Source organism: Glycomyces niveus (assembly GCF_017592475.1).
GTDB lineage: Bacteria > Actinomycetota > Actinomycetes > Mycobacteriales > Micromonosporaceae > Glycomyces > Glycomyces niveus.
In genome coordinates this window covers 237,546-294,840 of sequence record NZ_JAGFNP010000001.1, presented here as the reverse complement: position 1 = coordinate 294,840, position 57,295 = coordinate 237,546, and the positions used below count along the sequence as shown (strand labels likewise).

Sequence of the window (57,295 nt, the reverse complement as noted above, 5' to 3'; positions counted from 1 at the left end):
CTCCTCGATCGGCATCGGCGGCGGGTCCGGCGCGGGCACGCAGTTCAAGATCCGCACGAACCTCAACGGCTACTTCGAGAAGTCGCTCAGCTCGGGCAGCGTGTGGGACAAGTACACCGAGGGCTCCTACGTCACCATCATGTGCCAGGCGTACGGCGAGGTGAACTACGGCGGCTCGGCGATCTGGGACCTCACCAGCGACGGCCTCTGGATTCCCGACTACTACGTCGTCACCGGATCGTCCTCGATGGTCATGACCTCCTGCGACGGCGACAGCCCGTCGGGCTCGGGGAACCGGTTCCTGGTCAAGGAGACCTTGAACGGCTACCACTCCAAGAGCCTTACGAGCACGTACGTGCTCGACAAGTACCCGGCCGGGTCCTATGTGACCATCACCTGCCAGGCGTACGGCGAGTTCAACTACGGCGGCTACGCGGTGTGGGACCGCACCTCGGACGGGCTGTGGATCGCCGACTACTACGTCTCGACCGGCTCCACCGACATCATCATGAACCGGTGCGACTCGGACCCGAAGCCGAGCGGCGGGTCGGGGAACCCGACGGTGCCCTCGAACCCCTCCACCGGTTCGGTCCCCACTTCCGAAGTGCGCGACCACATCGTCAACGCCGCCTACTCGCAGCTCGGCACGACCGAGTGGGGCGACAACTGCAACCCGTACGGCAACGGCGGCGTCAAGTGCGGCGACCCCTGGTGCTCGATGTTCGCCTCCTGGACCTGGAAGCAGGCCGGGATCGACGTGTATTTCCCGTACTCGGGCACCTTCGAGACCTGGGGCAAGAACCGCGGGCTCATGACCTCGAAGTCGAACATCAAACCCGGGGACGTGGTCCTCTACGGCACCAGCTACTACGACTCCGACCACATCGGCGTCGTCGTGGACGTCAACCCCGTCAACGGGTTCATCACCACCATCGAGGGGAACTACGGCAACCAGGTGAAGATGGTCGGCCCGTTCGACCCGAACAACCCGGGCACCGTCCACACCTACCCGAACATCTACGCGGTGGTCTCGCCGGTCTCGGACGGCAGCGACGACTGGACGAGCGGCACGGGCATGACCGCGACCTCCACGTTCGGCGACGCGCCCGACGACGACATCTGCACCTCGGTCAAGACCTCCGGGTCGCTCAGCTACCAGCTGTGCCTCGAAGGCTGGGTGACCGCCCCGTCGAGCACCTACGGCGCCTACACGAACACCAAGTACCGGGGCCGGCTCTCCGTCTCGTACGACCGCGCCTCCGGGGCCGCCTCGCACGCCGCCGTCCAAGCGGCGGTGGACCTGTACGTGCCCGGGAACGGGTGGTCCGATGCGAGATGCGTGTCGAACCTCATCGGGGACAACGTGAAACGCGACTGCTACACCGGCTGGCTCGACGTGGCCGGCCGCGGCGCGACGATCCTCGACGCGACGGTCACCGTGAACGGGGCCGACAAGCCGGAGCTGCGCGTCACCGGGCTGCCGATGATCGGGTACATGCAGGAGAAGTCGACCTACTGCGGCCCGGCCACGGTCAAGTCCGCGGCGATGACGATGCGGGCCAGCAGCGCCCCCAGCCAGACGACCATCGCGGGCACGCTCAACACCGACGACTACGGCTTCACGTACCCGGCGGACATGGCCTCGGGCTGGGGCGCGTACGTCCCGACCGGCCTGGGCTACTCGTTCTACGACTGGTACTCGGCCTCGACCTCGGGCACCTCGATGGAGCTGCAGGTCGAGCGCATCCGCGAGCACCTCGACAACGGGCAGCCGTCGTCGACGCTGGTGCAGTACGGGTACCTGCCGTGGGGCGATCCCTCCGCGGACACCTCAGTGCGCCACTACATGATGATCTACGGCTACTCGGCGAGCTACAACTCCTCGGGCGGCAACACGAACTGGCCGGTCGCGGCGTTCCACGTGTGGGACTCGGCCAGCGGCTCGTCGTACACGATCACCGTCGACGACCTCATCACCGCCTCGCAGACCGCGGCGGGCGTGGGCGGTTTCGACGTGATCGCCCCGAAGGGCTGAGGCCCGGCGTTCGCAGAAGGCCCCGCCGGAGTCGGCGGGGCCTTCCCCTCGCCGTCGACGACTGGCACGCCGAAGGCCCCGGATCGCTCCGGGGCCTTCGGCTCACGTATCTGATTGGAGGTGGGTACGGGATTCGAACCCGTGTGCACGGCTTTGCAGGCCGTTACCTAACCACTCGGACAACCCACCCTGACGCGAAAGGCCCAAGCCGTGTGAACCTGGGCCTTCTCGCTTCGGTGGACGATACTGGGATTGAACCAGTGACCTCTCCCGTGTCAGGGGAGTGCTCTCCCGCTGAGCTAATCGTCCGGGATAGCGCTCTTTCGAGCTCCGAGCGGACGACCGGGATCGAACCGGCGACCTACACCTTGGCAAGGTGTCGCGCTACCAACTGCGCTACGTCCGCATGTCTTCCTGGGGTTTTTCCGTTCCCCCGGCGACGGGATAGAACTTTACCCAATGCCCGACCGAGCGTCCACCGGGGGGTCGGGGCTTCCGGCTTCGGGCCATGTTGTCGCAGCGCTCTGGCAGAATCCTCCCGTGGCTCAAGCTATCGATCAGCGCATCGCCGAGGAACTCTCGGTCGGCGCCCATCAAGTCCGCTCGGCCGTCGCGCTTCTCGACGACGGCTCCACCGTCCCGTTCATCGCCCGGTACCGAAAAGAGGCCACCGGGGGCCTCTCCGACGAGCAGCTGCGCGCCCTCGAAGAGCGCCTGGGTTACCTGCGCGAGTTGGAGGCCCGCCGCAAAGCGGTGCTCGAATCGATCGCCGAGCAGGGGAAACTCACCGAAGCGCTCGCCGCGCAGATCGACGCCGCCGACACGAAGGCGCGGCTCGAGGACCTCTACGCGCCCTTCAAGGTCAAGCGCCGCACGAAGGCCCAGATCGCCCGCGAGGCCGGTCTGGAACCCCTCGCGGACCTGCTGCTGAGTGATCCCTCACAGGACCCGGAGACCGCTGCCGCGGGGTTCCTCAACCCCGAGGCGGAGGTGAAGGACGCGGCCGCGGCCCTCGCCGGGGCCCGCGCGATCCTCACCGAGCGGTTCAGCGAGGACGCCGACCTCATCGGCGACCTGCGTGAACGCATGTGGAAGCGGGGCCGGCTGGTCTCGAAGGTCCGCGACGGGGCCGAGGAGAAGGGCGCGAAGTTCTCGGACTACTTCGACTTCGCCGAGACGTTCACCACCCTCCCCTCCCACCGCGTGCTCGCGCTCATGCGCGGCGAGAAGGAGGAGGCGCTGTCGCTCGCGCTCGAACCGGGTGAATCGGAGGTCGACGGCGCGGACTGCGAGGCCGTGATCGCCGCGAAGTTCGGGATCAGGGACGCGGGGCGGCCCGCCGACGCGTGGCTCGCGAAGACCGTCTCGTGGGCCTGGCGCACCCGCATCCTCGTCAAGCTCGGCGTCGACCTGCGGATGCGGCTGTGGCAGCTCGCCGAGGACGAGGCCGTGAAGGTCTTCGCCGCGAACCTCAAGGACCTGCTGCTCGCGGCCCCGGCCGGGCCGAAGACCGTGATGGGCCTCGACCCGGGCTACCGGACCGGCGTCAAGGTGGCCGTGGTCGACCCGACCGGCAAGGTCCTCGACGCGACCGCGATCCTCCCCCACCAGCCGCAGAACCAGTGGGACGCTTCGCTGGCGACCCTCGCGTCGCTCGTCAAGAAGCACGGCGTGCAGCTCATCGCGATCGGCAACGGCACCGCCTCGCGCGAGACCGACCGGCTCGCCGCCGACCTCATCAAGGCCATGAGCGGGGTCGCGGAGCTGTCGAAGATCGTCGTCTCCGAGGCCGGGGCCTCGATCTACTCGGCGTCGGCGTACGCGACCAAGGAGCTCCCGGGCATGGACGTGTCCCTGCGCGGGGCCGTCTCGATCGCGCGTCGCCTCCAGGACCCGCTCGCGGAGCTGGTGAAGATCGAGCCGAAGCACATCGGCGTCGGCCAGTACCAGCACGACCTGACTGAGTCCAAACTCACGAAATCCCTTGAGGCCGTTGTCGAAGACGCGGTGAACGCTGTCGGCGTGGACCTCAACACCGCTTCCGTGCCGCTGCTGTCGCAGGTGTCCGGGCTCTCCGAGAGCGTCGCCGCGAACATCGTGGCGCATCGCGACGAGCACGGCCGCTTCGCCGACCGCAAGGCCCTGCTCGGCGTGCCGCGCCTGGGCCCCAAGGCCTTCGAGCAGGCCGCCGGGTTCCTCCGGGTCGCCGGCGGCGACAACCCGCTCGACGCCTCCGCGGTGCACCCCGAGGCGTACCCGGTGGTCGAGCGCATCCTCGCCGCCACCGGCGCGCCCATCGGCGCGCTCGTGGGCGACGCCAAGACCCTCCGCAAGCTCAAGCCCGGCGACTTCGCCGACGACCGCTTCGGCGTGCCCACGGTCTCGGACATCCTCGCCGAGCTCGAGAAGCCCGGCCGCGACCCGCGCCCCGAGTTCAAGGCCGCCACCTTCAAGGAGGGCGTGGAGAAGGTCGCGGACCTCGAGCCCGGGATGCTCCTCGAAGGGGCGGTGACGAACGTCGCGGCCTTCGGCGCGTTCGTCGACATCGGCGTCCACCAGGACGGCCTCGTCCACATCTCCGCGCTCGCCAACCGGTACGTGGAGGACCCGCGCGAGATCGTCAAGCCCGGCGACGTGGTCAAAGTCAAGGTGCTCTCGGTCGACCTGCAGCGGCAGCGGATCGCCCTCACCATGCGCTTGGACGACGAGCCCGAGGCGGGCGGCGGCCAGCAGGGCGGCCAGCGCCGGGGCCAAGGCGGTCAGGGCGGGAACAACAAGGGCGGCAAGGGCAACGGCCGGCGGCAGCCGCAGCAGCGCGGCGGCCAGCAGGCGGCGCCGCAGAGCGCGATGGCCGAGGCGCTGCGCCGCGCCGGGCTCGCGAAGTAGCAATGAGGGCGGCCGGAGCGGCCGCGCGGTGGATCCGGCCGGGCCGACACCCGGCCGGATTCAAGGAGAGGCGTTCACGGAGCGCCCGGCGGCCGCCGGGCGCTCCTCTACGCTAGGGGCGTGCTCAACCGCTTCCCGGTCTCCCGGATGGACCTGCTCGTCGGGGTCCTCAACGCCGTGATCGTGCTGGGCTGGACGCTCACGCAGTGGACGCTGCAGGTGCGCGACACGATGGGGCTGAACGAGTCCCTGGCGTGGGTGGTGCTGTTCGCCTCGGTCGCGGCCCTGTTCTTCCGCAGCGTCTTCCCGCTCGCGGTGACGCTGCTGACGATGGCCTGCACGATCGTGTACTACCCGGCGTCGTCGATCGACGGGCCGATGCTGCTGGCGTTCGTGATCGCGCTGTACACGCTCGCGGCGCTGGGGCGGCTGGTCGCGGCGGGCGTGATCGCGGTGGGCGTGTTCCTGACGGTGGTGATCTCGGAGATCCTGGCGGACTTCGCGCACATGACCGAGAGCGAGACGTTCATGCTCGGCGGCTGGATCATCGCGGTCCCGGCGATCGGCGCGGTCGTGGCGCACTACCGGCGGTACCGGGCCGAAACGGCTGTGGCGCTTGCGGAGACGCAGCTGCGGAGCGTGGCCGAGGAGCGGCTGCGGATCGCGCGGGAGCTGCACGACGCGGTGGGGCACCATCTGTCGCTCATCAACGTGCAGACGGCGGCGGCGCTGCGGAAGCTCCGCAAGGACCCGCTGTACCGGACCGAGGAGACGCTGCAGGTCATCGCGGACACGAGCCAGTTGTCGCTGCGGGAGCTGCGGGCGATGGTCGGGGTGCTGCGCGAGCCCGGGGAGGACTCGCCGACCGGGCCGGGGCCGAGCCTGGAGCAGCTGCCGTCCCTGGTGGCGGCGGCGCGGGCGTCGGGCCTCGAGGTGGACCTGCGGGTGGACGGGAGCGCGGCGCTGCCGGTGGCGGTGGACGCGGCGGCGTACCGGGTGGTGCAGGAGTCGCTGACGAACGTGCTGCGGCACGCGAAGGCGAAGCGGGTGCAGGTCAAAGTGGTCACCGGGACGTCGACGCTGGCCGTCGCGGTCGTCGACGACGGGCTCGGGGATGCCAAGGGCGCCAAGGCGGGCAATGGCCTGACGGGGATGCGCGAGCGGGCCGAGAGCCTCGGCGGTACCTTCACTGCGGGGCCGCGCGACGACGGCGGCTTCTCGGTCGAGGCCACGTGGCCGCTGGAGGTTGACAGGTGATCCGGGTGATGCTGGTGGACGACCAGCGGCTGGTGCGGGCGGGGTTCGCGTCGATCCTCGGCGACGAGGAGGACATCGACCTGGTCGCGGAGGCGGGCGACGGGGCCGAGGCCCTGGAGCTGGCGCGGCGGCACCGTCCCGACGTGGTGCTCATGGACATCCGTATGCCCACTATGGACGGCTTGGAGGCGACGGAGCGGCTCGGCCGGGACGCCAAGCTCGACGGTGTGAAGGTCGTGATCCTGACGACCTTCGACGAGGACGACTACGTGTACCGGGCGCTGCGCGCGGGCGCGAGCGGGTTCCTCGTGAAGGACACCGACCCGGACGAGCTGATCCACGCGATCCGGGTGGTCGCGGCCGGGGACGCCCTCATCTCGCCGAAGGTGACGCGGCGGCTCATCGGCGAGTTCGCCGGGCGGATCGCCCGGCCGGAGCCGAGCTCGAAGCTGAACGCCCTCACCGAACGCGAGACCGAGGTGCTCAAGCTCGTGGCCACCGGGATGAGCAACGACGAGATCGCCGGGACCCTGTTCCTCTCCCCCGCGACGGCGAAGACGCACGTCAGCCGCATCATGTCGAAGCTCTCGGCGCGCGACCGGGCGCAGCTGGTGGTGACCGCGTACGAATCGGGCCTGGTGCGCCCGACTTGGACCGACGGCGAGTGACCCGACTCCGGAGACGGAGTGCCTGACGTTCGGGGAGGGATGGGCCGAGGTGCCGGGAGCCGGTGCGCTCAAGCGCGGCCGGTCCGCCTGCACACGGACCGGCCGGCGTTGATCATTCCGGTCGTGCGCGGCGTCGTGCGACGATCGCGAACAGTCCACCCGCCGCGATGAGCGCGAGTCCCGCGCTCACGACGGTTGTCAATACTCCGCTGCCGGTGGTGGGCAGCCCGTCACCGTTCCCGGAACCGGCCGAATCATTCGAATCCGCGCCCGCGCCGTCGTTGTCCGAATCGGCGGAGGACGTCGACCCGCCGGAGCCACCGGAACCGCCGTTCCCGCCCGAGCCACCGGGCCCGCCGGTGCCGCCGGGACCGCCGGGTCCGTCAGTCCCGCCCGGACCGCCGGGTCCGTCAGTCCCGCCGGGACCGTCGGTCGGGCCGTCCGTCGGCGGTGACGTCGGTGCGCATTCCGGTTCAGTGATCGTGTTGGTGTCGAGCGTCACCGCAGCGGTCTGCGCCAGTGCGCGGCCTTCCAGCGTCGCGCCGGTGTTCATCGTGATCGATGCGGAGGCCATGATGTTCCCGATGAAGTCGGTTCCGGTCCCGAGCGTCGCCGAACTGCCGACCTGCCAGTACACGTTGCACGGCGAGGAGCCGTTGACGAAGACGACGCTGCTGTCCGACGCGGTGATGAGTGTCGAGTCGATCTGGAAGATGAAGACGCCCTCGGGATCTTCCTCGAGGTCGAGCGTCAGTTGACCGGTGAGTTGCGCCGCTGAGATCCGATAGACGCCGGCTGTCAGGACCTCTCCGCCCAATTCCGCGGCCAGGTTGGTGAACGGGGTGCGTCCGGCCGCGTCGTTGTAGGCGGTCGTGAGATCGAGCTTCGCCTGGTCGGCATCCGCATCCGCCAGGTGCGTCTCGCCGCCGACGGTGCCGGGCGGGAAGCCGGTGGCGGTACTGCCGGGACTGACGCCGAGGCTCTGCTCCAGAGTGGTGTCCCCTGTGTTGGTGACGGTCGAGCCCGCCAGAACCGAGTACTCGGCGGCCGTCCCCAATCCGACCGGTGCTTCCTGCGCCTGGGCGCCGCCTGGGTGCGACATGGTCAGGGCGGCGACGATACCCACGGTCGCCGGTACGGCGACCACGGGAGTGATCCTTCGCCACTGAGGTCTCCGCAGGCCTGCCTTCATTCTCGGTCCCCGTTTCTACCGTCCAGCGAGGACGGACGGCGCTCGTCTCTAGCCATGCGTTGCACAGCACTGCACCACCACCTAATCATGCGTTTCGGTCACATAGCGTGCTTTCGCGAACACGGCGTCGTTCGATTCGTCCGTCCTCGAGCGAGCCGAAAGGACGTTCCCGATGAGCGCCGGTCAGAACCGACCGAGTCGATGCGACCCGTGACGTAGGCCCGGCGCGGCGCCTCATCCCAGGGACGTAGGGCGAGTACCACTCCCGCGCCGATGCGGGGAGGCGTGTGCGACCGCGAGAGTTGTCGGCATGGAACCACACCTTGCCTCGAAGCCCTCGGCGATGGCGCGACTGTCCGATTGGACGCAGCGCCGCCCGCTGATCGCACTCCTCCTCTGGGTCCTCGTGTTCGGCGCCGCGATCGGCGCGTCCAGCGCGGTCGGCTCCGCCTTCGAAGACGACAACTCGATGCCCGGCACCGAGTCGCAGGAGCTCGCCGACCTCCTCGACGAGCGCGCCCCCGAAGCGAACGAGTCCACCGTGCAGGTGGTCTTCGGCGCCGACTCGGTCGCCGCCGAGCAGGACCGGATCGCGGCCTTCCTGGCCGACCTCGCCGACGAGCCGGGCGTGACCGGCGTGAACGACCCGTTCGCCGAGTACGGCGCGGTCAGTGAGGACGGCACGGTCGGGTACGCGACCCTGACCTGGGACGGCACCACCGCCGAAGCCGCCGACCTGATCCCGATGGCCGAGGACGCCTCTGGCGAGGGCCTCCAGTTCGCGCTCGGCGGCGACGTCATCCGCGAGGCCGGTGAAGGCGGGGGCGGCGCGGCCGAGGGCATCGGCATGCTCGCGGCCCTGGTGATCCTCGTGTTCATGTTCGGGTCCCTGCTCGCCGCGAGCCTGCCGCTCATCACCGCCCTGTTCGCCGTGGGCACCGCGTTCTGCCTCTCCATGCTGGTGTCCCATGTGGTCACGCTGCCGACGTTCCTGACGCCCATCATGTTCCTCGTGGGCTTCGGTGTGGGCGTGGACTACGCGCTGCTGATCTTCGCCCGCTTCCGCTCCGAGCTGCAGGGCGGCGCGAGCCGCAAGGCCGCCGCCGCGACGGCGCTCGACACGGCCGGCCGCTCGGTCCTGTTCGCCGGCTCGGTGGTCATCGTGGCCCTCATGGGCCTGTTCGCGCTCGGCCTGGGATCGCTCCAGGCGGTCGCGATCGCGGTGGCGCTCACGGTGCTCGTGACGATGCTCGCCTCGGTGACGCTGCTGCCCGCACTGCTGGCGCTGTTCGGCAAGCGCATCGAGAAGCGCGTCCGCAAGAGGGCCGCGAAGGCGAAGCGGGCGCCGGGCGCCCGCTGGGTCGGCTGGTCCCGGTTCGTGGAGAAGCGGGCCTGGCTGGCGATCATCGTCGTCACCGCCGGGCTCGCGGCCCTCGCGACCCCGCTGCTCGACCTGCGCCTCGGCTTCGCCGACGCCGGGACCGACGCGGAGGGCACGACCAGCCGCGAAGCGTACGACCTGCTCTCCGACGGGTTCGGGGAAGGATTCAACGGCCCGCTCATGGTCGTCACCGACGGCACTGAGGCCGAGGCGAACGCCGCGCATGAGACGCTCTCCGGTCTCGACACGGTCGAGCTGGCGTCGCCGCCGTTCGCGATCGGCGACGACCTGTGGATGTCCACGGTGGTCGGCACCGCCGGCCCGGCCGACCAGGCCACCGTCGACCTCGTCCACGAGCTCCGCGACGAACTCGACGCGGTCGACGGCGACCAGCTCGTCGGCGGCTCCACCGCGGCCGCGATCGACTTCAGCGACATCATGATCGAGAAGGCCCCGCTGTTCCTGCTGTTCGTGGTGGGCCTCTCGCTCCTGCTGCTGATGGTCGTCTTCCGCTCGATCCTCATCCCGGTGAAGGCCGCGATCCTCAACCTGATGACGATCGGCGCGAGCCTCGGCGTCGTCGCCTGGATCTTCCAGGAGGGCGTGTTCGGCATCCCGGCCGGCCCGGTCGAGGCCTTCCTCCCGGTGATGTCCTTCGCGATCATCTTCGGCCTCTCCATGGACTACGAGGTGTTCCTCATGTCCCGCATGCGGGAGGAGTGGCAGCGCACCGGCGACGCCCTCGTCGCGGTCCGCCGCGGCCTCGCCTCCACGGGCGGGGTGGTCACCGCCGCCGCGGCGATCATGATGGCCGTGTTCGGCTCGTTCATCCTCGACGACGCCCGCCTGCTCCAGCAGTTCGGCATCAGCATGGCCGTGGCGATCTTCATCGACGCGTTCGTGATCCGCTGCCTCCTCGTCCCCGCCGTCATGAAGGTCATGGGACGCGGCGCCTGGTGGATCCCGAAGTGGCTCGACAACGCCCTGCCGCACGTCACCGTCGAACCCGAGACCGAGCCGAAGCCCTCGGACCGCGAACCGGCCCTGACCCGCTAGGAAGGAAACCCGAGGCCCCGGCGCGATGCGCCGGGGCCTCATTCAGTCCTGTGCCGCGGCCTTGAGCGCCGCAAGCTCCTCCGGCGGCGACGTGCGCACGACCGCGCCGATCTCGGCCATGTACCGCCGCCGCTCGGCGGGGAACCGCGCCCGCACCGCCGCCGGGTCCTTCAGCAGCTCGCCGTAGATCACGAGGCCCTCGGCATAGAACAGGTCGACCAGCCGGGGCTCACCCGCCGCCGTCGCCATCACGTTGCGCGGATTGCGGTCGAGTCCGCCCCAGTACGGGACCGCTTCGGCCGCTTCGGCATCGAGCCGCTCCGCCGCCGCCCGGACCGCCGCGATCGGATCCTCCGGATCGGCCTCGTCCCACCGCTTCCACACCGCCTCCGCCCGCTCCTGGTCGGCCGGGGCCAGATGCTCCATGACGGTGAGCCGCCCGCCGCCCTCCAGCGGCGCGTCCAACTCGATCCGCGGCAGCAGCGGATTGTCCGGAAGCGCCCGGCACAGCCGCACGAAGACCGCATAGGCCGGCTCGAACGGGCTCACCCTCGCGGCCAATCCGCCGTCAGTCGAACGCCACACCGTCGCCCAGTCCCCCACCCCGCAGACGTTCCAACCGTCCGCGAGCAGCCACCCGGCCGCTTCCCGATGGTTCAGCTCCGCCAAAGCGGCCGGATCGGACGGAAACCCGCGCAACGCATCAATCACGCCCGCAGCCTATGCACCTGCCGGGCCGCGGTAAAGCGACTATCGGCCGGCGTGCGCGAAACGCTCGCGCTTCAGGCCATGGCGCCGAGGTAGCGGACGACGGCGTACTCGACCTGCTCCATGTCCTCGCGCTTCAGGAAGTCGACGAGGTCGCCGGTGACGTACCGCGTGTCGACGGTGTCGCGTTTCAGAGAAGCCGTGCCGCTCGGTCCGGTTGGGTCTAGCCTCGGCTCAAAGACGTTATCGCAGGTGGAACGGGGTGGTTGCGATGCTGGAATTGCTCGCCAGGAATTGGGCCTGGGTGCTGGTGCGGGGTGTCTTCACCATCGTCTTCGGGGCCATGGCCGTGTTCTGGCCGGAGATCACGCTGCTCGCGCTCGTCATCCTCTTCGGCGCGTACGCCGTGGTCGACGGGATCACCGCCATCGCCATGGGGATCAGGCGCTCCAGCGGGCGCGGGATCCTCATCACCATGGGCGTGCTCGGCGTGGTCGCCGGCCTCATCGCCCTGTTCTGGCCGGGGATCAGCGCACTCGCGCTCCTGTACCTGATCGCGATCTGGGCGATCGTGATCGGCTTCGGCTCGATCGTGAGCGGCTTCGGGCTCTCGCGCGACGCGGGCGGGCGCTGGCTGTTCGTCATCTCGGGCCTCGCCGGGGTCGTGCTGGGAATCGTGCTGCTGTTCAACCCGGACGAGGGCGCGGTGGCGCTGGTCGTGACGATCGGCTTCTTCGCGATCATCTGGGGCTTCTTCACGGTCTTCACCGCGGTGCGGCTGCGGCGGCTCGCCAAGGAGCTTGACGGCCGCATGGAGTTCACGGATATTTAGGACTGTACATATTTGACAACGGAGCGCGAGGTTGGGAGCGCACCCCTCGGACGACTGGAGTCGCCATGCACCCGCCCCAGAAACTCCGCAGCGCCGCGAGGACCGCCATGGTGGTCCTCGCGGCGCTGCTCGCCGTCCTCGCGGCCGCCGGCCCGGCATCGGCCGCCACACCACTCGGATACGAGACCGAAGCACTCGGCGAGGACTTCTGCACCCGCTACTCGACAGCGGGAGAAGCCGAATGGGCCGACATCGCCGTGCAGCCGACCGTGGCCTTCACCGGCAAGGCCTGGACCACGTTCTTCAGGGACGGCCGGATCTGCCTGGGCGTAGAGCCCCGCGCGCGCCACCTCGAGTTCGTCGCCTACGACGCCAAGGGCACCGCGCTCGACGTGGAACGCCTGGCCGCACCGGCCCGCGACTCGTCGTACGGATACGCGTTCGCGCTCACCGCCGACGAGACGACCTCAATCGACCACGTGACCGTGGCGATCTGCCGCACCGAGCCGACCACCGGCGCTCCCGGCGTGCCCTCCCAGCACTGCGCTGGGATGATCTCCCTCTACCCGCCCGCTTAGGCGCGCGAAAAGCGGCCCGCGCGTTTCGCACGGGCCGCTTTTCGTTGGGCTACTTGGACTGCGACCCCACGGCGAAGCTTGCGAGCCGTAAGTTCGCCCAGTTGGTCCAGGCGTCGATCTGCTCCCGGACCTTCGCGAGCTGGTCGGCGACCGGCTTCGGGCCGGTCGAACCCGGCGTGGTGCGGCCGGCGAGGGCGCCGTCCACGTCGAGGACCTGCTTGACGGCCGGGTCGAGGTGCTCGGAGATGCCGGCCAGGTCGGCGTCGGCGATCTCGTGGAGCTCGATGCCGCGCGACTCGCAGTGGGCCACGCAGGCCCCGGCGATCTCGTGGGCGCTGCGGAACGGGACGCCCTTGCGCACCAGCCAGTCCGCGATCTCGGTCGCGAGGCTGAATCCGGTCGGGGCGGAGGCGCGCGTCACCTCGACGTTGAACCTCATGGTCGCGACCATGCCGGTGACGGCCGGGAGGAGGAGCGCCAGGTTGTCGAGCGAGTCGAAGACCGGCTCCTTGTCCTCCTGGAGGTCCTTGTTGTACGTGAACGGCAGGCCCTTGAGCGTCACCAGCAGACCGGTCAGGTTGCCGACGAAGCGGCCCGCCTTGCCGCGCGCCAGTTCCGCCACATCGGGGTTCTTCTTCTGCGGCATGATCGACGAGCCCGTGGAGAACGCGTCGTCGAGCGTGACCCAGCCGAACTCCTGGCTCGACCAGAGGATGACCTCCTCTCCCAGGCGGGAGAGGTGGATGCCGATCATCGAGCACGCGAAGAGCAGCTCCGCCGCGAAGTCGCGGTCCGAGACGCCGTCGAGCGAGTTCGCCACGGGAGCGTCGAAGCCGAGCTCCTCGGCGACCGCGACCGGGTCGAGCGGCAGCGACGAGCCCGAGAGCGCGCCCGAGCCGAGGGGGGAGAGCGCGGCGCGCTTGTCCCAGTCCCCCAGGCGCTCCAGGTCCCGCAGGAGACCCTGGGCGTGGGCCAGGAGCTGGTGCCCGAGGGTGATCGGCTGCGCGTGCTGCAGGTGGGTCATGCCCGGTGCCGGCGCGTCCACGAGCCCGGCGGCCTGCTCGGTGAGGGCGCCGACGAGGTCGGTGAGGTCGGCGGCGAGGCCGCGCACGTGGTCGCGGCAGTAGAGTCGCAGGTCCGTGGCGATCTGGTCGTTGCGCGAGCGGCCGGCGCGGAGCTTGCCGCCGAGTTCTCCGAGGCGTTCGACGAGGCCGCGTTCGAGCGCGGTGTGCACGTCCTCGTCCGCGATGGTGCCGGTGAACGCGCCGGACGCGACGTCTTCGCCGAGGCCGTCGAGGGCAGCGAGCATCCGCTCCAGCTCGTCGGCGGTGAGCAGACCGGCTCGGTTGAGCACGCGCGCATGGGCTTTCGAGGCCTTGAGATCGTACGGCGCGAGACGCCAGTCGAAGCCGATCGAGGCGTTCAGAGCCTCGAGCGCGGCGGCCGGGCCGCCCGAGAAGCGGCCTCCCCACAGTTTCGCCATTACGCGGCGTCTCCCTTGCTGTGCTTCATGGTCATTGCTGGTGGTCTTGGACCGCATACGGGTCGGGGCCCTTGCCCGCCCAGTGCAGCATCTGGTCGGCGACATGCGCGCCGGTCACGCCGTCGCGCGCGATCACGGCGATGGTGTCGTCACCGGCGATCGTGCCGATGACGTCGTGGAGGCCGGAGCGGTCGATGGCGCTGGCGAGGTACTGGGCCGCGCCGGGCGGGCAGCGCAGGACGGCCATGTTGCCGGAGTGGTCGGCGCCGACGAGGAGTTCGCGCAGGAGCCGCTGGAGACGGTCCGAGGCGATCTCGGTGTCGCGAAGGGGCCGTTCGCCTTCCGCGAAGATCGAGTACACGGCGCTGCCGCCGTCGGTGCCGCGCACCTTGACCGCGCCGAGCTCCTCGAGGTCGCGCGAGAGCGTGGCCTGCGTGGCCTCGATGCCGTCGGCGGCGAGGAGGTTCGCCAGCTCGGTCTGGGAGCGGATCGGGCTGCCCGAGATGAGCTCGACGATGCGGGCCTGGCGGGCGGCCTTGGTGGTCGGCTGGTTCATCGGCGTTCGCTCCGGTCCGGGGAACGGCGAGCGCGGCGAGCCGGCGGGTGGGTCGACGGGTGCGGGCTCACGGTCGTCGCTCCTTGAGGAGCCAGGCGAGGAGCGCCTTCTGGGCGTGGAGGCGGTTCTCGGCCTGGTCGAACACGCGCGAGCGCGGGCCGTCCATGACCTCGTCGGTGATCTCCTCGCCGCGGTGGGCGGGGAGGCAGTGGAGGACGATCGAGTCCGGCGCGGCGTGGGCGAGGAGTTCGCCGTTGAGCTGGTACCGCGTGAGCTCCCGGATGCGCTTCTCGTTGTCGGCCATGCCCATCGACACCCACGCGTCGGTCGAGACGACGTCGGCGCCGGCCACGGCCTCGACCGGGTCCTCGGTGAGGACCACGGAACCGCCGGTCTCGGCGTTGATCTCGGCCGCGCGGGCCAGGACCTCGGGGGCGGGCTGGTAGGCCGAGGGGGCGCCGATGCGGACGTGCATGCCGGCCATCGAGCAGGCGATCACGGTGGAGTTGCCCATGTTGAACGCGGCGTCGCCGAGGTAGGCGATGCTCGTGCCCTTGAGCGGCTTGTGCTCCGCGATGGTCTGCAGGTCGGCGAGGAGCTGGCACGGGTGCCAGCCGTCGGTGAGGGCGTTGACGACCGGGACGCTCGCGTGGGCGGCGAGCTCGCGGATGCGGTCGTCGCCGAAGGTGCGGATGACGATCGCGCTCACGTACCGCGAGAGGACCCGGGCGGTGTCCGAGACGGTCTCGCCGCGGCCCATCTGCGTTGCCTGCGCGTCGATCACGACCGAGTGGCCGCCGAGCTCGGCGATGCCGACGTCGAAGGAGAGCCGGGTGCGGGTGGAGGGCTTCTCGAAGACGACCGCGACGGACTTCGGGCCCGCGAGCGCGGGGAAGCCGTGGCGGTCGGCCTTCATCTTCGCGGCGAGGTCGAGGACTTCGGCCTGCTCGGCGACGGTGAGGTCGTCGTCCTTGAGGAAATGCTTCTTTTTCAGCGGAGCTGAGTGCTTCAGGGTCACGGTCGGCCTCCGGGTGCGGGGATGACGAGGTCGAGGGCTTCGATGAGCTTGTCGCAGAAGGCGTCCAGCTCCGATTCGGTGATCGTGAGCGGCGGCGCGATCCGGACCGTGTCGGGCCGGGGCGCGTTGGCGAGCACGCCGAGGCCGATGAGCCGCTCGACCGCTTCGGCCGCGACGGGTTCGGTGAGGTTGATGCCGCGCCACAGGGCCTGGCCGCGGACCTCGGTCACCCGGGGGTCGGCGGTGAGGCGTGCGCCCAGGCGTTCGCCCAGGGCGAGGACGTTCTCGAAGAGGTGGTCGCGCTCGATCGTGTCGATCACCGCGAGGGACGCGGCGCACGCGATCGGGTTGCCGCCGAACGTGGACCCGTGGGTCCCCTTGGTGAAGAGCGAGGCCGTCGCCTCGGTGGCGAGCACCGCACCGATGGGGACGCCGCCGCCGAGTCCCTTGGCGAGGGTCACGATGTCGGGGACGATGCCCTCGGCGTGGTGGGCGAACCAGGCGCCGGTGCGGCCGAACCCTGACTGGATCTCGTCCAGGACCAGGAGCGCGCCGTGCTCGGCGGTGAGTTCCCTGGCGGCCGTGAGGTACCCGGCCGGGGAGGGGACGACGCCGGTCTCGCCCTGGGTGGGCTCGAGGAAGACGGCGGCGACGGTCTCGTCCACGGCGGCCTTGAGCGCGTCCGCGTCGCCGTAGGGCACGAACACGACATCGCGGCCGAAGGGCGCGAAGGGCTCGCGGATCGCGGCCTTGCCGGTGATCGACAACGCGCCGAGGGTGCGGCCGTGGAAGCCGTTCTCGGTGGCGACGATGCGCGTCTTCCCGGCGCCCGCGCCGTGGAGGATCGCGAGCTTGAGCGCGGCCTCGTTGGCCTCGGTGCCCGAGTTGCAGAGGAAGACCCGGCCGGCGTTGCCCCACAGTTCGAGGAGCTTCTCGGCGAGCTCGACCTCCTTCTCGTGGAAGAACAGGTTCGAGGTGTGCGCGAGCCGGGCGGCCTGCTGGCTCACGGCCTCCACGAGCGCGGGGTGGTTGTGGCCGAGGCTGGAAACGGCGATGCCGCCGATCATGTCAAGGTAGGTGTTGCCGTCCACATCGGTCACAGTGCGGCCCTCGCCTTCGCGAAGGGCGACGGGCGGGAGGCCGTAATTGCCCATGAGCGCGGCCTCGTACCGGGTCTTGATCTGCTCCGAATAGGTCATTTCGACTCCTGGACCATGGTGCCGACGCCGTCGGTCGTGAAGATCTCCAGCAGGGTGGAGTGAGGGACGCGGCCGTCGATGACGTGCGCCTGGGGGACGCCGCCCTTGACGGCGCGCAGGCAGGCCTCCATCTTGGGGACCATGCCGGCCTGGAGGGACGGCAGCATGCCGGCGAGCTTGTCGGTGGTGATCTGGCGCAGGAGCGAGTCCTTGTCCGGCCAGTTCTCGTAGAGGCCTTCGACGTCGGTGAGGACGATGAGCTTCTGCGCGCCGAGCGCCTCGGCGAGCGCGGCGGCGGCGGTGTCGGCGTTGAGGTTGTAGAGGACGCCGTCGTGGTCGAGGGCCACGGTGGAGACGACCGGGATGCGGCCGGCGGCGATGAGGTCGTCCACGGCGGCGGTGTTGACGGAGGCGACGTCGCCGACGCGGCCGACGTCGACCCGCTCGCCCTCGACCTCGGCCCAGCGCCGCTTGGCGGTGAACAGTTGCGCGTCCTCGCCGGACATGCCGACCGCGAACGGGCCGTGGTTGTTGATGAGCCCCACCAGTTCCCGGCCGACCTGGCCGACCAGGACCATCCGGACCACGTCGGCGGCCTCGGGGGTGGTGACGCGCAGGCCGCCCTTGAACTCGGAGGCGATGTTGAGCTTCGCGAGCATGGAGGAGATCTGCGGGCCGCCGCCGTGGACGACGACGGGCTTGATGCCGACGTAGTGCAGGAACACCATGTCGGCGGCGAACGCGGCCTGCAGCTCGGGGTTGATCATGGCGTTGCCGCCGTACTTGACCACCACGATGGAGCCGGTGAAGCGCTGGAGCCACGGCAGGGCCTCGATGAGGGTCTCGGCCTTGCCGAGGGCCTTCTGGAGGTGCGGGGCCAGGTCGTCTGTGAGGCTCATGTGCTGTACGCCGAATTCTCGTGAACGTAGTCGTGGGACAGGTCGTTGGTCCAGATGGTGGCCGAGGCGGGGCCGTTGTGGAGCTCGATGTCGATCGTGACCTCGCGGCCCTTGAGGTCGACGAGGTCGCGCGGCTCCCCGGCGGCGCCGGCCTTGCAGATCCACACGCCGTTGACGGCCACGTCGACCGCGTCGGCGTCGAAGGGCGCCTTGGAGGTGCCGACGGCGGCGAGGATGCGGCCCCAGTTCGGGTCGGAGCCGAACAGGGCGGTCTTGACGAGGCTGTCGCGGGCGACGCAGCGGGCGACCTCGACGGCGTCGTCCTCGACCTCGGCGCCCGAGACGGTGATGGCGACGTCCTTGGTGGAGCCCTCGGCGTCGGACAGGAGCTGGTGCGCGAGGTCCTTGCACAGCTCGGTGAGCGCGGCGATGAACTCGTCGGCCTCGGCCTCGACGCCGGATGCGCCGGAGGCGAGCAGGAGCACGGTGTCGTTGGTGGACATCGACCCGTCGGAGTCGAGCCGGTCGAACGAGTACCGGCAGGCGGTGCCGAGCGCGGCGTCCGCGAGCGGGGCGTCGACGACCGCATCGGTGGTGAGCACGACGAGCATCGTGGCCAGGCCCGGCGCGAGCATGCCCGCGCCCTTGGCGATGCCGCCGACGGACCAGCCCGCGGGGCTGGTGACGACGGCGTTCTTGGCGACGGTGTCGGTGGTCATGATCGCGGTGGCGGCCGCGGGGCCGCCGTCCGGGGCGAGGGCCTTCGCGGCGGCTTCGACGCCCGGCAGGATCTTGTCCATCGGCAGCTGCTCGCCGATGAGCCCGGTCGAGCAGACCGCGACTTCGACTGCGCCGCAACCGAGGACCTCGGCGGTCTTCTCGGCGGTGGCGTGCGTGTTCTGGAACCCGAGCGCGCCGGTGCAGGCGTTCGCGCCGCCCGAGTTGAGGATGACGGCCTTGAGCGCGCCGGTCTTCAGGACCTGCTGGGACCATTTGACCGGGGCGGCCTTCACGCGGTTCCCGGTGAAGCGGCCCGCCGCGACCTGCAGCGGGCCTTCGTTGACGACGAGCGCCATGTCGGGGTTGCCGGAGGCCTTGAGGCCCGCGGTGACGCCCGAGGCCTGGAAGCCCTTGGGAGACGTGATCGTCACGGCGCCACTCCGTTCACGGTGAGGCCCGCGGCCTCGTCGAGGCCGAGCATGAGGTTGGCGCACTGCACGACCTGCGCGGCCGCGCCCTTGCCGAGGTTGTCGATCGCCGAGGTGACGATGATCCGGCCCGAGTCCTTGTCGACCGTGCCCTGGAGCTGGACGGCGTTGGTGCCGTAGGTGGCGGCCGTGGAGGGCCACTGGCCTTCGCGCAGCACATGCACGAAGTGCTCCCCGTCGTAGGCCTTCACCAGGGCGGCGTGCACATCGGCGGCGGTGACCTCGGCGGCGGCCTTGGCGGTCACCGTGGAGATGATGCCGCGGGGCATCGGGGCCAGCAGCGGCGTCATCGAGATCGAGGCGGCGCCGGAGGCCTGCTTGATCTCGGGCACGTGCTGGTGCGCGCCGACCTTGTAGGCGCTCATCGAGCCCATGACCTCGCTCGCGAGGAGGCTCTTCTTCGGGGCGTTGCCGGCGCCGGAGGTGCCGGAGGCCGCGACAACCACCACGTCCTCGGGCGAGGCGATCCCGGCGTCGAGCAGGGGCCGCAACGCGAGGATGGTGGCGACGGCGTAGCAGCCGGTCGCGGCGACCCGCGTCGAGGCGGCGACGGCCTCGCGCTGGCCGGGCAGCTCGGGCAGGCCGTACGTCCAGGTCCCGGCGTGCGGGCCCGGGTAGTAGGCTTCCCAGGCCGCGGCGTCCTCGAGCCGGTGGTCGGCCCCGAGGTCCACGATCTTCTGGTCGGCCGGGAGCTGGGCGGCGAGCGCGGCCGACTGGCCGTGCGGGAGGGTCATGATGACCAGGTCGGCGCCTTCGAAGGCCTCCGGGCTCGTCGGGGTGAAGCGTCGGTCGCCGTACGCGGTGAGGTGGGGGTGGACTGCGGTGATGTACTCACCGGCGTTGCTGTGCGCGCCCGCGGCGACGACGTCGAGCTGCGGGTGGTCGGCGAGCAGCCGCAGCACCTCGCCCCCGGCGTAGCCGCTGGCACCCGCCACGGCGACCTGATAAGCCACTGGAAACCTCCGTGTTGAATGACTATGCAGAGTACTGTATCAGCATTCAGCCGAGGTGTCGCGCTTGTATTCCGGAGGTTGGGAAGTGATCGCCGCCCCTGCTCGCGGGCGGCGACCGGCCGCAGGTCGCCAGACGCCCTGCCCCGACCTCAGCGGCCCTGCTCGCGGGCAAAAATAGCCGCCTGGACGCGGTTGGCCAGGCCGAGCTTCGCGAGCACGCGGGTGACGTGCGATTTCACCGTCGCCTCCGCCATGCCGAGCTCGCCCGCGATCTCCGCGTTCGACATGCCCTCGCCGATGAGCGCCAGCACCTCGGTCTCGCGCGGCGTCAGGTTCGCCAGCCCGGCGCCGTCGACCGCGATCGGGGCGTAGGCCGGGCGCGAGCGCGCGAACTCCGCGATGAGGCCGCGCGTGACCGCGGGCGAGATCAGCCCGTCGCCGCGCGCGATCGTGCGCACGGCCTCGACCAGCGTCTCGGCGTCGGCGTCCTTGAGCAGGAACCCGCTCGCCCCGGCCCGGAGCGCGTCGAAGACGTTCGCGTCGTCGCCGTAGCTCGTCAGCACCAGCACGTCGGCGACGCCGTGCAGTTCGGCCGCGGCCGCGATGCCGTCCTTGCGGGGCATCCGGATGTCCATCACGACCACGTCGGGGCGCAGCTCCCTTGCGCGCTCCACCGCCTCGACGCCGTCGGCGGCCTCGCCGACCACCTCGATGTCGTCGGCGCTGTCCAACAGCATCCGCAGCCCGGCGCGCACCGCCGCGTGGTCGTCGGCGAGCAGGACCCTAGCCACCATTGCCTCCTGTGGGGATTGCCGCGCAGACCTTCCAGCGGGTGCCGTCGAGTCCGGCGTGCACCTTACCTCCCAATAGCCGGACCCGTTCCGTCATGCCCACCAGGCCGGCCCCGCCGCCCGGCACCGGATCGGCCTCCGGGTTGAGCGCGTTCTCCACCCGCACCGTCAGCCGCTCGGCCTCGAAGCCGATCACGACCGAGGCGTCCGAGCCGTACTTGAGCGCGTTCGTCAGCGCCTCCTGCACCAGCCGATACACGGTCAGCTCGACCTCGCCCGGCAGGTCCCCTTGCGCCCCTTCGATCTCGAAGTGGACCTTCAACCCGACCGCGCGGATGCGCTCCACCAGATCCGGCACCTGGTCGATCCGGTACGACGCCAGCTCCTCGCCCTCATCCCCCGCCCGCAGCAGCCCGATGATGCGCCGCAGCTCCGCCAGGCCCTCCACGGAGCTCGAGCGGATCGCGGCCACCGAGGTCCGCACCGTCTCCGCGTCGAGGTCCTTGCGGGCCTGCAGCGCCGTCGACTGCAGGGCGATCGCAGAGAGGTAGTTCGCGACCGTGTCGTGCAGCTCCCGGGCCATGATCGTGCGCTCGCGCAGCACCGCTTCGCGGCGGCGCACGTCCGCCAGGCGCGTCGCCTGCTCCGCCCGCTCGGCCTCCAGGTTCGCCCGGTCGTGCGCCTGCCGCACGATGATGCCCGTGGCGATCGGCGAGAGCAGCACCACCGCGGCGATCGCGAGCGTGGTGAGCACCGCGGCCAGGCTCCCGCCCTCAAGGGCCGAGAACACCCCGAGCCCGAGGACGAGGAGCGCCACCACCGGTGCGAGCACGCGGACCTTGCGGCGCGGGCCGTAGCGGGCGAAGGCGTAGAGGTTGTCCGTGAAGACGCAGGCCGTGGCCAGGGACAGCCCGATGCCGACCTCCATGCAGAACCCGACGGTGCCGATGGCCAGGCACCAGCCCGGCGCGGCCCGCCGGATCACCACGCCCAGGCAGGTCAGCGCCAGCGGCACGAACCGAAGCCACATCGGCAGGTCCGCCATGTACCGCTCGAAACTGCCCAGTCCGATCAGGAGCGACCCGGCCGCGAACAGCAGACCCGCGGCGATCGCGTCGCCGCGGTGCACGCGCTGCAGGAGGCCCGGGGAATCGGTCATGCCCCCATCCCATCACGCCCGGGTCGCCGCGTCCTCAGCCTCGATGCGTATCCGCGCCTCCGACTTTGGTCGCACCCGGAGTGGATCCGGCCCGCCCCGGGCGACATCATTGACACGTGCCCCGAAGTGAACACTCCTCGCCTCCCCCGGTCGAATGGGCGAGGTACGCCGGCCCGCTCCGCACCCTCGTCATGTTCAACGCGCTCTTGGCGTTCACCCTCGAGCTGGCGATGTTCGCCTTCGTCGGCTGGTGGGCGCTCGCGCTCGACCTCGCCTGGTGGGTCAGGATCCCGATCGCGGTCGCCGCGGTGGGGGCGCTCATCGCGGTGTGGGGCGCGTTCGCCTCGCCGCGAGCGCGGTTCCTCCTGCCGACCGCCGGGGTCGTCGCGGTCAAGGCCGCCGCGTTCGGCTCCGGGGCGCTGGCCCTGTGGGCACTCGGCTACCCGGCCGCCGCGGTCGCGTTCGCGGTCCTGGCGGCCGCGAACACGACGGCGACCACGTACGTCAGAACCCGGCCAGCAAAGTGATCGCCCAGGTCGGGTCGTCGGTCGGCCAGTCGCTGGTCGGCCAGTCGCTGTTCTCGAGCTCGTTGAACGCGGCGCCGACGAACACGATCATGATGATGTAGTAGGCGATCCAGAAGATGGTCGCGGCCGTCCCGATCCAGCCGAGCACGATGCCCGCCGTCGCCATGCCGTCGCCCTGGTCGCCGGTCTCGCGGATCTGCCGCTTCGCGATGTTGCCGAAGATGAGCGCCAGAATGCCCAGGAAGCCGCACACGCCGACGATCCCGACGACCATCGCCGCGACCGCCATGCCGTTCGTCGGGCGCGGCGGCACGTACGGCGGGTACCCGTAGGGCTGGGGCGGGTACGGCGCGTAGGGCGGCGGGACCTGCGGCGGCGGCGGGGGCGGCTGCTGGGGCTGCGAGTACGGGTCGGGCGTGGTCATCGAGGGCACCTCTCAGAAAGAACTGCAATCAGCTTAAGCGCTCTGAGCCAATCCCCTGAGCCCCCGCGTCGGCCGTCTCGAGTTGTGCGCCTTCGCGAAGGGCGCGTTCGCGGTCGAGCAGCGGCGCGAGCGCCCACCACATGAAGACGGCGACCGCCGCGCCGGTGGCCGCGCCCGCGACCGTGTCGGTCAGCCAGTGCGCGTGCTGCCAGTTGCGGGCGAGCATCATCGCGCACGTCAGCGCGATCGCGAACGGCCACCAGCGCTTCCAGTGCCGGGCCGGGACGAAGAGCACCGCGATGACGACCACGATCGCGGCGATCCGGGAGCTGTGCCCGGACGGGAACGCCCACGAGCCGGTGTCCACCGTGATGTCGCCGGGGCGCGGCCGCTCGGCCAGGTGCTTCCCCGCGTCGGTGACGAGCTTGGTCGCCGCGAGCGCCGCGCAGACGTACACGGCCGAACGCCAGCGCCGCACGAGGAGCAGCAGCACGATGCCGACGGCGCCGAGGACGAGGCCGAGTTCGCCGCCGAGGTGGTTGAAGAGCTCGGCGGCGTGCCAGAGCGGACTGCCGACCGGGCTGCCGACGAGCCCGTTCCACCAGTCGTCGAATCCCTGCCATGGCGGTGAACCGGGGTCGGCGCGCACCCAGAGGGCGTCGCCGAGCACCGCCAACGGCACCGCGATCGAGAGTGTCAGGAGCAGCCGCGATCGCGGGAAGCCGTTGGGGGTCAAGCTAGTACACCGTCGAGTTCGAGATGGAGTTCGCCGCGGTGCCGATGATGGCGAACAGGATGATGAAGTAGGCGACCCAGACCAGGGTGAACGCGATGCCGACCCAGCCGAGGACGCGCCCGGCCTTGGCCATCGGGCGGCCGATGCCCATGCCGGCGTTGATCTCCCGCTCGGCACTCTTGCCGAGCACGAGCGAGATGATGCCGAGGATGCCGGTGCAGAACAGGACGCCGCAGACGAGCGCCGCGACGGCCTTGCCGTTGATCTCGACGCCGCCGGCCTGCTGCTGCTGGTAGGCGGGCGGGGCCATGGGCATGCCAGGCGGCGGGGGCGGCTGCATGCCGGGGGGCTGGGACTGCTGCTGGTTGTAGGGGTCGTAGGACATGGTGACTCCTCATGGCTGATGGGCGTTGCCGGAGCACGCACCGTACCACTGCGGCTCAGCAGAAGGGCCAGTTGCAGTCCTCCGTGGTGGACGGTTCCGGGTCGGGTTCCGAGGAGGACGGGGGCTCCGGGTCGGGTTCGGAGGAGGTGGGGCCGGGATCGGGTTCGGCCGCGCTGCTGGTGTCGTCCGCGGACGGCGAGTCGGAGGCGCTGGGCGAGGAGGAGGCGCCGCCGCAGCCCTCGGCGTCGGGGTTGGTCTGGCAGTAGGCGCTGTCGGGGTCGATCTGGCCGTCGTCCCCCACGATGTCCTCGGTCAGGTCCTCGCCTTCGCCGGAGGCGCCCGGCAGCTGCTCGGCCTCGTAGTCGTTGGTCTCGATGGCGGTGTCGATGACGTTGCGCCACAGTCCTATGCCGCCGTCGGCGGCGGCTTCGCCGTTGGCCCAGGCGGCGACGCTCAGCTGCGGTATCGCTCCGACGAACCAGGCCTGCGTGGTCTCGCCGTGGTAGTCGGCGCCCACGCCGAAGAAGTCGCGGTCCTCGATGGCCTCGGCCTCGCCGAGGCCGAGGAACTGGAGGTCCTGGGCGGTGGTCTCGGCGAGGGCCTGGTTGGTGGCGGCGTCCCGCTCGGCGGGGACCTCGTCGTCGCCGGTGTCGATGACCCGCTCGATGAAGTGGGTCTCGGCCTGGAGGCCGCCCGCGGCGATGGTGGCGTAGACGCCGGCCATGTCGACGACGCTGACGGGGTAGGTGCCGAAGTCGGCGGCCTTGAGCCCGCCGTACTCGCCGTTCGCGAGGTCGTAGACGGTGCCCTGGCCGTCGGCGATGGTCCTGAGCCCCATGCCCTTCGCGGTCTCGAGGACGGCTTCGACGCCGTACTTCTCGGCGACGGCGTCCATCGCGCCGGTGCGCGACTCCCGCAAGGCGACGGCGAGGGTGACGTCGGTGTCCTGGTCGCTCCACCACGAATCGATGGAGGCGCCCGCTTCGAGTGCGGTGGCGGCGGTGATCATGTCGAACACCGAGGAGGGCGGGTGGGGCGCGGCGGCACTGACCTGGTCGGCGCCGGAGGCCTGCTCGGCCCCGTAGTAGCAGCGCACCGCGCCGGTGCCGGGTTCGACGGCGACGACGCCCGCTTCATCGGGGGTCTGCTCGGCCGCCTCTTGGAGGGCCTTGTCGAGGGTGAGGACGACGCGGAGGCCGTCGGGCCGGGCGGCCTCGTCGTAGAGCTGGTCGGGGGTGAGGCCGTAGCGGGCCTCGAGTTCGGCGTTGATCTGCTCGACCAGCGAGGGGTGCCGGTCGGCGAAGTCGTCGGGGAGGGCCTGGCCGCCCGCGTACAGGTAGGCGGCGTCCTCCTGGTCGGCCCCGTCGGCGCCTTCGCCTGGGAGATTGCCGAGGACGATGGTCACGCCGATGGCGATCACGAGGCCGACTGCTCCCGCGACGGCGAGGTGGAGCTTGTTCAGTTCGAGGTCGTCGCGCTTGCCTGGCAAGGGGATCGCGATGGCCGTCGCCCCGGCCGCGCGGCGCTTGCCGCTGTAGCCGGAACTCCGGGCCACGGCTCGGCGGTGCCCGGACGAACCGACCTGCTGCGAGCCGGTCCGCCTCCGCCGCCTGCCAACGCGAGAGGGGTTCCCGTTATTCACACCACGTACCTTAAAAGGCGCGGACCAGCCGGTAACCCCCGGCTCTGGGCTTACTGCCCGTAACCGGCTGACACGGACACGCGAATGGGGCGCCCCATCGCACCTGCGATGTTGCGCCCCAGGCGTTTGCAACCGTCTATTCGCGAATGGACGCGCCGAATCGCGCGGCCGCCACGGCGACGGCGGCGTCGCGCACGGCCACGCCCTCCTCGTTCGTGAGCGTCCGGTCGGCGGCGCGCAGCTCGAGCTTGAAGGCGAGCGACTTCTTGCCCTCGCCGAGCTTCGCGTCCCGGTAGACGTCGAAGAGCCGCAGCGAGTCGAGCAGTTCGCCCGCGCCTTCGCGCAGGGCCGCCTCGACCTCGCCCGCCGGGACCTCCTCGCCGAGCACGATCGCCACGTCGATGAGGGTCGCCGGGAAGTGCGAGATCACCGGCGCGGGCGCCAGGCCGGGCAGCGGCAGCGCCGTGAGGTCGAGCTCCATCGCGGCGGTGCGCCGGGGCAGGCCCAGGCGCTCGCAGACCTCGGGGTGCAGCTCGCCGGCGTGGCCGACGACCGCCCCGTCCACGCGCAGCTCCGCGCAGCGGCCCGGATGCCACGGCGCGGCCTCCCCTTGGGCCACTTCGAGCTTCACACCCGAGGCTTCGGCGACGGTCTCGGCGGCCTCGACGGCGTCGGCCCAGTCCACGGCCCGGCCCTGGACGTCGACACCGGACGGCACGTCCTGTCCGCACAGCACCGCGGCCACATGCCGCGGCTGCGCCGGCAGGCGCCGGATCGCGGCCGCGATGGCCTCGTCCTCGGGGCGTTTGGACACCGGCAGCTCGACCACTTCGAGGTCGGACCAGCCCTCGGCGGGCTGGAAGACCAGGCCCTCCTCGAACACTGCGAGGTCCTTCGCGCCGCGCGCCAGGTTGAGGCGCACCGCGTTCACCAGGCTCGCGAGCACGGTGGTGCGCAGCAGCGGCGCGGCGTCGTCGAGCGGGTTGAGCACGGCGACGGCCTCGCGCTGCGGGTCCTTCTCGTCCAGGCCCAGTTCGTCGGCGCGCTCACGCGAGACGAACGGGAACGTGTAGGTCTCGACGAAGCCGCTGTCCGCCAGCGCGCGGGCCACGCGGCGGCGGCGGCGCTGCGAGGAGGTCAGGCCGGTCCCGGCGATCGCGCGCGGGATGCTCGAGGGGATGTGGCCGTAGCCGTGGAGGCGGGCCACCTCCTCGACCAGGTCGGCCGGGTCGGTCAGGTCGGGGCGCCACGAGGCGGGCACGACGGTGAGGACGTCGCCGCCCTCCACGGTGCCTTCCTTGACGACGCCGCCGACGACGGTGCAGCCGGCCGCTTCGAGCATCGAGACGACCAGGTCGCGGTCGTAGTCCACGCCGATGGTCCGCGACGGCAGGTCGACCGGCATCACGATCGGCTCGGCGGGCTCGCGGTGGTCGATGTCGGCCACGGTCTCGACGAGGGTGCCGCCGCCGTACTCGACCAGGAGGTCCGCCGCGCGCTGGGCGGCGATGAGCGTGATCCCTGCGTCCGCGCCGCGCTCGTAGCGCTTGGAGGCCTCGGAGGTCAGCTTGTGCCGCCGCGAGGTGCGGGCGATCGCGGTCGGGTTCCAGTGCGCCGCTTCGATGAGCACGTTGCGGGTGGTCGGCCCGACCTCGGAGGTCTGGCCGCCCATGACGCCGGCGAGCGAGAGCGGGCCGGTGCCGTCGGCGATGACCATGTCCTCGGGGTCGAGCTTGCGCTCCACGTCGTCCAGGGTCTTCAGGGTCTCGCCCGGCTTGGCGCGGCGCACGACCATGACGTCCTCGAGGGCGTCGCGGTCGAAGGCGTGCAGCGGGTGCCCCAGCTCGAGCATGAGGTAGTTCGTGACGTCCACGGCGAGGCCCAGCGGGCGCATCCCGGCCTGGGTGAGCCGCTTGGCCATCCACTCCGGGGACTCGGCGTTGGCGTCCACGTCGCGCACCTCGCGCAGCGTGAACCGCGTGCAGCCGTCGGTCTCGACCCGCACCGGGTAGGGCGGGTGCTCGGTCGCGGCGGGCTCGGCGGCCTTCGACGCCGGGTCGGTGAACGCGACGCCGAGGCGGTGCGCGACCTCGCGGGCGATGCCGCGCACGGAGAAGCAGTAGCCCATGTCCGGGGTGATCGCCAGCTCGAACACGACGTCGTCGAGGCCCACGAGCGGGCGCGCGTCGGCGCCCACTTCGCCCTCGGCGAGGACGATGATGCCCTCGTGGTCGTCGGAGACGCCGAGTTCGCGGGCCGAGCAGATCATGCCGTCCGAGAGGCGGCCGTAGGTCTTGCGAGAGCCGATCTTGAAGCCGCCGGGCAGCTCGGCGCCCGGCAGCGCGACGACGACGAGGTCGCCTTCGGCGAAGTTCCGCGCGCCGCAGATGACCGAGCGCGGCTCGGCCTCGCCGACCTCCACCCAGCAGTGGCGGATCGGCTTCTTGAACTCGGTCAGCTCCTCGATGGAGGCGACGCGGCCGACCACGAGCGGGCCGGAGACGCGGCCGCGCAGGTCGTCGACCTCTTCGACCTCGAGCCCGGCCTCGACCAGGGCGGCGTCGAGCGCCTCCGTGGTCAGGTCCGCGGGCAGGGCGGCGTACTCGGCGAGCCAGGAAACGGGAATCCTCATCGTCTACTCCTCCACCTTCAGCCCGGCGGGGAACCGGACGTCGCCGTCGATGATGTCGCGCAGGTCGGTGATGCCGTGGCGCAGCATGAGCGCGCGCTCGACGCCCATGCCGAACGCGAAGCCCGAGTACACGTCGGGGTCGATCCCGCAGGCGCGCAGCACGCGCGGGTTGACCATGCCGCAGCCGCCCCACTCGATCCAGCGCGGCCCGTCCTTGTGCGCGGCGAACCAGACGTCGACCTCGGCGCTCGGCTCGGTGAACGGGAAGTACGAGGGCCGCAGGCGCGTGATCGCGTCGGGGCCGAAGACCGACTTCGCGAAGTGGTCGAGGGTGCCCTTGAGGTCGGCCATGGTGATGCCCTTGTCGACCACGAGGCCCTCGGTCTGGTGGAACACGGGCGAGTGGGTGGCGTCGACCTCGTCGGTGCGGTACACGCGGCCGGGCGCGACCGTGTAGATCGGCGGCTCCTGCGTGAGCATGGTGTGGATCTGCACGGTCGAGGTGTGGGTGCGCAGCACCATGTTCGAGCCGTACTCGCCCTTGCCGTCGGCGATGTGGAAGGTGTCCATCATGGTCCGGGCCGGGTGGTCCGGGTGGATGTTGAGCGCGTCGAAGTTGAACCACTCGAGCTCGACCTCGGGTCCTTCGCCGATCTCGTAGCCCATGGCCACGAACAGGTCGGCGATGCGGTCCATCTGGACGTTGATCGGGTGGCGGGCGCCTTGGCGGCGGCGGGGCGTGCGCGCGGTGACGTCGACGGTCTCCTCGCGGAGGACGCGGGCGGCCTCGGCCTCTTTCAGGATCGCTTCGCGGGCCTCGAAGATCGCGGTGATCTCGGTGCGGGCGGCGTTGACATTGCGTCCGGCCTCTCCGCGATCCTTGCCCGGGATCGAACCGATGGCCCTGCGGGCCAAGGACACCGGTGCCTTGTCGCCGAGCGTGGCGGATTTGGCGGCGGCGAGTTCTCCAAGGTCGGAGGCGGCCTCGATGATCGCGGCGGCGTCCTTGACGGCCCCGGCGAGGGCCTCGGGCTGGAGCAGGCCAGCCTCATTCTCTGTAGTCATTCGTCTCTCTCCTGGCGGGACCTTTAGGAGTCTAGAAAAGGCACGCGGCTCGGCCGCAGCCCGCCAGAGAGGAAGTGGTCGACTAACGCCACAGCCCGCACCCGGCGGGCTGTATAAATTCGCGGTGGCCGATCGACATGCCACCAGTCTAACTTCCGCCGCTGGGACGCGGCACTCGCGTAAAGGCACACCCCGGCGGCCACGGCCAGGTTCAAGGATTCGGCCTTGCCCCAGATCGGGACGCCGACCTTGCGGTGCGCCAGCGCGGCGGTCTCGTCGTCGAGGCCGTGGGCCTCGGAGCCGAACAGCCACACGGTGGGCGCTTCGAGGTCGCCCGCGGCGTCGAGCGCGTACAGGTCGTCGCCGTCGGCGGCCGCGGCGAGGATCTGGGCGTGCGGGAACAGGTCGAGCGCGTCGCCGGTGTCGGCGGCGCGGACCACGGGCAGGTGGAAGAGGCTCCCGGCGGAGGAGCGCACGCACTTGCCGTTGTAGGGGTCGACCGAGTCGGTGCCGAAGACCACGCAGTCGGCTCCGGCCGCGTCGGCGGCGCGGAGCACCGTGCCGGCGTTGCCGGGGTCGGTGATGCCGTGGAGCACCGCGACCAGAGTCGCCTCTTCGGGGAGGCGCTGATCGAGGAACCGGCAGACCGCGACGAGCCCCTGCGGGGTCACGGTCTCGGCCAGCGCGGCCAGGCCCGCGTCGGTGCACGGGTGCACGTGGGCGCCCGCGGCGACGGCGGCGTCGATCAGGTCCGAGTGGCGCTCGTCGGCGTCGAGGTCGTAGAACAGGTCGACGACGACTCCGGCCGCGACGGCCTCGCGGACGGCCTGGGGGCCTTCGGCGAGGAACCGCCCGGTCTTGTCGCGCTCGCGGCGGCGCTGCAGCTTGCGGGCATTGACAACCCGGGACGATCGCGCGGTGAGCGCGTCCGTCCCGGGTTCATCAAGATGCATCTTTACTGCTCGGCTCTACTGCTCAACCGGGGCGTTGACGTCCTCGGGGAGGGCCTTGCGGGCGACCTCGACGAGGGCGGTGAACGCCGCCGCGTCGTTGACGGCCAGCTCGGCGAGGATCTTGCGGTCCACCTCGACCTCGGCGAGGGACAGGCCCTGCATGAAGCGGTTGTAGGTGATGCCGTTCGCGCGGGCGGCCGCGTTGATGCGGGTGATCCACAGCTTGCGGAACTCGCGCTTGCGGTTCTTGCGGTCGCGGTACGAGTAGGTGTACGAGTGGAGCAGCTGCTCCTTGGCCTTGCGGTACAGGCGCGAGCGCTGCCCGCGGTAACCCTTGGCCTCTTCGAGTACGACGCGGCGCTTCTTCTTGGCGTTCACCGAACGCTTGACGCGTGCCACAGTAAGTCTCCTTGCGTTTAAAGCGGATGGGAAGTCAAACGGAGTGCGGGCTTACTTGCCCAGCAGCTTCCGGACCTGCTTCTGGTCGGCGGGGGCGAGCTCGGTGCGGCCCTGCGCCTTGCGCTTGAAGCGACCGCTCTTGTGCTCCATGAGGTGGTTCTTGCCGGCGCTGCGGCGCATCAGCTTGCCGGAGCCGGTCACCTTGAACCGCTTCTTGGCACCGCTGTGGGTCTTCATCTTCGGCATCGTGCTTCTCCTCTGTGTTCAATGCCGGTCGGGGGCGGGCGCGCGCGGGCGCCCGCTTCCGGCCGGTGAGTGGTGCTCGGGGTCAGGCCTCGGGCGTCGTCTCGGCTGGCGTCTCCGCGGGCTGCTCCGAGGGAGCTTCCGCGGGTGCCTCCGAGGCCGCCGCTTCGGCCGGTTCGGCGTCGCCGCCGCGTCCGCCCTTACGTCCGCCGCCGCTCTTGGCGATCTCGCCCTTGGGGCGGATCGGGGCGACGACCATGATCATGTTGCGGCCGTCCTGCTTGGCGGCCGATTCGATGATCGCGAGGTCGGCGAGCTCTTCCGCGAGCTTGTCCAGCAGGCGCCGGCCGAGCTCGGGGCGCGACTGCTCGCGACCGCGGAACATGATCGTGATCTTGACCTTGTCGCCGGCCGTGAGGAACCGCACGATGTGACCCTTTTTGGTCTCGTAGTCGTGCTTGTCGATCTTCGGCCGGAGCTTCATCTCTTTGATGACGGTCTGCTGCTGGTTGCGGCGCGAGGCACGGGCCTTCTGAGCGGACTCGTACTTGTACTTGCCGTAGTCCATGAGCTTGCAGACCGGCGGACGGGCGGTGGGTGCGACTTCGACCAGGTCCAGGTCGACGTCGGCGGCCAGTTGCAGGGCTTTGTCGATCGACACGATGCCGACCTGTTCCCCTGCCGGGCCGACCAGGCGCACTTCCTTGGTCCGAATCTGGTCGTTAATACGCAGATCGCTGATGGGGCCTCCTTGGTTCGCGATTCTCGCTGATGTCAACATCAGCGCCCCTGTGGCTGTTCCGGTCGTCGGGGCGGGAGCCCCGGCGGCTTGTCGTGCAAGCGTGACCCAGCACAGGCCTCACGCGTGTGAGGTCCCCAAAAGAAAAGACCCCGGCGTCAGCCAGGGTCCACTCCAAGGGCACGGCGATCTCGTCGCCGTACGTGACCCGTTCACCTGTCGGCTCCCCCTAGGGGGTCCCGGCTGCGGGTGGGAGCTGGACTCCGCTTGCGGCACCGCGCGCCATGCGAGATGGCCCGGTGCGATCGACACGCAATACTAGCACCTAGCTGCGGGACTGCTCCAAGAGCGCTCGCAGGTGTTTGATCGCCGCCACAGCGCGGGCCTTGTCGCTGACCTGGATCGCCATGATGGACATCTCGTCGTCGTCCGCGAGTTCCACGGTGGCCCAAGTCATCTTGTCCGTGAAATTGAGGGCGGTGACGACCTGCCAGGGGAAGTAGCGCTTCGATGCGACGTTGGTCACCTCGATGCCCTTCTCGTCGGCGCGGACGCGCAGGCGCAGGAAGCTGAGGGCGATGCCGGCGCCGATGACGCCGAGGCCGATCATGCCCGCCTGGTCGACCCAGGTGACGGCGCCGCCTTCGTAGGTCTGGCTGCCGAGGGTGAACGACAGGGCGGTGAAGCCGCCGAACGCCACGGCGGCGCCGATCCAGGCCCCGATGCGGGACTTGCGGGGCCGGTAGTCCAGTTGGCCGAGATCGCTCATGGTCTGCTCCTGTGCGGCGGTCACGTCCACCCCTCCATTGTCCGTCGGTCCTCGGCTCAAGGCAATTGGTCGATCTCGAGGCTCGAGTCGAATGCAAGCAGCGTCTTCGGCTCGCCCGTCACGATGGGCCAGCCGGGGCGGTTCAGGCCACACCACGCGACGTGCCCGGCGGCGATGTTCCCGTGCTGGCGCGAGCGCGAGAGCATGAGGCCGACGTCGCGGGCGGACTTCTGGTCGAGGTCCATGACGACGGTGACGGGCAGGCCGAGGAGGACGAGGAGGGCGTCGCGGTCGCGGCGGCGGGCCTGGGACCAGGCCTCGGCGAGGGCCCCGGAGGGGATCGCGAGGACCACGTTCTGCTCGAGGGCGGTGAAGACGACGGCCTGCGGGTAGGGCATGGAGGTCGCGAAACCGACGATGGCGGACACGTCCAGGATGCGGCCGCCGATCACGCTCTGCCCTCGCCGTCTCTGTCGTCGACGCCGAGGACTTCGCGGGCCCAGGCCAGGTGCTCGGCGCTGGGGGCGTGGCCCTTGCGCTCGAAGAGGTCCTGCAGCTCGGTGAGGGAGCGGTCGCGTTCGAGGCGCTCGGCCACGGCCGCGGCGACGTACTCGTCCACCGAGGGGGCCCGGCCGACCGCGACGAGGCGGCGGATCTGCTCGAGCTGGTCGGCGCCGAGGGTGACACCGGAACGCCCGGCCCCCGCCCCGGCGGGGGGATTGAGCGACGAATTGGCGCGATCGGTCACGATTTCCAGGGTAGCGGTGGCCCCGGCGTCGCTACTAGCCGCCGTCGCCGTCTCACACCAGTAGTACGGTCGTGTTGAGGCACATCCACCTCATGCGGCGACGCCTGCGAGCCGATCATCGGAGCAGGCGCAACACGGTTGGGAAGGACCTGTCATGGCTGAGAAGAAGTCCGGCGAGCGGCCCCACGACCCCAAGTTCCCCGAGAAGTTCCTGAACTTCATGCGCACGGGTTGGGGCGCGTCGGAACTCGACGTGGCCGAGTCGGCGCAGGCGGCCTACACGGCCCGCCGCCGCGAGGCGGTCTCCGCGGCCTTCCCGGGCGAGACCGTCGTGGTCCCCACGGGCGCCGAGAAGACCCGCTCGAACGACACCTTCTTCCGCTTCCGCGCGGGCTCGGACTTCGCGTGGCTCACCGGCGACCTCGACCCCGAGGGCGTGCTCGTCCTGCACCCCAACGGCACGGCGGGCCACGACGCGGTGCTGTACCGCCGCCCGCGCAAGGGCACCGACTCCGACGAGTTCTTCCGCTCCGCGAAATACGGCGAGCTGTGGATCGGCCGCAAGCGGTCGCTGCAGGAGACGAGCATCGAGCTGGGCGTCGAAGTCCGCGACGTGGAGCGGCTCGAGAGCGAGCTGCAGGGCGTCGAGCGCGGCAAGGCGCGCGTGCTGCGCGGCTTCGACGCGGGCGTGGACGCGCTGTTCGCGGCCGAGGAGCCGGGCAGGGACGCCGACGGGCACCCGCAGCCGACCCGCGACGGCGAACTCGCCGCGGTGCTCTCGGAGCTGCGACTGGTCAAGGACGCGTGGGAGCTCGAGCAGCTGCAGGACGCCATCGACATCACGGTGCGCGGCTTCGAGGACGTGGCGCGCATCCTGCCTTCGAACGGCTCCATCCCCGAGCGGACTCTGGAGGGCGTGTTCGGGCTGCGATCGCGCCTCGAGGGCAACGGCCTCGGCTACGACTCGATCGTGGGCGCGGGCTCGCACGCCACGACGCTGCACTGGATCACCAACGACGGGCGCACCACGCCGGGCGAGCTGATCCTCATGGACATGGGCGTGGAGAACAACCACCTCTACACCGCGGACGTCACCCGGACCCTGCCGGTGAGCGGCACGTTCACGCCGCTGCAGCGCGAGGTGTACGACATCGTGCACGCCTCGCAGCAGGCGGGCATGGACGTCATCAAGCCCGGCACCGAGTTCCAGGAGATCCACCAGACCTGCATGCGGGTCCTGGCCGAGGGCCTCAAGGGACTCGGGGTCCTGCCCGGCTCGGTCGACGAGGCCCTGGACAAGGACTCGCTCATCTACCGCCGCTGGACCCTGCACGGCTTCGGCCACATGCTCGGCCTCGACGTGCACGACTGCGCGAACTCCCGCCCCGAGCACTACTACCGGGGCGCGGTGCAGGAGGACTACGTGCTCACCGTCGAGCCGGGCCTGTACTTCCAGGCCAACGACGAGCTGGTCCCCGAGGAGCTGCGCGGCGTCGGCATCCGCATCGAGGACGACGTGCGGGTCACCGCCGAGGGCTGCGAGAACCTCTCGGCCGGGCTCCCGCGCACGGCCGACGACGTCGAGTCCTGGCTCGGCGAGCAGCGCCAGGCGGGACCTCGCTTGGCGACGCTTGCGAGCCATAAGTTTGACTAGTTTGGCGGTGTAACCGCAGGCAGCGACGTGAATCCCCGGGTCGGTGACGGCCCAGTGGGCACGGCGCGTATAGTCCGAATTAAGACTTATATCCACCGCACCGGGCCGGCGGCGGCGAGCATCACCGCACACCAACCGCGAACCGCCGCCGGCCTTCAAACCCCGCAGTGCGGCCCGGTTCGCGGACCTCCTTGAAATCCCAAGCGCCGCAGGGCTTCACGGCACCACTGTGTCCGTGGAGCCGTGCCGCGGCACCGGCTTAGGCTCGGCTAAGGACCCCTCGCCATGCACCGGGTGATACAGTTGGAACCGTTAAATAAGACGGACGTACTGTTTATGAGCGGTCCACTCTCCGCGACCTCGGTTCCCTGGCCTTGAGGGTGCGGCAGACTGAGACCGATCTTCAGTTCTGAAACCAAGGAGCTCTCATGGTGAGCACGGACTCCTTCGGCGCCCGCGAGACGCTGCGGGTCGGCGAAAACGACTACGACATCTTCCGCATCGACAAGGTGGAAGGCCACGAACGCCTCCCCTACAGCCTCAAGGTCCTCCTCGAGAACCTGCTGCGCAACGAGGACGGCGCGGACATCACCGCCGACCACATCCGGGCGCTCGGCTCCTGGGACCCCAACGCCAAGCCCAACACCGAGATCCAATTCACGCCCGCCCGCGTGATCATGCAGGACTTCACCGGCGTCCCCTGCGTCGTCGACCTCGCCACCATGCGCGAGGCCGTGCGCGACCTCGGCGGCGACCCGTCCAAGATCAACCCCCTCGCGCCCGCCGAGATGGTCATCGACCACTCCGTGATCGTCGACTTCTTCGGCCACCCGGACTCCTTCCAGCGCAACGTGGAGCGCGAGTACGAACGCAACCGCGAGCGCTACCAGTTCCTGCGCTGGGGCCAGACCGCGTTCGACGAGTTCAAGGTCGTCCCGCCCGGCACCGGCATCGTCCACCAGGTCAACATCGAGCACCTGGCCCGCGTCGTCATGACCCGCGACGGCGTCGCCTACCCCGACACCTGCGTCGGCACCGACTCGCACACCACCATGGAGAACGGCATCGGCGTCCTCGGCTGGGGCGTCGGCGGCATCGAGGCCGAGGCCGCGATGCTCGGCCAGCCGATCTCCATGCTCATCCCGCGCGTCGTCGGCTTCAAGCTCTCCGGGGACCTCCCGGCCGGCACCACCGCCACCGACCTGGTGCTCACCATCACCGAGATGCTGCGCGACCACGGCGTCGTCGGCAAGTTCGTCGAGTTCTACGGCGAAGGCGTGGCTTCCGTGCCCGTCGCCGACCGCTCCACCCTCGGCAACATGGCCCCCGAGTTCGGCTCCACCTGCGGCATCTTCCCGATCGACGAGCGCACCGTCGACTACCTGCGCCTCACCGGCCGCAGCGACGAGCAGATCGCCCTCGTCGAGGCCTACGCCAAGGCCCAGGGCATGTGGCACGACCCGTCCAAGGAGGCCCAGTACTCCGAGTACCTGGAGCTCGACCTCTCCACCGTCGTGCCCTCCATCGCCGGCCCCAAGCGCCCGCAGGACCGCATCCAGCTCGACCGCGCCGGCCACCAGTGGCGCCGCGACGTCGCCAACTACGTCACCGACGAGGCCGGCGAGGAGTCCTTCCCGGGCTCGGACGCCCCGGCCCAGAAGGCCAACGGCGACCGCCCGCACAACCCGCAGACCGTCAAGACCGAGGCCGGCGAGTTCGAGCTCGACCACGGCGCCGTCGTGATCGCCGCAATCACCTCGTGCACCAACACCTCCAACCCGTACGTCATGGTCGGCGCGGGCCTCCTCGCCAAGAACGCCGTCGAGGCCGGCCTGCTCACCAAGCCGTGGGTCAAGACCTCCCTCGCGCCGGGCTCGCAGGTCGTCACCGGCTACCTCACCCGAGCCGGGCTCTCCCCGTACCTCGACAAGCTCGGGTTCAACCTGGTCGGCTACGGCTGCACCACCTGCATCGGCAACTCCGGCCCGCTCCCCGAGGAGACCTCGGCCGCGGTCCAGGCCGGCGACCTCGCCGTCGCGGCGGTCCTCTCGGGCAACCGCAACTTCGAAGGCCGCATCAACCCCGACGTCAAGATGAACTACCTGGCCTCCCCGCCGCTGGTCGTCGCCTACGCGCTCGCCGGCTCGATGGACCTCAACCTGACGTCGGACCCGATCGGCAAGGGCAAGGACGGCCAGGACGTCTACCTGCGCGACATCTGGCCCTCCTTCGAGGACATCCGCGAGGTCGTCGACGGCAACATCGGCCGCGACATGTTCCTCAAGGAGTACGCCTCCGTCTTCGACGGCGACGAGACCTGGCAGTCCCTGCCGATCCCGACCGGCAACACCTTCGAGTGGGACGACGCCTCGACCTACGTGCGCAAGGCCCCCTACTTCGACGGCATGCCGGCCACCCCGGCCCCCGTCGAGGACATCACGGGCGCCCGCGTCATGGCGAAGCTCGGGGACTCGGTCACGACCGACCACATCTCCCCCGCCGGCTCCATCAAGGCCGACTCGCCCGCCGGCGAGTACCTGAAGGCCCAGGGCGTCAGCCCGAAGGACTTCAACTCCTACGGCTCGCGCCGCGGCAACCACGAGGTCATGGTCCGCGGCACCTTCGCGAACATCCGCCTGCGCAACCAGCTCGCGCCGGGCACCGAGGGCGGCTGGACCCGCGACTTCACCCAGGCCGGCGGCCCGGTCGCGACCATCTACGACGCCTGCCAGAACTACGCCGCCGAGGGCACCCCGCTGGTCGTCTTCGCCGGCAAGGAGTACGGCACCGGCTCCAGCCGCGACTGGGCCGCGAAGGGCACCCGCCTGCTGGGCGTCAAGGCCGTCATCGCCGAGTCGTACGAGCGCATCCACCGCTCGAACCTCATCGGCATGGGCGTCCTGCCGCTCCAGTTCCCCGAGGGCGAGTCGCACCACAGCCTCGGCCTGACCGGCGAGGAGACCGTCTCGATCGCGGGCGTCACCGCGATCAACGACGGCATCCCCGCCACGGTCACCGTGACCGCCGAGAGCCCCGACGGCACCGTCACGACCTTCGAGGCCGTGGTCCGCCTGGACACCCCGGGCGAGGCCGAGTACTACCGCAACGGCGGCATCCTCCAGTACGTCCTGCGCGGACTGCTGGCGGAGTAACCGCCTTGAGCGAATGAGAGGGGCGGGCCGCTGGCCCGCCCCTCTTCCCTTGCCCCCCAAGAGGAACCGTGACCGACCACGCCCGCTACCGCGACCCGCGCGGCGCCCCGCCGTTCGGCAACCGCCTCGAATTCCCGACACCCCTCGCGGACTGAACCGAAAACCCGGTCGACTGGGTTGCGACTGGGATTCGGGCGCGGGCGTTGACGACCCGCGCGGGGCGCTGGCAGTCTCAGGGCATGACTGCGGGATACGAACTGGCGCAAGTGAACATCGGGCGGATGCGCGCGCCCCTCGATTCGCCGGTGATGAAGGACTTCATGGACGGCCTCGCGGAGGTCAACGCCGCCGCGGACGCCGCACCGGGCTTCGTGTGGCGGCTCGTGGACGGCGAGGGCGACGGCGCCACCGGGTTCCGGTTCTGGGGCGACGAATGGCTCATCGTCAACATGTCGGTGTGGACCGGCCCCGAGGCGTTCCGCGAGTACGTCTACGGCCCCGCGCACCGGCCGTTCCTCCAGCGCCGCCGCGAATGGTTCGAGCACCTGAAAGAGGCGGTCACCGCGCTGTGGTGGGTGCCCGCGGGCGAGCGGCCCACGGTCCAGGACGCCGAGAAGCGGCTCACCGTCTTGCGGGAGAAAGGCCCGAGCCCCGAGGCCTTCACGATGAAGGACGCCTTCCCAGCGCCGGAGGCATAGGGAAGGCACGGGCGTGAAGGGGCTCACCCGGCGGAATCCCGCCCGCGCCGGAACCGTTCCACTGAAGGTGCAGCGCGAAGTCGAAGTAGCCGTGATCGGGGCCGGCCAGGCCGGCCTCTCCGCCGCCTACTTCCTGCGGCGGCACTTCGAGCCCGAGACCGGGTTCGTCGTCCTCGACCACGCCCCGCACGCGGGCGGCGCGTGGCAGTTCCGCTGGCCCACACTGACCTTCGAGACCGTGAACGGGGTGTACCGGCTGCCGGGCATGGACGTGCCCGAACCCGACCCGTCCACCCCGGTCTCCGGCGTGATCGCCCGGTACTTCGCCGACTACGAGCGCGAGTTCGACCTGCGGGTCCGCCGACCCGTCTCCGTCGCCGCAGTGCGTTCGCTTCCCGACAAGCGGCTCGAGCTCGTCACCGACCAGGGCACCTGGATCGCCAGGGCGCTCGTCAACGCCACCGGCACCTGGGAGCGCCCGTTCTGGCCCCGCTACGCCGGGCAGGACCACTTCAACGGGCGGCAGCTGCACACCGCCCAGTACCGCGGGCCGTGGGAGTTCGAGGGCCGGCGCGTCGCCGTCGTCGGCGGCGGGATCTCGGCGATCCAGCACCTGATGGAGATCGCCCCGCTCGCCGCGTCCACCCACTGGTTCACCCGGCGCGAACCGCGCTGGCGCTCAGGGGATTTCAATCCGGACCGGGGCCGCGAGGCGGTCGCGATGGTCGAGGAGCGGGTGCGGCGCGGGCTGCGGCCGCAGTCGGTCATCAGCGTCACGGGCGTGCCGCTGACGCCCGCGATCCGGGCCGCGCGCGAGTCGGGCGTGCTCGTCCGCTCGCCGATGTTCGACGCGATCACCCCTGAGGGCCTTCGCTGGGACGACGGCCGGTTCGTGCCGGTCGACACGATCCTGTGGGCGACCGGGTTCCGGGCGGCGCTCGACCACCTCGCGCCGCTGAAACTGCGCGGTCCCGGCGGCGGCATCGTCATGGACGGCACCAGGGTCGCGGCCGATCCGCGCGTGCACCTGGTGGGCTACGGCCCCACGGCCAGCACCGTGGGGGCGAACCGGGCCGGGCGGGCGGCGGTCAGCGAGATCCGGGAGTTCCTGGGTGTGGGGCCCGCTGCGGCTCGCGCCGGGGCACGAGTCTGAGCACGGCCTGGACCGGCCAGTGGTCGGAGGGGGTCAGGCCGCCTTCGGTGTAGGCGTTCACGCCGACCCGGTGGACCTCGACGCCGCAGTCATCGCTCGGCCGGGTCAGGATCCAGTCCATGCGGGTCGGGCCTTCGACCGGCCCGGGCCGCCAGCGGTTGTATGTGGCCCAGTTGGGGGTCGCGCGCTCGGCCGCGGTCTCCCAGGTGTCCTCGAGGCCACCGCCGGTGAGGGTGCGGTAGGTCGCGGAGTCGGGGCCGCAGTTGAAGTCCCCCGCGACGATCACCGGGTCGAGGAAGCGTTCGACAGTGCGCAGGAGGATGCCCGCGCCCTTGCGGCGGGCCTTCTCGGAGCGGTGGTCGAAGTGGTTGTCGACCACGTAGAAGCGGCTGCCGGTCACGCGGTCCTCCAGGTGGACCCAGGTGAGCATCCGGATGGTGCCGCTGCCCCAGTTGCGCGAGCCGATCACGTTGGGGTGCTTGGAGAGCCAGAGGTGGTCGTATTCGAGCGGGGAGAGCCGGGCGGCGTCCCAGAGGATCGCGGTGGCCTCGCTGCGGGACCCGCCGCCGCGGCCGAGGTGGACCCAGTCGTAGCCGTCGAGGTCCTCGCGCAGTTCCAGGAGTTGGCGGAAGCGGCCTTCCTGGGTGCAGATGACGGAGGGGAGCTCGTTCTCGAGGACGGCCTTCACGAGGGGGCGGCGGCGCCACCAGGAGTGCGGGGCGCGGCCGGAGGCGGACTTGAGGTTGTAGGTCATGACGTGCAGCAGCGGCGGCTCGACGGGGCCCAGGAGCGGGTGGCCCGGCGGGGCGGCGATCAGCGCGTCGTTCATGTCCTCAAAATATCCGCGCCGCCGCCGCCCCGCCGACCGTTTAGGGGAGCTCGATGAGCGCCTGCGCCGCCCAGTGGTCGGAGGGTGTGCGCCCGTCCTTGGCGTAGGTGTTCACGCCCGCCTTGAGAATCCGCACGTCGGGGGTGGTGAGGATCCAGTCGATGCGCCGCTCTTCCTCGCTGGGGACGGGATTCCAGCCGTTCCAGGTGCCGTACACGGGTGTCACCTGCTCCTCGGCGGCGAGCATGGTGTCGACGAGTCCGCCGTCGGTGAGGATCGTGTAGGTCGGGGTGTCGGGGACCTGGTTGAAGTCGCCCGCGCAGACCACCGGGACGCCGGCCTCGGCCCAGGGCGCGATGACGTCGAGGTTCATCTGCGCGCCCTTCTGGCGGGCGGGCTCGGACTGGTGGTCGAAGTGGTTGTTGACCGCGTAGAACTCCCGGCCGGTGCGCAGGTCGAGGAAGCGGACCCAGGTGAGCATCCGGACGACGTTGTTGCCCCAGTTCTTGGAGCCGATGAGCAGCGGGGTGTCCGAGAGCCACAGGTGGTCGTACTCGAGGGCCTTGAGGCGGCGGCGGTCCCAGAAGACCGCGGTGGCCTCGCTCTTGGAGCCGCCGAGGCGGCCGAGGTGGATCCAGTCGTGGTCCTTGAGGTCTTCGAGGACGTCCTGGTTCTGGCCGTACAGGCCCTCCTGTGTGAACAGGACGGTGGGGCGCTCGCGCCACAGGACGGTCTTGACGAGCGGGCGGCGCTCGTCCCAGGTGCGGGGCGAGGGGTCGCCGCCCTCGTACCGGAGGTTGAAGGTGATGAGGTGGAGCTGGTCGCCCCGGGCGGGGCCGATGAGGTTGGCGCCGAAGGACTCCTGGGCTTCGGCGGCGGTGGCGAGGGCGCCGGAGGCGACGGCGGTGGCGCCGACCGCGATGCCAACACCGAGGATATTCCGTCTACTGAGGATGGTGGTCATGGAACCTCTATATCTCAGGATGAAACCGGGTGGAAGGCAAGTCAACGACAAATGCCGCGTTCCGAACACCCTCAACCGGTGAACACGCGATGAATGCACCTCGGCCCCATGTGGAACGCCCGCCCCTCGCCCCGGTGCCGCCGACCGTCCTCAAGCGGCGGACGCGGGGACGGCGGCGGGCCGGGTGGCCCGCCGCCGTCGTGGTGGTGTCCGGTGTCAGCTCTTGCCCGCGCAGGTCTCCAGGTAGGCGCGGATCGCGGCAGGGTCGTCCTCCCCGGCCCAGCCGATGTAGGCGTCGGGGCGGACGATCTTGACGATGCCGTCGGGGGCGGCCGAGTCGGCGTCGGCCACGAAGCCGGCCGCGTAGGACTCGGCGCTGTCGAGGACCACGAACTTCCCGCCGCGCAGGGCCTCGTAGAGGCGGGTGCCGTCGGCGAGGGCGATGTCGTTGGCGCGGTGGCCGACGAGGGCGTCCTCGCCCTTCTCGTGTCCGTAGTGGATGCCGACGCCCGAGATCATGCCCATCGCCTTGGCCTCGATCGGCTTGATGTGCAGGGCGGTGGCGGCGGCGAGCCCGCCGATGGCGGCCTTGATCTTCGAGCGCTCGGCGGCGAGGCGGATGATGGCGCCGCTGGAGCGGAGCACGGCCTTGCCCACGGGGTGGCGTTCGCCGTTGTAGGTGTCGAGGAGGGCCGGGTCGGCGCCCCTGAGGACGGCGGCGAGCTTCCAGGAGAGGTTGGCGGCGTCCTGGAGGCCGGTGTTCATGCCCTGGCCGCCCGCCGGGGAGTGGCAGTGGGCGGCGTCGCCGGCGAGGAAGACGTTGCCGTCGCGGTAGTTCGGGACCTGGCGCTCGTCGGAGTGGAAGCGGGAGATCCAGCGGGGGTCGTGCATGCCGAAGTCGGTGCCGAAGGCGAGCCGCGCGGCCTCCTTGACCTCGTCGAGTTCGATCGGCTCGTCGTCGCCCTTCTGGTCGGCCGAGTTCCAGGCGAAGACGCGCCAGTACTCGTCGCCGAAGGTGGCGACGAAGCAGAAGGCGCCGTTGATGCCCTGGATGGCGGGGCTCTCGGCGGGCGGTTCGGCGAGCTTCACGTCCGCGAGCATGATCGACTTCAGGACGGCCTCGCCGGGGTAGGGCATGCCGATCGCCTGCCGCACGGCGGATTTGACGCCGTCCGCGCCGACGACGTAGGAGGCGGTGTAGTCCCCCGCCTCGGTGTGCAGGGTGACTTGGCCTCCGGCCTGCTCGAGTCCGGTCACCTTGCGGTCGTAGAGGATCGCGGCCCCGGCGGCGAGGGCGCGGCGCCGCAACACTGCCTCCACATTGTACTGCGGGGTCATGAGGAGGTAGGGGAAGCGGGTCTCGAGGTCGGCGAGGTGGAGGGTGACGCGGTTGAACAGGCGGATGCCGGGTAGCTGCGCGCCGCCGTAGGCGATGAGCTCTTCGGCGAGGCCGCGGGCGTCGAACTCCTCGAGGGTGCGGGCGTGGACGCCGAAGGCCCGGGAGAGGTTCGAGATCTTCTCACCGCGTCCTTCGAGGACGATGACGTTGACGCCGACTTCGGCGAGGTCACCGGCCAGGAGCAGGCCGGTGGGCCCGGCTCCGACGACGATGACTTCGGCTTGCGTTGACATGCCGCTCTCCTTCACTGGGGGTGCGAGGCAATTAATTCATCACCTGATGAATTCAAGGTAGGGCAAAGAGCGCCCGAAGGGAAGCCCAACGGGCGCTTTGTGATCCAGGAGATAAAAGAAGCCGGGGACGGCTCAGGGCCGCGGGAGGTGAGAGACCCGCGGCCCTGGTTCGTACTGCCAAAGAAAGGTTAGCATAACCTAACTTATCGGCTCCAGCGGTGGTCACCAGCGCAGGAACGCGCCGACCCCGCCCGCCTGCTCGTCGAGCCGGACGCCGTCGCTGAGGATCGACACCCTCGCGTCGGAGGCCAGCGCCATCTCGATCATCGCCTCGCCGAGCTGGGCGTCCGCGATCGCCGCGGCGACCTCGGGCTCCCCCGGCGCGATCGAGTCGGCGAGAACCGTCCCGTCGGGGATGCGGCGGCCGCTCCACACCGAGTCGCGCTCCATGACGAGCCGGTCGACCCGGCCGCCCTGGAGCGCGTCGATCACGGCCTCGGAGCCCGCGACCGTCTTGCGCGGGGACTCGTTGAATTCGGCGATCAACTGGGCGTCGCGGGCCGCCCGCGCCGCCGCGATCTCGGGCGCGAGGGCCTGCTGGACCTGCGCGGGCGTGGACTGGCTCAGCACCAGCTGAGAGGGCACGACCTGGGCTTTGAACCCGTTGTGCAGGGACTTGGTGGACGCCTCGACGAGCTCGGGCTCGCCGGAGATGACCAGCAGCTCCCAGCCGAACGTCGCCACGTGCTCCTCCAGGGTGGAGTGCGCGGCGGCGAGGAACTTCTGCAGGTGCTCGGCGATGCGGTAGTCGAACAGGTCGTGCTGGTTGTTCGCGCTGATGCCGTCGCGCCCGCCCCAGGCGCTGCGGGTGGCGCTGGGGCCCTTCATGACCCGCCATTCGGCGGTGTCGAGCTCGAAGTGGAGCCCGGAGACCTCCTCGCACTTGCCGAAGCGGCTGTCGAGCAGGCGCATGCCCTTGCCGTCGACGACGGCGATGCCGGTCGGCGAGCCCTCGGCCCAGGCGCCGAACATCGGGGCGATGTGGGAGCGGGGGGCGAGGGCGATCCGGTCGGTCAGCGGCGTCTGCATCTCGACGCGGTAGGTCTGGCCGCTGGCGAGGCCGACGAACAGCGCGCGGCCGATCCCGGGCGCGCCGGGACGGACGAGCTGCTCGAGGTCGAGCTTCATCTCCTCGAGCCGGCGGCCGAGCCCGGAGCGGGTGCCGTTGTCGACGGATTCGAGCAGTTGCTTCAGGCCCTGGTCGAGCCGGGTCTTCCAGGGCGGTGTGGAACCTTCCTGCCGGGGGTCGGCGTTGACGTAGAGCGAGAGCACGCCGGTGTCGTCGCGCAGTTTCACCAGCCTGAGTTGCGTCTCGCGGTCCATCGGCATGGCTATCGCCTCCTCGATCGAGCGGAATTCGCCTCAGGATATTCCCGAAGGTGCCCGTTCGTGAGGGTTTCGCGAGTTACGCCTGAACCCGTCCTAGATCTCGCAGCCGTCCGGGCCGCACGCCTCGGCGTCCTCGGCCCCGGAGATCGTGGTGATCGCGGGTTGCTTTTCGCGCCAAGCCTTCTCGAGGACCTCGGCGAACAGCTCGGTGGGCTGGGCGCCGGAGACGCCGTACTTCTCGTCGACGACGAAGAAGGGGACGCCGGTGGCGCCGAGCGCGGCGGCCTCGGCCTCGTCGGCGCGCACGGCCTCGCGGTAGGCCTCGGGTTCGTCGAGCACGGCGACGACCTCGTCCTTGTCGAGCCCGGCTCCCACGGCCACGTCGATCACGCGCTGGCGGTCGAAGATCGAGGCCTCGTCGGCGAAGTTCGCGACATAGAACGCCTGCCACGCCTCGGCCTCCAGGCCCCGCTCCGAGGCGAGGTGGAGGATCCGGTGCAGGTCGAAGGTGTTGCCGTGGTCGCGGCCTTCGGCCTGGTAGTCGAGGTCTTCGGCCTTGGCGAGGTCTTTGAGCCGGTACTCGCCGGCCTGCGCTTGGGCGCGGCTCATGCCGTACTTCTTGACGAGCATGTCGACGACCGGGGCGGTGTCGCCCGGCTCGCGGTGCGGGTCGAGCTCGAAGGACCGGTGACGGACCTCGACGTCGACCTTCCCCTCCAGCTGCTGCACGGCCTTGTCGAACCGGGCCTTGCCCACGTAGCACCACGGGCAGGCGATGTCGGACCAGATGTCCACGCGAAGTTTTTCCACGAACTCCCCAACAGTTGAAGCTTCCATTGAATTCCGGTCTGTGCCGCACGCCTCGTCCCGCGCCCACGATGCGGGACGCGTCCAGCACCCGGCACTCGCGCCCAAGTCCGCGTTCAGGTACCCTTTCTCAGGCTCGGCGCGCTTCCGCGCGCCCTCCGGGTGCTTAGCTCAGCGGTAGAGCACCTCGCTTACAACGAGGTGGTCACAGGTTCGATCCCTGTAGCACCCACCGCTATTCATGTTTGTGAATATCTTTCGGATTCGTTGCGGTCGCGCTTCCTCAGTACGGACCCGGTGTACATCGAGAGCGCCACGGATCGGAAGCGAAGCCATTTCTGGAACCGAGCGCCGAGCGCTCCGCTGTTGAAAGTTTGTTTCACTTTCCGGCCATTTGCGCTGTTCGCAGGCATACGATCGGGATATGGCTACAGTTCTTTGGATCTTGATCGTCGCCTGGGTTCTGCTCGCGATCCTCGGGTTCGCTATCGAGGGCCTGCTTTGGTTGGCCGTCGTCGGTATCGTGCTGTTCATCGGCACCCTCGTCTTCGGGCTCATCAGGCGTCGCGCCGGCCGCCGTTCGGCTTGATCGCAGCGTCCGTGCGTTCAGGGCGTGGTTTCGCTTCGCCCTCAAGGGGCATGACTCCACACCCGCATCAAGAGGAGACGGCCCCATGGACACAGCGAGCGAACCGACGAAGCACCCAGAGACCGATGGCGAGCCGTCGGCGCCAGAGCACTGGCACGACGAGGGACCTGAGGGCCATCGCAGCGGAAGTGACCTCCTGCGATCGGCGCTCCCGCTCCTCGTCGGGTCGGTAGCGGTCGGGATCGCGGCGGTCGCCATAGTCATGGTGCAGATCAGCCGTCGCCGAAAGCCGGAGACACTCCTGCATCGTGCGACGGCCGCGTGGAGGGGGCGAGGAAGGCCCTGACACACGCCGCGGCCGGGCTGCCCGAACGCGGCAGGTCCGCACTGCGGTGAGTGCACCGCTAGCCCGATGGCCGTACCGATCCGATACCGCCTCATCCGGCCGAGGACGTGGCGCGCCCTTGCGGAGGATGACGCAGGTGTTCGCCGTTGCGGTGCAGCTGGGCAAGGGCTTCGCGCCAGGACTGGATCAGGCCGGTCTCGCGATAAGGGATGCCCTTCTCGGCGCAGAAGTCGCGCACGATCGGCTGAGCCCGTCCCAGGTGCACCGACGGCATACCGGGGAACAGGTGGTGCTCGATCTGGTAGTTCAGGCCGCCGAGGGCAAAGTTGGTGAACCAGCCGCCCTTGACGTTCCGGGAGGTCAGCACCTGCTTGCGCAGATAGTCCAGCTCGGTGTCGCCCGTCAGCGTCGGCATTCCTTTGTGGTTGGGGGCGAAGACCGAGCCCATGTACACGCCCCAGACTGCTTTGTGTACCAGGATGAACGCGATCGCCTTGCCGGGTGAGAGCACCAGGAACACGGCCGTGAGATAGGCGGCCAAGTGCGCCGCGAGCAGCACCGCCTCCACGCCTCGGTTCCTGAGGCCCGGTGTGAGGACCGATCTGATGCCCGACCAGTTGAGGTTGAAGCCCTCGAAGAGCAGGGCCGGGAAGAACAGCTGCGCCTCGTACTTGATGAAGAACCGGCTCACGCCTTGGGCAGCGCGCCCCTGACGCTCCGTCCACACGAACAAGCCCGGTGAGACGTCCGGGTCGAGCTCCTCGTGGTTGGGGTTGGCGTGGTGGCGGTTGTGCTTCTCGGTCCACCACCCGTAACCCATGCCGTTGGCCAGATTGCCGGTGAACCAGCCCGCCCGCTCAGTGGCGGCGCGACCCCGGAAGACCTGACGGTGGGCCAGATCGTGGCCCAGCAGCGCCACCTGGGCGCTCACGATGGCCATGAACACGGCCATGAGCATCTGGATCCAGGTGTCGCCGATGAGCACGAAGCCCGTCCAGGAGGCTGCGAACACGGCGCCGACGAGCATGAACCGGAGCGTGTAGTAGCCGGGGCGGTGGCTCATGAGGCCGACTGCTCGGACCCTGCGTGACAGCTCGGCGAAGTCGCTGCCGGCCTTCGAATCGCCCACGGCCCTTTCCTCTCGCCAGTTGTGTGCGGTCACTGGAACCGGTCATCTCCAGCATTACCATGACTCGGGGCGCTGCGCGAAGGCACGGGCATTTGTCCTGTAATGCGAGCATTCCGGGTCGGCACGATTGGGCATCCCGCTCCCGACAGACCCAGACTGAGAAGGGTTCACTTCATGATCATCCTTCGGCCGAAATCATCCGTTCGATGCAGCGGCGGCTGATGCCGAACTCGACCGCCAGACGCTTCTTGCACGCCCCGGTCCGGGCCGCCTCGAGTAGCCGCTCGTACCCTTCGGTCGCGAGGCGATCACGGACTGCTCACGGCTTGCCTTGCGGCAATCCCGCGCAAGTTGGGGCAATTGAGGTGCCGGTTCACGCCAGTCGCGAGCCGTGACGGCTGATATCAGGTCCTGCACGCGGGCCAGCATGAGGGGTCCGGCGTTCGCGCCGGACCCCTTTTCGCGTCAGCGGATCATGGCCTTGGCGGTGAGTTCGACCGAGCGGATGCGTTCGGGGACCTCGGGGGCGTAGTGGGCGGTGATGAGCTCGTCGGCGCGGACCTTCGCGGCGAAGTCCTCGAGGTAGGCGCGCACGTCCTCGGCGGTGCCGGTGGCGGTGTACTTGGTCATGGCGGTGAGCTGGCGGCCGCCGGCGGAGGCGAGGAACGCGTCGATCTCGGCATCGGTGTACTCGCGGCCCTGGCCGCCGCGGGAGATGAAGCCGCGGGCGCGGTTGCGGTAGGCGGTCTCGCGCTGGGCCTCGGCCTGCTCACGGCTCTCGGCGGCGAAGACGTTCACGCCCGCGATGACGTACGGGGCGGCGAGCTGCTCGGAGGGACGGAACTCCTCGCGGTAGGCGGCGACGGCCTCGAAGAGGGCGTCGGGCGCGAAGTGGGAGGCGAACGCGTAGGGCAGGCCGAGCTGGGCGGCGAGCTGCGCGCCGAACAGCGAGGAGCCCAGGAGGTAGAGCGGCACCTCGCCCTCGGGGACGGGCACGGACTGGACGCCCGGGACGCGCGACTCGCCCTTGAGGTAGGCCTGGAGTTCGAGCACGTCCTGCGGGAACGTGTCGGCGGAGGTCGCGTCGCGGCGGATGGCGCGCATGGTCTCGCGGTCGGTGCCCGGGGCGCGGCCGAGGCCGAGGTCGATGCGGCCGGGGAAGAGGGTCTCGAGGGTGCCGAACTGCTCGGCGATCACGAGCGGGGAGTGGTTGGGCAGCATGATGCCGCCCGCGCCGAGGCGGATGGTGTCGGTGTGCTCGGCGACGTGCCCGATGACGACGCTCGTGGCGCTGGAGGCGATGGTCGGCATGTTGTGGTGCTCGGCGTACCAGACCCGCGTGTAGCCGCTGCGTTCGGCGGCCCGGGCGAGTTCGACGCTCGCCGCGAGGCTCTCGCGCGCGGACCGGCCCGGCGCGATCGGCGCCAGGTCGAGGATCGACAGGGCTACGGCCATGTTCGGTGCCTTCCTTAGAGACTGCTGTGGAGGTCTGCGGTGAACGCGCGGATGCGCTCCTCGTCGCGGCGGTAGTAGATCCACTGGCCGCGCTTGGTGGCCTGGAGGAACCCGGCGCGCTGGAGGATCGCGAGGTGCGCGGAGACCGTGGAGGCCGAGGCGCCCGACTTCTGCTGGATGAGCCCGACGCAGACGCCGAGCTCGGCGGTGTCACCGCACGGGAAGTTGGCCTCGGGGTCCTTGAGCCAGTTGAGGATTCGCAGGCGCGTCTCGTTGGAGAGGGCCTTGCACTCGTCGAGCACGTCCACCGCCTTTCGGCATTTCGCTAATTTCCGAAACTATACCGATCGGGCGCGGACGGCAAAATGAACCCGGTCACCGCTCAGTGGTGCGGGTGCGGCTCCAAGGGCTTCGTCGTGGGGCCTTGCAGGACGGCGCCGCTGGTGGCGTACCGCGAGCCGTGGCACGGGCACTCCCAGGTGCGCTCGGCGTCGTTGAAGCCCACGATGCAGCCCATGTGCATGCAGGTGGCCGAGACGACGTGCAGGCCGCCGTCCTCGTCGCGGTAGACGGCCCGCAGTCCGCCGTCGAGGCGCATGACCGCGCCTTGGCCGGGCTCGAGCTCGTCCGGGTCGGACGGGGCGGCGTGCGGGAGGCGGTCGCCGAGGAAGTGCCCCACGACCTTGGCGCCCGAGGTGGCGAGGCGGCCGGCCTCCTTGAGGAGGTGGAACCGACCGGGGCCGAACAGCTCGGCCCACGGCGGCGGCGAGCCCGCCATCGTGTCGGCGATGGTCCGCGCGGCGGCGACGCCGTTGGTCATCCCCCAGCCGCCGAAACCGCAGGCGACGTAGACGCCGTCCTCGCCGGACAGGGCGCCGACGAACGGCACGCGGTCGGTGGTCGTGAAGTCCTGCGCGGCCCAGCGGTATTCGATGCCGCCGATGTCGAAGTGCTCGGTGGCCCAAGTGCTCAGACGGTCGAGCCGCCCGGTGGTGTCGGGGTCGCCGGGCGTGAACTTCTCGCCGGTGACGATGAGGAGCCGCCGGTCCTCGCCGTACGGCGCGGTGCGCACCGAGCGGAGGTTGTCGTCGTACGTGAGGTACATCCCGCCGGGGTCGGCGCACGCGGCGATCGGGGCGGCCACGACGAGCTCGCGGCGCGGCGTGAGGCGCGCGAAGAGCTTGACCCGGTCGATCACCGGGAACTGGGTGGCGATCACGACCTGCTCGCATTGGACCTCGCCGCCGGCGACTTCGAGCACGTGGACACCGTCCTTCGTCTCGAGGCCGGTCACGCGCGAATGCTCGAAGATCGCCGCGCCCTGCGCGGTCAGGTCCTGGGCGAGCGCGAGCAGGAACCGGCGCGGGTGGAACTGCGCCTGGTCCTCGACCCGGACCGCGCCCGCGACGTCGAACGGGAGGCCGGTCTCGGTCGTGAACGAGGCGTCGAGGCCGGCGTCGCGGGCGGCCTCGGCCTCCTTGCGCAGTTTCTTGACGCCGTCCTCGGCACCGGTGAAGACGAACGAGGGCGCGCGCTCGAGCTCGCAGTCGATCCCCAGCTCCTCGGCGACGGCGGCCACGTGCTCGATCGCGCCCGTCTGCGAGGCCGCGTACTGCCGGGCCGCGTCGGCGCCGAACGCCTCGCGCAGATGCGCGTAGATGCTGCCGTGCTGCGCGGTGAGCTTGGCCGTGGTGTTGCCGGTGGTGCCCGCGACGATCCTGTCGGCCTCGACCACGGCGACCGAGCGGCCCGCGCGGGCGAGCTCCCACGCGGTGCACAGGCCGGTGATGCCGCCGCCGACGACGGCGACCTCGGTCCGGATCGGGCCTTCGACCTCCGGGTAGTGCGTCTCCTCGGTCGAGGAGATCCAGTAGGACTCGGGCATGACCAGCGGTGACTTCATGCCCCGGGGGTACCCCCGGGACCGGCGGCTCACTCCACCCGCTTGACCGGCTGGCGCAGGATCGTCCTGAGCTTGGCCGGGGCGGTGCGGCGGGCGTCGCTGAGGTAGATCTCGTGGTGGTCGCCGTTGAAGGCGAGCTTGTTGTACGGCAGGTAGTGCTCGTGAAGGCGCTGCAGCACGGGCGTCTCGGAGTCGTATGAGCCGATGTGCAGGGTCTGGACCGACAGGCCCTCGGTGAAGGCCACGAACCGCAGCCCGTCGAAGGCCGGGTTGGGGTGCTTGGCGGCGGCCTCGCCCGCGGCGGACACGACCATCTCCTCGGTGATCCACTCCGGCTGGCTGATCATCATGGTCCACTCCCACGCGCCCTTGTCGCGGGTGAGGAACACGGCCGGGTCGTCGGCGCGCCACAGCCCCTCCATGGGGGCGACCACGAAGTCCCGTTGGAGGGATTTCTTGCTCGCGAACTTGAGGGTGTACGCCGTCCCGTACAGGGCCGCGACGGCCTGCGCGTACGAGTCGGCGGTGTTCGGGTCGCCCTTGCCGTCCACCGCCAGGTACCGGAACTCGGGCACCTCCACGACCGCGAACGCGTTGCGCGGCGGCGAGTACAGCTGCTTGTGGGCCTTCTTGACGTCGTACTTCTCCATGCCCGCAGTGTCGCATCCGGGTGCGACAGTGCCTCCCGAACGACAGTGCCTCCCGAACGACAGTGCTTCCCGAACGACGGTGCGAGTCAGATGGCGGTGGGCACCCGGGTGGTCACGAGGCCCACGTCGCCGAGGAAGCGCTCCAACGCGATCGTGGCGATGCCCGTGGCGACCGAGTTGCCGCGCACCGTGGACACCTCGATGGCGAGGTCGGCGGCGGAGTCGCCGGGGGCCTCCTCGAGCACGCGGCGGCGCACGGCCGGGACGAGATGGTCGCCCAGCGCCCACGCCGTCCACCCGGTCAGGGTGATCATCTCGGGGTTGACGATCGCGCACAGGTCCGCGATCGCCGAGCCGAGGTACCGGGCCGTGAGCTCCAGCGTCTCGGCCAGCGCCGGGTGCGCGGGCGGTTCGAGCGCGGCCGCGAGCGCCCCGATGAACTCCCGCTGCATCGGCACCGACGACAGCGGGTGCTCGGGGGCGATCGCGGCGAGCGTCTGCTGGATGCCCGCCGCGCCCACGTAGGCCTCGACGCAGCCCATGCGCCCGCAGCGGCACTTGCGGCCGTCGAGGGCGAGGAGGCTGTGGCCCCACTCCCCCGCGCCGTTCTGGGCGCCGCGCAGGATCGTGCCTTCGAGGACGATCCCGGCGCCCACGCCGGTGCCGAGGTTGACGGTGATCATGCTCTTGTGGCGGCGGCCCGCGCCGAACCAGAGTTCGGCGGTGGCGATGGCCTTGAGCGGGTTGTCGACGACCATGGGCAGGCCTATGCGCTCGCGGAGGCGGTCGACGTGGAGCCACGGCGCGTTCGGCACCACGACGGCGACCTCGGCCCGGCGCTGCATGCCGCCGGGGAGCGAGATGCCCACGCCGAGCACGTCGTCGCGGCCCGCCGGGGCGCCCCCGGCCGCGCTCTGTTCGAGAGCGCGGTCGAGGGCTTCCACGATGGCGTCGGCGATGGAGTCGTGGTCGTCGTGGTGCTCGTCGGTCGCCACCTCGGCGGAGGCGAGCTCGTCGAGCGCCGAGTCGAACACGGTCGCCCGCACGTACGTCTCGGCGACGTCGACGCCGACGATCCGGCCGCGGCTGCCGTTGAGCCGCAGCGTGGTCGTCGGCCGCCCGATGCGCCCGCCGGTGCGGCGGGCCTCGGTGACGATGCCGCCTTCGAGCAGGTCGCTCACCACGGTCGCGACCGTGGCGTTGCTCAGGCCCGTCTCGGCGGCCAGGTCGCCGCGGCTCGCCTCGCCCGCCGCCAGCAGCGCGTGCAGCACGTCGAGCCGCGACTCGCTGCGGATGTCGCGCGAGGTGCGCCTGGTGACGGCCATGTGGACTCCTGGTTGGGTGCTATTCCGGGGAGGCGGCGGCGGTGACGCGCGCGAGGCGCGGCCGGTCGCCGCCGGCGGTGCCGTGGACCAGCAGGCGCACCGCGCCGGTGTTCCATGATCCCGGAATCCACAGTCGCCCGGGGTCCCCGCCGGTGAACTTCGGGCGGGCGGCGTCGTCGAGCCACACGCGCCCCAGCAGTTCGCCGTTCGCGAACGCGCTGACGCGCACCTGCCCGCCCTCGAACCGCAGGGACCGGCCGCCGGCCGGGACCGGCACGTCGAGCCAGACCTCTTCCCCCGCTTCGAGTTCGAGCGGCAGCTCGATCACGGTCCCGGTGCTGTCCTTCGCGGACAGCGCCAGGAGGGCGTGGTCGGCCTGCGCCTCGACCTGCCAGTCTCGCACAGCCTCGAGGCGCAGGAGCGTCGCACCGCCGCCGTCGACGGGCCAGTGCGCCATGGTGATCGCGACCTCGCGGCCTTCATCGGGACCGAAGTGGACCCAGGGATTGTTCGGGCTCACGATGCTCGATTCGCCGTCGACGGTGATCTCGACCGGGGTCTGGAGCCCGGCGAGGTGCAGCGCGTAGTGGCTGGTGCCGTCCACGGGCAGGGCGCGCCGGTACGTGGCCGGTCGTCCGATCCGGGTGCTGCTCCAGCCCGCGAGGGTCCGCACGGGGGCGGGGTCGCCGGCCCACTGCGCGCCGCCGTCGACGGTCCACAGTGAGGCGACGTCCTCGCTCGAGGCGATCGACCAGACGCGGCCGAGGCCGCGCAGCGACCCGATCGCGAGGCCGGGCAGGCGCGAGTCGTCGAAGTTCGCGTGGCCCCAGGTCTCCACGGTCGCTTCGAGCCGCGAGGCGCCGTCGACCGGGACGCGCACCGTGGCGCCGAAGCGCGCGAAGCTCGGCAGCGCGGTGCCGTCGAGCGCGAGGTCGACGATGTCGCCCGCGCCCTCGATGAGCAGTTCGGTCGCGCCCGCGACCGAGGCCGCGTAGTGGGTGCGGCCGCGGTAGACGCCGACGGCCTCCGAGGTCGGGGGCAGTTCGTGCGCCGTGGTCTCGCCGGCGCGGGTCTCGAGGTCGAGACGGGTCGCGGCGGTGAGGCTCTCGGGTTCGGGCAGGGCCGGGGAGATGACGCCGGGGGTGCCGTCGGGCGCGGCCACGTCCTCGGGGTGGTGGACCACGACGGTCCAGCGGTCCCGGCCGGAGGCGACTTCGGTGACGACCGAGCCGCCGCGCTGGGGCGCGTCGACCTCGACGGCCTGCACGCCGCCGGCGCCTTCGAGCACGATGGTGCTCGGGACGCGGGAGGCGAACTCGAGGCCGCCGTCGGCGCCCACGAGGTCCGCCGAGGCGAACTTCAGGGTGCCGGGCAGGCCGTAGCCCCCGAGCGGGAGGTCGCGCAGGACCAGCGCGCACGAGAAGGGCGCCAGGGCGATCGAGACGCCGTCGACGGTGGCCGTGCCCGGTTCGTCGCCGAGGTTCGGGACGCCGGTCAGCGTGCCGCCGCCGTCCAGGACGAGCTGCGACGGGGACGCGCTGGTGGGCACGTCCGCGCTGATGCCGTGGGCCTCGACGGTCGTGGCGCGGGCCAGGGCCGGGCCGAGGGTGCGGGCGAGGGCCGCGAGGACGCGGGCCTCGGCCGACTCGGCGCGGGCCTCGCCCACCGGGGACAGGTAGCCGCCGAAGTCGTAGTCGTGGGTCATGAACCCGCCGGGGTCGCCCCAGTTGCCGGTCGAGGGCGTGTACCCGAAGTCGTAGCCGGAGGCCTGGAGGTAGGGGGCGAGGAGGGTCGCGCCGCTGGCCATGAGGCGCCGGAGCGTGGTGTGCGCCCGGTTGGTCTCGGTGACGAGGAGCGGGAGCCCCTCGGCGCCCACGAGGTCGGCGTACCGGCGCACTTCGGCCTCGACGAACGGCGAGCGGTCGTCGGGGTAGAAGTTGAACGCCGGGGCGATGCCCTCGACCCCGCCGGTGGCCCCGATGAGGTCGCCCTGCCCGGCGCAGGCGACGAGCGGCACGTCGATGCCGTGGCCGAGCGCCATGTCCCGCAGGGCGGTGAGGTAGGCGTGGCGGTCGTGCGTGTCGAAGAAGTCGAGCTCGTTCTCCAGCTGCACGGCCACCACGCTGCCGCCGCGGCCCCACTGGCGCTCGGCGAGGATCGGCATGGCCTGGTCGAACCAGCGGCCGACCTGCGCGAGGAACTTCGGTTCCGCTTGGCGCAGTTGCAGTCCGTCTTCGAGCGCGAGCCAGGACGGCAGCGCGCCGCCGTCCCATTCGGAGCAGATGTACGGGCCGGGGCGGGCGATGACGGCGAGGCCGGCGGCGTGGGCGAGGTCGAGGAACGCGCCGACGTCGCGGCGGCCCTCGAAGTCCCATGCGCCCGGGGCGGTCTCGTGGAAGTTCCACGGGAGGTAGACGTCGATCGCGCGGTAACCGGTGGCGCGCACCTGCGCGAGCCGCGCCTCCCACACTTCGCGGGGGAGCCGGAAGTAGAACAGCGACGCGCACAGCAGCGTCTCCTCGCGGTCGTCGAGGACGAGCCCAGAGCGTCCGAGCCGGACGGTCGCGGTGGACAGATCAGTCACTTCACACCAGCACTTCCACCTTGGAGGTTCATTTCGTACAGGTACTTCTGGCCGAGGTAGTAGATGACGATCATCGGCAGGGTCAGGATGATCGATCCGACCATGACGAGGTTCCACGGCGGCAGCTGCAGGGAGTTGCTGGTGGAGGTCATGTACTGCAGGCCGAGGGCGAGCGGCATCTGCGCTTCGGCGTTGAGGTAGATGAGCGGGCCCATGAAGTCGCCCCACGCGTGCGTCAGCGTGAAGATCGCGATCGCGGTGAGGATCGGCCACATCATCGGCAGGATGATCCGGCGGTAGACGCCGAAGTAGCCGAGGCCGTCGACCTGGGCCGCCTCGTCGAGCTCGCCTGAGATGCGGGAGACGAACTGCCGCACCAGGAACACGTTGAAGGCGTTGGAGAAGAAGTTCGGGATGATCAGCGGCAGGTACGTGTTGACCCAGCCGAGCTCCTTGAACAGCAGGAACTGCGGGATCATCGTGATCTGCGCGGGGATCATCATGGTGGCGAGGACGATCATGAACATGACGCCCTTGCCGGGGGCCCGCAGCCGCGCGAAGGCGTAGCCGACGAGCGAGGACGACAGCACCTGGCCGACCGCCGAGAGCGTGGCGATGAGGACCGAGTTGGTGATGAACCGTCCCACGGGGAGCCCGGTCGCGGTGAACACGTCGGTGAAGTTCGTCCAGGTGAACTCGGTCGGGAAGACCGTGAACGCGTTCGCGGCGCTGGTCTGGTCGCTGGCGAGCGCGATCGAGATCATCAGGATGAACGGCACGAAGAACAGCGCCGAGACGACGATGAGGACCGCGTACGTGGCCGGCGAGGCCTTGAAGACCGAGAGGCGCCGCTGCGCGTGGTCGGCCTGGTCCTTCTTGGGGCCCTTGCCGACCGGCTCGTCGTCGGTCGCGGGGATCTGGGCGGCGATGGCCATTACCGCACCTCCGTCTCGTAGAACACCCATTTGCGGGACGTGCGGAACGCGACCGCGGTGAAGAGCATGATGACCACGAACAGCAGCCAGGCCACGGCCGAGGCGTAACCGAAGTGGTAGAAGCCGAAGGCCTCTTCGAACAGGAGCGGCACCATCATCTGGCTGGCGTTGTCCGGGCCTCCCGCGGTGAGGATGTACACCTGCGAGAAGATCTGGAACGAGCCGATGAGGCCCATGATGAGGTTGAAGAAGATCACCGGGGTGATCTGCGGGAACGTGACCGACCAGAACTGGCGGAACGATCCGGCGCCGTCGATCTCGGCGGCTTCGTAGAGCTCGCGCGGGATGCCGTTCATGGCCGAGAGCAGGAGCACCGTGGCGCCGCCCGCGCCCCACGCGGAGAGCACGATCAGGGCGGGCTTGACCCAGGTCTCGTCGAGGAGCCAGTCGGGGCCCGAGATGCCGAACCAGCCGAGCAGGTCGTTGAGCGGGCCGGAGGGCGCGAGGACCATCTTGAAGACCATCGCGGTCGCGACGAGCGGGACGAGCGTCGGCAGGTAGATGAAGGTGCGGAAGAGCTTGCGCCCCTGCACCCGCTTGTTGAGCAGGTTGGCGAGCCAGGTGCCGATGACCAGGCCCAGCGGCACCGAGATGGCCGCGTAGTAGAAGGTGTTCCAGAGGGCCTTCCAGAAGACGGGGTCCTCGGTGAGCGCTTCCTTGTAGTTCTCCAGCCCGACCCATTCGGGCGGGGTGAACGAGTCCCATTCGGTCAGCGAGATGTAGACCGAGGCGATCATGGGGCCGAGCAGGAACCCGACGAATCCGATCAGCCACGGCGAGATGAAGAGCCAGAAGTACAGCGCTTCCTTCTTGCTGCGGCGGGACATCTTGGCGGGGCGGCGCCCGCCGGCGGGGGGGGCCCGCCCCCCCCCCCCCCGGGGGGGGCCCCAGGCGGGAGGCAAGAAAATTGGTTTTGGGCC

51 protein-coding genes and 4 tRNA genes (1 of these 55 running past the window's edge) are annotated in these 57,295 nt (G+C 70.5%); 14 read left to right on the top strand and 41 right to left on the bottom strand.

All coding sequences use genetic code 11. The features are described from left to right. Positions 1-2,035, top strand: the 3' portion of a protein-coding gene (locus tag J5V16_RS25300) for a C39 family peptidase (protein WP_208494161.1). It extends 890 nt beyond the left edge of the window; only the last 2,035 of its 2,925 coding nucleotides appear in the window; its start codon lies beyond the left edge, outside the window; the stop codon is at positions 2,033-2,035. A gap of 115 nt (positions 2,036-2,150) precedes the next feature. On the opposite strand, the gene J5V16_RS01385 is transcribed toward J5V16_RS25300, so the two are convergent. From J5V16_RS01385 to J5V16_RS01375, 3 genes are all read right to left on the bottom strand, one after another. After that, positions 2,151-2,224 (bottom strand) — tRNA-Cys (locus J5V16_RS01385). A 48-nt stretch (positions 2,225-2,272) separates the two neighbouring features. Further along, positions 2,273-2,344: transfer RNA gene (locus tag J5V16_RS01380), tRNA-Val, on the bottom strand. 24 nt (positions 2,345-2,368) lie between these two features. Then, positions 2,369-2,441, bottom strand: a tRNA-Gly gene (locus tag J5V16_RS01375). Between the two features lie 134 nt (positions 2,442-2,575). Here J5V16_RS01375 and J5V16_RS01370 point away from each other — a divergent pair. The 3 genes from J5V16_RS01370 to J5V16_RS01360 all read left to right on the top strand — a co-directional run bounded on the left by J5V16_RS01370 (position 2,576) and on the right by J5V16_RS01360 (position 6,846). Continuing rightward, a complete protein-coding gene (locus J5V16_RS01370; RefSeq protein ID WP_307792834.1) occupies positions 2,576-4,921 on the top strand; it encodes a Tex family protein in 2,346 nt (781 codons plus the stop codon). A 120-nt stretch (positions 4,922-5,041) separates the two neighbouring features. Next, a complete protein-coding gene (locus tag J5V16_RS25295; RefSeq protein WP_208494159.1) occupies positions 5,042-6,178 on the top strand; it encodes a sensor histidine kinase in 1,137 nt (378 codons plus the stop codon). After that, the gene (locus J5V16_RS01360; protein ID WP_307792833.1) at positions 6,175-6,846 is read left to right on the top strand and encodes a response regulator transcription factor; all 672 of its coding nucleotides are present in this window, start codon (positions 6,175-6,177) and stop codon (positions 6,844-6,846) included. Before J5V16_RS25295 ends, J5V16_RS01360 begins: the two co-directional genes overlap by 4 nt. Positions 6,847-6,958: 112 nt before the next feature. Here J5V16_RS01360 and J5V16_RS01355 read toward each other — a convergent pair whose 3' ends face one another. After that, entirely contained in the window at positions 6,959-7,993 is a 1,035-nt protein-coding gene (locus J5V16_RS01355) for an ice-binding family protein (protein WP_208494158.1), read from the bottom strand. Between the two features lie 355 nt (positions 7,994-8,348). Between J5V16_RS01355 and J5V16_RS01350 the strand changes: the two genes are divergently transcribed. Further along, positions 8,349-10,475 carry an MMPL family transporter gene (locus tag J5V16_RS01350; RefSeq protein ID WP_208494157.1) on the top strand — a complete coding sequence of 709 codons (2,127 nt, stop codon included), beginning with the start codon at positions 8,349-8,351 and terminating at the stop codon, positions 10,473-10,475. Positions 10,476-10,517: 42 nt separating this feature from the next. On the opposite strand, the gene J5V16_RS01345 is transcribed toward J5V16_RS01350, so the two are convergent. After that, positions 10,518-11,186 carry a hypothetical protein gene (locus tag J5V16_RS01345; protein ID WP_208494156.1) on the bottom strand — a complete coding sequence of 223 codons (669 nt, stop codon included), beginning with the start codon at positions 11,184-11,186 and terminating at the stop codon, positions 10,518-10,520. A gap of 268 nt (positions 11,187-11,454) precedes the next feature. Here J5V16_RS01345 and J5V16_RS01340 point away from each other — a divergent pair, with 268 nt between their 5' ends. Beyond that, the gene (locus J5V16_RS01340; RefSeq protein WP_208494155.1) at positions 11,455-12,015 is read left to right on the top strand and encodes an HdeD family acid-resistance protein; all 561 of its coding nucleotides are present in this window, start codon (positions 11,455-11,457) and stop codon (positions 12,013-12,015) included. Between the two features lie 65 nt (positions 12,016-12,080). Further along, positions 12,081-12,593, top strand: a complete 513-nt coding sequence (locus J5V16_RS01335; RefSeq protein WP_208494154.1) for a hypothetical protein — start codon at positions 12,081-12,083, stop codon at positions 12,591-12,593. A 49-nt stretch (positions 12,594-12,642) separates the two neighbouring features. Here J5V16_RS01335 and argH read toward each other — a convergent pair whose 3' ends face one another. The 9 genes from argH to J5V16_RS01290 form a co-directional block, all read right to left on the bottom strand. After that, on the bottom strand, positions 12,643-14,076 hold the full coding sequence (gene argH / locus J5V16_RS01330) for an argininosuccinate lyase (protein ID WP_208494153.1): 1,434 nt from the start codon (positions 14,074-14,076) through the stop codon (positions 12,643-12,645). A 31-nt stretch (positions 14,077-14,107) separates the two neighbouring features. Beyond that, entirely contained in the window at positions 14,108-14,632 is a 525-nt protein-coding gene (locus tag J5V16_RS01325; protein ID WP_208494152.1) for an arginine repressor, read from the bottom strand. Between the two features lie 67 nt (positions 14,633-14,699). Beyond that, positions 14,700-15,644 carry an ornithine carbamoyltransferase gene (gene argF, locus J5V16_RS01320; protein ID WP_243900653.1) on the bottom strand — a complete coding sequence of 315 codons (945 nt, stop codon included), beginning with the start codon at positions 15,642-15,644 and terminating at the stop codon, positions 14,700-14,702. Between the two features lie 2 nt (positions 15,645-15,646). Then, entirely contained in the window at positions 15,647-16,849 is a 1,203-nt protein-coding gene (locus J5V16_RS01315; protein WP_208494151.1) for an acetylornithine transaminase, read from the bottom strand. Further along, a complete protein-coding gene (argB, locus tag J5V16_RS01310; protein ID WP_208494150.1) occupies positions 16,846-17,748 on the bottom strand; it encodes an acetylglutamate kinase in 903 nt (300 codons plus the stop codon). The genes J5V16_RS01315 and argB overlap by 4 nt, the downstream gene beginning before the upstream one ends. Further along, complete coding sequence (argJ, locus tag J5V16_RS01305; protein ID WP_208494149.1) at positions 17,745-18,899, bottom strand: bifunctional glutamate N-acetyltransferase/amino-acid acetyltransferase ArgJ; 1,155 nt, start codon at positions 18,897-18,899, stop codon at positions 17,745-17,747. The genes argB and argJ overlap by 4 nt, the downstream gene beginning before the upstream one ends. Next, positions 18,896-19,909, bottom strand: coding sequence for an N-acetyl-gamma-glutamyl-phosphate reductase (argC, locus tag J5V16_RS01300; RefSeq protein ID WP_208494148.1), 1,014 nt, complete (start codon positions 19,907-19,909; stop codon positions 18,896-18,898). Before argC ends, argJ begins: the two co-directional genes overlap by 4 nt. A 149-nt stretch (positions 19,910-20,058) precedes the next feature. Then, positions 20,059-20,703, bottom strand: a complete 645-nt coding sequence (locus J5V16_RS01295; protein ID WP_208494147.1) for a response regulator — start codon at positions 20,701-20,703, stop codon at positions 20,059-20,061. Beyond that, on the bottom strand, positions 20,693-21,859 hold the full coding sequence (locus tag J5V16_RS01290; RefSeq protein ID WP_208494146.1) for a sensor histidine kinase: 1,167 nt from the start codon (positions 21,857-21,859) through the stop codon (positions 20,693-20,695). The genes J5V16_RS01295 and J5V16_RS01290 overlap by 11 nt, the downstream gene beginning before the upstream one ends. Before the next feature lie 116 nt (positions 21,860-21,975). Here J5V16_RS01290 and J5V16_RS01285 point away from each other — a divergent pair, with 116 nt between their 5' ends. Next, entirely contained in the window at positions 21,976-22,386 is a 411-nt protein-coding gene (locus J5V16_RS01285; RefSeq protein ID WP_208494145.1) for a YrdB family protein, read from the top strand. Here J5V16_RS01285 and J5V16_RS01280 read toward each other — a convergent pair. The 13 genes from J5V16_RS01280 to J5V16_RS01220 all read right to left on the bottom strand — a co-directional run bounded on the left by J5V16_RS01280 (position 22,364) and on the right by J5V16_RS01220 (position 33,121). Beyond that, positions 22,364-22,810, bottom strand: coding sequence for a DUF4190 domain-containing protein (locus tag J5V16_RS01280; RefSeq protein ID WP_208494144.1), 447 nt, complete (start codon positions 22,808-22,810; stop codon positions 22,364-22,366). The two genes, J5V16_RS01285 and J5V16_RS01280, sit on opposite strands and share 23 nt — an antisense overlap. A 28-nt stretch (positions 22,811-22,838) precedes the next feature. Then, the gene (locus J5V16_RS01275) at positions 22,839-23,546 is read right to left on the bottom strand and encodes a phosphatase PAP2 family protein (protein WP_208494143.1); all 708 of its coding nucleotides are present in this window, start codon (positions 23,544-23,546) and stop codon (positions 22,839-22,841) included. Between the two features lies 1 nt (position 23,547). Further along, on the bottom strand, positions 23,548-23,931 hold the full coding sequence (locus tag J5V16_RS01270; protein ID WP_208494142.1) for a DUF4190 domain-containing protein: 384 nt from the start codon (positions 23,929-23,931) through the stop codon (positions 23,548-23,550). A 55-nt stretch (positions 23,932-23,986) separates the two neighbouring features. Continuing rightward, the gene (locus J5V16_RS01265) at positions 23,987-25,486 is read right to left on the bottom strand and encodes a penicillin-binding transpeptidase domain-containing protein (protein WP_208494141.1); all 1,500 of its coding nucleotides are present in this window, start codon (positions 25,484-25,486) and stop codon (positions 23,987-23,989) included. Between the two features lie 223 nt (positions 25,487-25,709). Then, positions 25,710-28,205: a phenylalanine--tRNA ligase subunit beta gene (gene pheT / locus J5V16_RS01260; RefSeq protein ID WP_208494140.1), complete on the bottom strand. Its 2,496-nt coding sequence runs from the start codon at positions 28,203-28,205 to the stop codon at positions 25,710-25,712. Between the two features lie 3 nt (positions 28,206-28,208). Continuing rightward, entirely contained in the window at positions 28,209-29,270 is a 1,062-nt protein-coding gene (gene pheS, locus J5V16_RS01255; protein WP_208494139.1) for a phenylalanine--tRNA ligase subunit alpha, read from the bottom strand. A gap of 23 nt (positions 29,271-29,293) precedes the next feature. Further along, a complete protein-coding gene (locus J5V16_RS01250) occupies positions 29,294-30,223 on the bottom strand; it encodes a TrmH family RNA methyltransferase (protein ID WP_208494138.1) in 930 nt (309 codons plus the stop codon). Between the two features lie 15 nt (positions 30,224-30,238). After that, the gene (gene rplT / locus J5V16_RS01245; protein ID WP_208494137.1) at positions 30,239-30,622 is read right to left on the bottom strand and encodes a 50S ribosomal protein L20; all 384 of its coding nucleotides are present in this window, start codon (positions 30,620-30,622) and stop codon (positions 30,239-30,241) included. 51 nt (positions 30,623-30,673) lie between these two features. Further along, on the bottom strand, positions 30,674-30,868 hold the full coding sequence (gene rpmI, locus J5V16_RS01240) for a 50S ribosomal protein L35 (RefSeq protein ID WP_208494136.1): 195 nt from the start codon (positions 30,866-30,868) through the stop codon (positions 30,674-30,676). 82 nt (positions 30,869-30,950) lie between these two features. Next, complete coding sequence (gene infC / locus J5V16_RS01235) at positions 30,951-31,646, bottom strand: translation initiation factor IF-3 (protein ID WP_243900563.1); 696 nt, start codon at positions 31,644-31,646, stop codon at positions 30,951-30,953. 283 nt (positions 31,647-31,929) lie between these two features. Then, positions 31,930-32,397 carry a PH domain-containing protein gene (locus J5V16_RS25290; RefSeq protein WP_208494135.1) on the bottom strand — a complete coding sequence of 156 codons (468 nt, stop codon included), beginning with the start codon at positions 32,395-32,397 and terminating at the stop codon, positions 31,930-31,932. 32 nt (positions 32,398-32,429) lie between these two features. Continuing rightward, a complete protein-coding gene (locus tag J5V16_RS01225; protein WP_112140276.1) occupies positions 32,430-32,825 on the bottom strand; it encodes a hypothetical protein in 396 nt (131 codons plus the stop codon). Continuing rightward, the gene (locus J5V16_RS01220) at positions 32,822-33,121 is read right to left on the bottom strand and encodes a hypothetical protein (RefSeq protein WP_208494134.1); all 300 of its coding nucleotides are present in this window, start codon (positions 33,119-33,121) and stop codon (positions 32,822-32,824) included. Before J5V16_RS01220 ends, J5V16_RS01225 begins: the two co-directional genes overlap by 4 nt. Positions 33,122-33,275: 154 nt before the next feature. On the opposite strand from J5V16_RS01220, the gene J5V16_RS01215 reads away from it, so the two are divergent. From J5V16_RS01215 to J5V16_RS01200, 4 genes are all read left to right on the top strand, one after another. Further along, on the top strand, positions 33,276-34,775 hold the full coding sequence (locus J5V16_RS01215; protein ID WP_208494133.1) for an aminopeptidase P family protein: 1,500 nt from the start codon (positions 33,276-33,278) through the stop codon (positions 34,773-34,775). Between the two features lie 431 nt (positions 34,776-35,206). After that, the gene (gene acnA, locus J5V16_RS01210) at positions 35,207-37,927 is read left to right on the top strand and encodes an aconitate hydratase AcnA (protein ID WP_408612357.1); all 2,721 of its coding nucleotides are present in this window, start codon (positions 35,207-35,209) and stop codon (positions 37,925-37,927) included. Between the two features lie 239 nt (positions 37,928-38,166). Continuing rightward, complete coding sequence (locus J5V16_RS01205) at positions 38,167-38,625, top strand: DUF3291 domain-containing protein (RefSeq protein WP_208494131.1); 459 nt, start codon at positions 38,167-38,169, stop codon at positions 38,623-38,625. Between the two features lie 61 nt (positions 38,626-38,686). Next, positions 38,687-39,778, top strand: coding sequence for an NAD(P)-binding domain-containing protein (locus J5V16_RS01200; protein WP_255537180.1), 1,092 nt, complete (start codon positions 38,687-38,689; stop codon positions 39,776-39,778). Here J5V16_RS01200 and J5V16_RS01195 read toward each other — a convergent pair. The 5 genes from J5V16_RS01195 to J5V16_RS01175 form a co-directional block, all read right to left on the bottom strand. Continuing rightward, positions 39,714-40,607, bottom strand: coding sequence for an endonuclease/exonuclease/phosphatase family protein (locus tag J5V16_RS01195; RefSeq protein ID WP_208494129.1), 894 nt, complete (start codon positions 40,605-40,607; stop codon positions 39,714-39,716). The two genes, J5V16_RS01200 and J5V16_RS01195, sit on opposite strands and share 65 nt — an antisense overlap. A gap of 40 nt (positions 40,608-40,647) precedes the next feature. Next, positions 40,648-41,571 carry an endonuclease/exonuclease/phosphatase family protein gene (locus J5V16_RS01190; RefSeq protein WP_208494128.1) on the bottom strand — a complete coding sequence of 308 codons (924 nt, stop codon included), beginning with the start codon at positions 41,569-41,571 and terminating at the stop codon, positions 40,648-40,650. A 216-nt stretch (positions 41,572-41,787) separates the two neighbouring features. Then, entirely contained in the window at positions 41,788-43,203 is a 1,416-nt protein-coding gene (locus tag J5V16_RS01185) for an FAD-dependent monooxygenase (RefSeq protein WP_208494127.1), read from the bottom strand. A 222-nt stretch (positions 43,204-43,425) separates the two neighbouring features. Continuing rightward, positions 43,426-44,592, bottom strand: coding sequence for a VLRF1 family aeRF1-type release factor (locus J5V16_RS01180; RefSeq protein ID WP_208494126.1), 1,167 nt, complete (start codon positions 44,590-44,592; stop codon positions 43,426-43,428). A 93-nt stretch (positions 44,593-44,685) separates the two neighbouring features. Beyond that, complete coding sequence (locus J5V16_RS01175; protein WP_208494125.1) at positions 44,686-45,429, bottom strand: DsbA family oxidoreductase; 744 nt, start codon at positions 45,427-45,429, stop codon at positions 44,686-44,688. Between the two features lie 130 nt (positions 45,430-45,559). Here J5V16_RS01175 and J5V16_RS01170 point away from each other — a divergent pair. Then, positions 45,560-45,631: transfer RNA gene (locus tag J5V16_RS01170), tRNA-Val, on the top strand. A 213-nt stretch (positions 45,632-45,844) separates the two neighbouring features. Then, positions 45,845-45,988, top strand: coding sequence for a hypothetical protein (locus J5V16_RS01165; RefSeq protein WP_208494124.1), 144 nt, complete (start codon positions 45,845-45,847; stop codon positions 45,986-45,988). Between the two features lie 437 nt (positions 45,989-46,425). Here J5V16_RS01165 and J5V16_RS01160 read toward each other — a convergent pair whose 3' ends face one another. The 9 genes from J5V16_RS01160 to J5V16_RS01120 all read right to left on the bottom strand — a co-directional run bounded on the left by J5V16_RS01160 (position 46,426) and on the right by J5V16_RS01120 (position 57,202). Further along, on the bottom strand, positions 46,426-47,463 hold the full coding sequence (locus J5V16_RS01160) for a fatty acid desaturase family protein (protein ID WP_307792830.1): 1,038 nt from the start codon (positions 47,461-47,463) through the stop codon (positions 46,426-46,428). A gap of 465 nt (positions 47,464-47,928) precedes the next feature. Further along, entirely contained in the window at positions 47,929-48,918 is a 990-nt protein-coding gene (locus J5V16_RS01155; RefSeq protein WP_208494123.1) for an LLM class flavin-dependent oxidoreductase, read from the bottom strand. 14 nt (positions 48,919-48,932) lie between these two features. After that, on the bottom strand, positions 48,933-49,226 hold the full coding sequence (locus J5V16_RS01150; RefSeq protein WP_408612353.1) for an ArsR/SmtB family transcription factor: 294 nt from the start codon (positions 49,224-49,226) through the stop codon (positions 48,933-48,935). A 74-nt stretch (positions 49,227-49,300) separates the two neighbouring features. Continuing rightward, the gene (locus tag J5V16_RS01145) at positions 49,301-50,821 is read right to left on the bottom strand and encodes an FAD-dependent oxidoreductase (RefSeq protein ID WP_208494121.1); all 1,521 of its coding nucleotides are present in this window, start codon (positions 50,819-50,821) and stop codon (positions 49,301-49,303) included. Positions 50,822-50,850: 29 nt separating this feature from the next. After that, positions 50,851-51,471: a GyrI-like domain-containing protein gene (locus tag J5V16_RS01140; protein WP_208494120.1), complete on the bottom strand. Its 621-nt coding sequence runs from the start codon at positions 51,469-51,471 to the stop codon at positions 50,851-50,853. An 86-nt stretch (positions 51,472-51,557) separates the two neighbouring features. Continuing rightward, on the bottom strand, positions 51,558-52,796 hold the full coding sequence (locus J5V16_RS01135; RefSeq protein ID WP_208494119.1) for an ROK family transcriptional regulator: 1,239 nt from the start codon (positions 52,794-52,796) through the stop codon (positions 51,558-51,560). Between the two features lie 19 nt (positions 52,797-52,815). After that, positions 52,816-55,380, bottom strand: coding sequence for a beta-galactosidase (locus J5V16_RS01130; protein ID WP_208494118.1), 2,565 nt, complete (start codon positions 55,378-55,380; stop codon positions 52,816-52,818). Next, entirely contained in the window at positions 55,377-56,315 is a 939-nt protein-coding gene (locus J5V16_RS01125) for a carbohydrate ABC transporter permease (RefSeq protein WP_208494117.1), read from the bottom strand. Before J5V16_RS01125 ends, J5V16_RS01130 begins: the two co-directional genes overlap by 4 nt. Beyond that, positions 56,315-57,202, bottom strand: coding sequence for a carbohydrate ABC transporter permease (locus J5V16_RS01120; RefSeq protein ID WP_208494116.1), 888 nt, complete (start codon positions 57,200-57,202; stop codon positions 56,315-56,317). The genes J5V16_RS01125 and J5V16_RS01120 overlap by 1 nt, the downstream gene beginning before the upstream one ends. Between the last annotated feature and the right edge of the window lie 93 nt (positions 57,203-57,295).

Excerpts from the sequence above, each read along its gene's own strand:
- argH (WP_208494153.1), bottom strand. The coding sequence starts at position 14,076 with ATGGCGAAACTGTGGGGAGGCCGCTTCTCGGGCGGCCCGGCCGCCGCG.
- infC (WP_243900563.1), bottom strand. The coding sequence starts at position 31,646 with ATGTTGACATCAGCGAGAATCGCGAACCAAGGAGGCCCCATCAGCGAT.
- J5V16_RS01215 (WP_208494133.1), top strand. The coding sequence starts at position 33,276 with ATGGCTGAGAAGAAGTCCGGCGAGCGGCCCCACGACCCCAAGTTCCCC.
- J5V16_RS01280 (WP_208494144.1), bottom strand. The coding sequence starts at position 22,810 with ATGACCACGCCCGACCCGTACTCGCAGCCCCAGCAGCCGCCCCCGCCG.
- J5V16_RS01190 (WP_208494128.1), bottom strand. The coding sequence starts at position 41,571 with ATGACCACCATCCTCAGTAGACGGAATATCCTCGGTGTTGGCATCGCG.
- J5V16_RS01135 (WP_208494119.1), bottom strand. The coding sequence starts at position 52,796 with ATGGCCGTCACCAGGCGCACCTCGCGCGACATCCGCAGCGAGTCGCGG.
- J5V16_RS01250 (WP_208494138.1), bottom strand. The coding sequence starts at position 30,223 with ATGCATCTTGATGAACCCGGGACGGACGCGCTCACCGCGCGATCGTCC.
- J5V16_RS01270 (WP_208494142.1), bottom strand. The coding sequence starts at position 23,931 with ATGTCCTACGACCCCTACAACCAGCAGCAGTCCCAGCCCCCCGGCATG.
- J5V16_RS01315 (WP_208494151.1), bottom strand. The coding sequence starts at position 16,849 with ATGACCTATTCGGAGCAGATCAAGACCCGGTACGAGGCCGCGCTCATG.
- rpmI (WP_208494136.1), bottom strand. The coding sequence starts at position 30,868 with ATGCCGAAGATGAAGACCCACAGCGGTGCCAAGAAGCGGTTCAAGGTG.
- J5V16_RS01145 (WP_208494121.1), bottom strand. The coding sequence starts at position 50,821 with ATGAAGTCACCGCTGGTCATGCCCGAGTCCTACTGGATCTCCTCGACC.
- J5V16_RS01340 (WP_208494155.1), top strand. The coding sequence starts at position 11,455 with ATGCTGGAATTGCTCGCCAGGAATTGGGCCTGGGTGCTGGTGCGGGGT.
- J5V16_RS01350 (WP_208494157.1), top strand. The coding sequence starts at position 8,349 with ATGGAACCACACCTTGCCTCGAAGCCCTCGGCGATGGCGCGACTGTCC.
- J5V16_RS01290 (WP_208494146.1), bottom strand. The coding sequence starts at position 21,859 with ATGACCGATTCCCCGGGCCTCCTGCAGCGCGTGCACCGCGGCGACGCG.
- J5V16_RS01180 (WP_208494126.1), bottom strand. The coding sequence starts at position 44,592 with ATGCCGATGGACCGCGAGACGCAACTCAGGCTGGTGAAACTGCGCGAC.
- J5V16_RS01125 (WP_208494117.1), bottom strand. The coding sequence starts at position 56,315 with ATGGCCATCGCCGCCCAGATCCCCGCGACCGACGACGAGCCGGTCGGC.
- J5V16_RS01335 (WP_208494154.1), top strand. The coding sequence starts at position 12,081 with ATGCACCCGCCCCAGAAACTCCGCAGCGCCGCGAGGACCGCCATGGTG.
- pheT (WP_208494140.1), bottom strand. The coding sequence starts at position 28,205 with ATGAGGATTCCCGTTTCCTGGCTCGCCGAGTACGCCGCCCTGCCCGCG.
- J5V16_RS01140 (WP_208494120.1), bottom strand. The coding sequence starts at position 51,471 with ATGGAGAAGTACGACGTCAAGAAGGCCCACAAGCAGCTGTACTCGCCG.
- J5V16_RS01155 (WP_208494123.1), bottom strand. The coding sequence starts at position 48,918 with ATGGCCGTAGCCCTGTCGATCCTCGACCTGGCGCCGATCGCGCCGGGC.
- J5V16_RS01205 (WP_208494131.1), top strand. The coding sequence starts at position 38,167 with ATGACTGCGGGATACGAACTGGCGCAAGTGAACATCGGGCGGATGCGC.
- J5V16_RS01185 (WP_208494127.1), bottom strand. The coding sequence starts at position 43,203 with ATGTCAACGCAAGCCGAAGTCATCGTCGTCGGAGCCGGGCCCACCGGC.
- J5V16_RS01325 (WP_208494152.1), bottom strand. The coding sequence starts at position 14,632 with ATGAACCAGCCGACCACCAAGGCCGCCCGCCAGGCCCGCATCGTCGAG.
- J5V16_RS01295 (WP_208494147.1), bottom strand. The coding sequence starts at position 20,703 with ATGGTGGCTAGGGTCCTGCTCGCCGACGACCACGCGGCGGTGCGCGCC.
- J5V16_RS01120 (WP_208494116.1), bottom strand. The coding sequence starts at position 57,202 with ATGTCCCGCCGCAGCAAGAAGGAAGCGCTGTACTTCTGGCTCTTCATC.
- pheS (WP_208494139.1), bottom strand. The coding sequence starts at position 29,270 with ATGACTACAGAGAATGAGGCTGGCCTGCTCCAGCCCGAGGCCCTCGCC.
- J5V16_RS01195 (WP_208494129.1), bottom strand. The coding sequence starts at position 40,607 with ATGAACGACGCGCTGATCGCCGCCCCGCCGGGCCACCCGCTCCTGGGC.
- argB (WP_208494150.1), bottom strand. The coding sequence starts at position 17,748 with ATGAGCCTCACAGACGACCTGGCCCCGCACCTCCAGAAGGCCCTCGGC.
- J5V16_RS01175 (WP_208494125.1), bottom strand. The coding sequence starts at position 45,429 with ATGGAAGCTTCAACTGTTGGGGAGTTCGTGGAAAAACTTCGCGTGGAC.